At 71.5% G+C, this 56,457-nt stretch carries 54 protein-coding genes and 1 pseudogene (1 of these 55 only partly in view); 27 read left to right on the forward strand and 28 right to left on the reverse strand.

All coding sequences use genetic code 11. The annotated features are described in order from the left end of the window. From E1211_RS33210 to E1211_RS04120, 3 genes and pseudogenes are all read left to right on the forward strand, one after another. Window positions 1–119: pseudogene (locus E1211_RS33210) on the forward strand (3-ketoacyl-ACP reductase); the annotation flags it as partial. A gap of 64 nt (window positions 120–183) precedes the next feature. Beyond that, the gene (locus tag E1211_RS04115) at window positions 184–1,080 is read left to right on the forward strand and encodes an SDR family oxidoreductase (RefSeq protein WP_132345533.1); all 897 of its coding nucleotides are present in this window, start codon (window positions 184–186) and stop codon (window positions 1,078–1,080) included. After that, window positions 1,070–2,080 carry a LysR family transcriptional regulator gene (locus E1211_RS04120; protein WP_243709333.1) on the forward strand — a complete coding sequence of 337 codons (1,011 nt, stop codon included), beginning with the start codon at window positions 1,070–1,072 and terminating at the stop codon, window positions 2,078–2,080. Before E1211_RS04115 ends, E1211_RS04120 begins: the two co-directional genes overlap by 11 nt. A 35-nt stretch (window positions 2,081–2,115) precedes the next feature. Here E1211_RS04120 and E1211_RS04125 read toward each other — a convergent pair whose 3' ends face one another. Beyond that, entirely contained in the window at window positions 2,116–3,033 is a 918-nt protein-coding gene (locus E1211_RS04125; RefSeq protein WP_132345534.1) for an SDR family NAD(P)-dependent oxidoreductase, read from the reverse strand. Between the two features lie 273 nt (window positions 3,034–3,306). Here E1211_RS04125 and E1211_RS04130 point away from each other — a divergent pair, with 273 nt between their 5' ends. Together E1211_RS04130 and E1211_RS04135 are read left to right on the forward strand one after the other, a co-directional pair. Then, window positions 3,307–4,308, forward strand: coding sequence for an aldo/keto reductase (locus E1211_RS04130; protein ID WP_132345535.1), 1,002 nt, complete (start codon window positions 3,307–3,309; stop codon window positions 4,306–4,308). A 111-nt stretch (window positions 4,309–4,419) separates the two neighbouring features. Beyond that, complete coding sequence (locus E1211_RS04135) at window positions 4,420–5,277, forward strand: helix-turn-helix transcriptional regulator (protein WP_132345536.1); 858 nt, start codon at window positions 4,420–4,422, stop codon at window positions 5,275–5,277. A gap of 82 nt (window positions 5,278–5,359) precedes the next feature. Here the strand turns inward: E1211_RS04135 and E1211_RS04140 are convergent, their stop codons facing one another. Both E1211_RS04140 and E1211_RS04145 read right to left on the reverse strand, forming a co-directional pair. Further along, entirely contained in the window at window positions 5,360–5,818 is a 459-nt protein-coding gene (locus tag E1211_RS04140; protein WP_132345537.1) for a thioesterase family protein, read from the reverse strand. Between the two features lie 162 nt (window positions 5,819–5,980). Next, entirely contained in the window at window positions 5,981–6,562 is a 582-nt protein-coding gene (locus E1211_RS04145) for a TetR/AcrR family transcriptional regulator (protein ID WP_132345538.1), read from the reverse strand. A gap of 143 nt (window positions 6,563–6,705) precedes the next feature. Here E1211_RS04145 and E1211_RS04150 point away from each other — a divergent pair, with 143 nt between their 5' ends. From E1211_RS04150 to E1211_RS04160, 3 genes are all read left to right on the forward strand, one after another. Beyond that, the gene (locus tag E1211_RS04150; protein ID WP_132345539.1) at window positions 6,706–7,539 is read left to right on the forward strand and encodes an alpha/beta fold hydrolase; all 834 of its coding nucleotides are present in this window, start codon (window positions 6,706–6,708) and stop codon (window positions 7,537–7,539) included. Window positions 7,540–7,682: 143 nt separating this feature from the next. Then, window positions 7,683–8,750, forward strand: a complete 1,068-nt coding sequence (locus E1211_RS04155; protein ID WP_132345541.1) for a methyltransferase — start codon at window positions 7,683–7,685, stop codon at window positions 8,748–8,750. Window positions 8,751–8,799: 49 nt separating this feature from the next. Further along, the gene (locus E1211_RS04160; RefSeq protein WP_132345543.1) at window positions 8,800–10,044 is read left to right on the forward strand and encodes a MalY/PatB family protein; all 1,245 of its coding nucleotides are present in this window, start codon (window positions 8,800–8,802) and stop codon (window positions 10,042–10,044) included. Window positions 10,045–10,138: 94 nt separating this feature from the next. Here the strand turns inward: E1211_RS04160 and pdxY are convergent, their stop codons facing one another. After that, on the reverse strand, window positions 10,139–10,990 hold the full coding sequence (pdxY, locus tag E1211_RS04165; protein ID WP_132345545.1) for a pyridoxal kinase PdxY: 852 nt from the start codon (window positions 10,988–10,990) through the stop codon (window positions 10,139–10,141). A gap of 81 nt (window positions 10,991–11,071) precedes the next feature. Beyond that, window positions 11,072–11,941 (reverse strand): ATP-grasp domain-containing protein, encoded by an 870-nt coding sequence (locus E1211_RS04170; RefSeq protein ID WP_132345547.1) that lies wholly within the window; start codon window positions 11,939–11,941, stop codon window positions 11,072–11,074. 221 nt (window positions 11,942–12,162) lie between these two features. Here E1211_RS04170 and E1211_RS04175 point away from each other — a divergent pair, with 221 nt between their 5' ends. From E1211_RS04175 to E1211_RS04185, 3 genes are all read left to right on the forward strand, one after another. Continuing rightward, window positions 12,163–14,454, forward strand: coding sequence for a low temperature requirement protein A (locus tag E1211_RS04175; protein WP_165947162.1), 2,292 nt, complete (start codon window positions 12,163–12,165; stop codon window positions 14,452–14,454). 83 nt (window positions 14,455–14,537) lie between these two features. Further along, window positions 14,538–15,770: a cytochrome P450 gene (locus E1211_RS04180; protein ID WP_132345551.1), complete on the forward strand. Its 1,233-nt coding sequence runs from the start codon at window positions 14,538–14,540 to the stop codon at window positions 15,768–15,770. A gap of 400 nt (window positions 15,771–16,170) precedes the next feature. Next, a complete protein-coding gene (locus E1211_RS04185; protein WP_132345553.1) occupies window positions 16,171–19,083 on the forward strand; it encodes a beta-L-arabinofuranosidase domain-containing protein in 2,913 nt (970 codons plus the stop codon). Window positions 19,084–19,137: 54 nt separating this feature from the next. Here E1211_RS04185 and E1211_RS04190 read toward each other — a convergent pair whose 3' ends face one another. Beyond that, entirely contained in the window at window positions 19,138–20,091 is a 954-nt protein-coding gene (locus E1211_RS04190) for an acetamidase/formamidase family protein (protein WP_132345555.1), read from the reverse strand. A gap of 246 nt (window positions 20,092–20,337) precedes the next feature. Here E1211_RS04190 and E1211_RS04195 point away from each other — a divergent pair, with 246 nt between their 5' ends. After that, a complete protein-coding gene (locus E1211_RS04195; RefSeq protein ID WP_165947163.1) occupies window positions 20,338–22,188 on the forward strand; it encodes a CocE/NonD family hydrolase in 1,851 nt (616 codons plus the stop codon). Between the two features lie 103 nt (window positions 22,189–22,291). On the opposite strand, the gene E1211_RS04200 is transcribed toward E1211_RS04195, so the two are convergent. Genes E1211_RS04200 through E1211_RS04210 form a run of 3 tightly spaced genes read right to left on the reverse strand, consistent with a single transcriptional unit; the run spans window position 22,292 to window position 25,108 of the window. Continuing rightward, window positions 22,292–23,008 carry an NADPH-dependent F420 reductase gene (locus tag E1211_RS04200; protein ID WP_132345559.1) on the reverse strand — a complete coding sequence of 239 codons (717 nt, stop codon included), beginning with the start codon at window positions 23,006–23,008 and terminating at the stop codon, window positions 22,292–22,294. Window positions 23,009–23,034: 26 nt separating this feature from the next. Then, complete coding sequence (locus E1211_RS04205) at window positions 23,035–24,066, reverse strand: LLM class flavin-dependent oxidoreductase (RefSeq protein WP_132345561.1); 1,032 nt, start codon at window positions 24,064–24,066, stop codon at window positions 23,035–23,037. Then, complete coding sequence (locus tag E1211_RS04210) at window positions 24,059–25,108, reverse strand: LLM class flavin-dependent oxidoreductase (protein ID WP_132345563.1); 1,050 nt, start codon at window positions 25,106–25,108, stop codon at window positions 24,059–24,061. Before E1211_RS04210 ends, E1211_RS04205 begins: the two co-directional genes overlap by 8 nt. A 114-nt stretch (window positions 25,109–25,222) precedes the next feature. On the opposite strand from E1211_RS04210, the gene E1211_RS04215 reads away from it, so the two are divergent. Beyond that, window positions 25,223–25,714: a MarR family winged helix-turn-helix transcriptional regulator gene (locus tag E1211_RS04215; RefSeq protein ID WP_132345565.1), complete on the forward strand. Its 492-nt coding sequence runs from the start codon at window positions 25,223–25,225 to the stop codon at window positions 25,712–25,714. Here E1211_RS04215 and E1211_RS04220 read toward each other — a convergent pair whose 3' ends face one another. Then, entirely contained in the window at window positions 25,715–26,323 is a 609-nt protein-coding gene (locus E1211_RS04220; protein WP_132345567.1) for a GNAT family N-acetyltransferase, read from the reverse strand. It abuts the gene before it with no gap. A gap of 118 nt (window positions 26,324–26,441) precedes the next feature. Between E1211_RS04220 and E1211_RS04225 the strand changes: the two genes are divergently transcribed. Then, window positions 26,442–27,236, forward strand: coding sequence for a hypothetical protein (locus tag E1211_RS04225; RefSeq protein WP_243709334.1), 795 nt, complete (start codon window positions 26,442–26,444; stop codon window positions 27,234–27,236). A 50-nt stretch (window positions 27,237–27,286) separates the two neighbouring features. On the opposite strand, the gene E1211_RS04230 is transcribed toward E1211_RS04225, so the two are convergent. Further along, complete coding sequence (locus E1211_RS04230; RefSeq protein ID WP_132345570.1) at window positions 27,287–28,489, reverse strand: cytochrome P450; 1,203 nt, start codon at window positions 28,487–28,489, stop codon at window positions 27,287–27,289. A gap of 165 nt (window positions 28,490–28,654) precedes the next feature. Between E1211_RS04230 and E1211_RS04235 the strand changes: the two genes are divergently transcribed. Next, the gene (locus E1211_RS04235; RefSeq protein ID WP_243709335.1) at window positions 28,655–29,203 is read left to right on the forward strand and encodes a DUF488 family protein; all 549 of its coding nucleotides are present in this window, start codon (window positions 28,655–28,657) and stop codon (window positions 29,201–29,203) included. Between the two features lie 18 nt (window positions 29,204–29,221). Here E1211_RS04235 and E1211_RS04240 read toward each other — a convergent pair whose 3' ends face one another. Both E1211_RS04240 and E1211_RS04245 read right to left on the reverse strand, forming a co-directional pair. Continuing rightward, window positions 29,222–29,650 (reverse strand): hypothetical protein, encoded by a 429-nt coding sequence (locus tag E1211_RS04240; protein ID WP_132345572.1) that lies wholly within the window; start codon window positions 29,648–29,650, stop codon window positions 29,222–29,224. 9 nt (window positions 29,651–29,659) lie between these two features. Continuing rightward, window positions 29,660–30,106: a group III truncated hemoglobin gene (locus E1211_RS04245; RefSeq protein WP_207915227.1), complete on the reverse strand. Its 447-nt coding sequence runs from the start codon at window positions 30,104–30,106 to the stop codon at window positions 29,660–29,662. Between the two features lie 45 nt (window positions 30,107–30,151). On the opposite strand from E1211_RS04245, the gene E1211_RS04250 reads away from it, so the two are divergent. Further along, window positions 30,152–30,802, forward strand: a complete 651-nt coding sequence (locus E1211_RS04250; protein WP_165947164.1) for a metalloregulator ArsR/SmtB family transcription factor — start codon at window positions 30,152–30,154, stop codon at window positions 30,800–30,802. Window positions 30,803–30,895: 93 nt separating this feature from the next. Here E1211_RS04250 and E1211_RS04255 read toward each other — a convergent pair whose 3' ends face one another. Further along, window positions 30,896–32,107 carry a globin domain-containing protein gene (locus tag E1211_RS04255; protein ID WP_207915228.1) on the reverse strand — a complete coding sequence of 404 codons (1,212 nt, stop codon included), beginning with the start codon at window positions 32,105–32,107 and terminating at the stop codon, window positions 30,896–30,898. Window positions 32,108–32,158: 51 nt separating this feature from the next. After that, window positions 32,159–32,584, reverse strand: a complete 426-nt coding sequence (locus E1211_RS04260; RefSeq protein ID WP_132345578.1) for an Rrf2 family transcriptional regulator — start codon at window positions 32,582–32,584, stop codon at window positions 32,159–32,161. 159 nt (window positions 32,585–32,743) lie between these two features. On the opposite strand from E1211_RS04260, the gene E1211_RS04265 reads away from it, so the two are divergent. Next, entirely contained in the window at window positions 32,744–33,850 is a 1,107-nt protein-coding gene (locus E1211_RS04265) for a DNA glycosylase AlkZ-like family protein (RefSeq protein WP_207915229.1), read from the forward strand. Window positions 33,851–33,955: 105 nt separating this feature from the next. Here the strand turns inward: E1211_RS04265 and E1211_RS04270 are convergent, their stop codons facing one another. From E1211_RS04270 to E1211_RS04280, 3 genes are all read right to left on the reverse strand, one after another. Beyond that, window positions 33,956–36,610 carry a M14 family zinc carboxypeptidase gene (locus tag E1211_RS04270; RefSeq protein ID WP_132345580.1) on the reverse strand — a complete coding sequence of 885 codons (2,655 nt, stop codon included), beginning with the start codon at window positions 36,608–36,610 and terminating at the stop codon, window positions 33,956–33,958. A 263-nt stretch (window positions 36,611–36,873) separates the two neighbouring features. Beyond that, window positions 36,874–37,518, reverse strand: coding sequence for a response regulator transcription factor (locus E1211_RS04275; protein WP_132345582.1), 645 nt, complete (start codon window positions 37,516–37,518; stop codon window positions 36,874–36,876). Further along, entirely contained in the window at window positions 37,515–38,621 is a 1,107-nt protein-coding gene (locus tag E1211_RS04280) for a sensor histidine kinase (protein ID WP_132345584.1), read from the reverse strand. The genes E1211_RS04275 and E1211_RS04280 overlap by 4 nt, the downstream gene beginning before the upstream one ends. Before the next feature lie 111 nt (window positions 38,622–38,732). On the opposite strand from E1211_RS04280, the gene E1211_RS04285 reads away from it, so the two are divergent. The 4 genes from E1211_RS04285 to E1211_RS04300 all read left to right on the forward strand — a co-directional run bounded on the left by E1211_RS04285 (window position 38,733) and on the right by E1211_RS04300 (window position 42,463). Beyond that, window positions 38,733–39,464, forward strand: coding sequence for an ABC transporter ATP-binding protein (locus E1211_RS04285; protein ID WP_132345586.1), 732 nt, complete (start codon window positions 38,733–38,735; stop codon window positions 39,462–39,464). Then, entirely contained in the window at window positions 39,461–40,225 is a 765-nt protein-coding gene (locus E1211_RS04290; protein WP_132345588.1) for an ABC transporter permease, read from the forward strand. Before E1211_RS04285 ends, E1211_RS04290 begins: the two co-directional genes overlap by 4 nt. A gap of 295 nt (window positions 40,226–40,520) precedes the next feature. Next, window positions 40,521–42,020, forward strand: a complete 1,500-nt coding sequence (locus E1211_RS04295; protein ID WP_132345590.1) for a SulP family inorganic anion transporter — start codon at window positions 40,521–40,523, stop codon at window positions 42,018–42,020. Then, window positions 42,020–42,463 carry a MerR family transcriptional regulator gene (locus tag E1211_RS04300; RefSeq protein WP_132345592.1) on the forward strand — a complete coding sequence of 148 codons (444 nt, stop codon included), beginning with the start codon at window positions 42,020–42,022 and terminating at the stop codon, window positions 42,461–42,463. Before E1211_RS04295 ends, E1211_RS04300 begins: the two co-directional genes overlap by 1 nt. Window positions 42,464–42,502: 39 nt before the next feature. Here E1211_RS04300 and E1211_RS33785 read toward each other — a convergent pair whose 3' ends face one another. From E1211_RS33785 to E1211_RS04330, 6 genes are all read right to left on the reverse strand, one after another. Beyond that, window positions 42,503–43,573 (reverse strand): ABC transporter ATP-binding protein, encoded by a 1,071-nt coding sequence (locus tag E1211_RS33785; RefSeq protein WP_132345654.1) that lies wholly within the window; start codon window positions 43,571–43,573, stop codon window positions 42,503–42,505. 35 nt (window positions 43,574–43,608) lie between these two features. Next, window positions 43,609–44,454 carry an ABC transporter permease gene (locus tag E1211_RS04310; RefSeq protein ID WP_132345594.1) on the reverse strand — a complete coding sequence of 282 codons (846 nt, stop codon included), beginning with the start codon at window positions 44,452–44,454 and terminating at the stop codon, window positions 43,609–43,611. Window positions 44,455–44,457: 3 nt separating this feature from the next. Further along, complete coding sequence (gene modA, locus E1211_RS04315) at window positions 44,458–45,255, reverse strand: molybdate ABC transporter substrate-binding protein (protein ID WP_132345596.1); 798 nt, start codon at window positions 45,253–45,255, stop codon at window positions 44,458–44,460. After that, window positions 45,252–45,674, reverse strand: coding sequence for a molybdopterin-binding protein (locus E1211_RS04320; protein ID WP_132345598.1), 423 nt, complete (start codon window positions 45,672–45,674; stop codon window positions 45,252–45,254). The genes modA and E1211_RS04320 overlap by 4 nt, the downstream gene beginning before the upstream one ends. A gap of 128 nt (window positions 45,675–45,802) precedes the next feature. Then, window positions 45,803–46,774 (reverse strand): aldo/keto reductase, encoded by a 972-nt coding sequence (locus E1211_RS04325; RefSeq protein ID WP_132345600.1) that lies wholly within the window; start codon window positions 46,772–46,774, stop codon window positions 45,803–45,805. Window positions 46,775–46,873: 99 nt separating this feature from the next. Continuing rightward, window positions 46,874–47,074 carry a DUF5708 family protein gene (locus E1211_RS04330; RefSeq protein ID WP_132345656.1) on the reverse strand — a complete coding sequence of 67 codons (201 nt, stop codon included), beginning with the start codon at window positions 47,072–47,074 and terminating at the stop codon, window positions 46,874–46,876. Between the two features lie 201 nt (window positions 47,075–47,275). Here E1211_RS04330 and E1211_RS04335 point away from each other — a divergent pair, with 201 nt between their 5' ends. Continuing rightward, complete coding sequence (locus E1211_RS04335; protein ID WP_132345602.1) at window positions 47,276–48,289, forward strand: alcohol dehydrogenase catalytic domain-containing protein; 1,014 nt, start codon at window positions 47,276–47,278, stop codon at window positions 48,287–48,289. Between the two features lie 246 nt (window positions 48,290–48,535). Here E1211_RS04335 and E1211_RS04340 read toward each other — a convergent pair whose 3' ends face one another. Continuing rightward, a complete protein-coding gene (locus E1211_RS04340; RefSeq protein WP_132345604.1) occupies window positions 48,536–49,594 on the reverse strand; it encodes a trans-acting enoyl reductase family protein in 1,059 nt (352 codons plus the stop codon). Window positions 49,595–49,691: 97 nt separating this feature from the next. Between E1211_RS04340 and E1211_RS04345 the strand changes: the two genes are divergently transcribed. Beyond that, window positions 49,692–50,648, forward strand: a complete 957-nt coding sequence (locus tag E1211_RS04345) for a helix-turn-helix domain-containing protein (protein ID WP_132345606.1) — start codon at window positions 49,692–49,694, stop codon at window positions 50,646–50,648. 148 nt (window positions 50,649–50,796) lie between these two features. Here the strand turns inward: E1211_RS04345 and E1211_RS04350 are convergent, their stop codons facing one another. Together E1211_RS04350 and E1211_RS04355 are read right to left on the reverse strand one after the other, a co-directional pair. Continuing rightward, window positions 50,797–51,036 (reverse strand): 4-oxalocrotonate tautomerase family protein, encoded by a 240-nt coding sequence (locus E1211_RS04350; RefSeq protein WP_132345608.1) that lies wholly within the window; start codon window positions 51,034–51,036, stop codon window positions 50,797–50,799. Between the two features lie 29 nt (window positions 51,037–51,065). Next, the gene (locus tag E1211_RS04355; protein ID WP_132345610.1) at window positions 51,066–51,776 is read right to left on the reverse strand and encodes an SDR family NAD(P)-dependent oxidoreductase; all 711 of its coding nucleotides are present in this window, start codon (window positions 51,774–51,776) and stop codon (window positions 51,066–51,068) included. A 90-nt stretch (window positions 51,777–51,866) separates the two neighbouring features. Here E1211_RS04355 and E1211_RS04360 point away from each other — a divergent pair, with 90 nt between their 5' ends. Beyond that, a complete protein-coding gene (locus tag E1211_RS04360; protein WP_132345612.1) occupies window positions 51,867–52,487 on the forward strand; it encodes a TetR/AcrR family transcriptional regulator in 621 nt (206 codons plus the stop codon). A gap of 86 nt (window positions 52,488–52,573) precedes the next feature. Further along, window positions 52,574–53,110 carry a GNAT family N-acetyltransferase gene (locus E1211_RS04365; protein WP_132345614.1) on the forward strand — a complete coding sequence of 179 codons (537 nt, stop codon included), beginning with the start codon at window positions 52,574–52,576 and terminating at the stop codon, window positions 53,108–53,110. A gap of 56 nt (window positions 53,111–53,166) precedes the next feature. On the opposite strand, the gene E1211_RS04370 is transcribed toward E1211_RS04365, so the two are convergent. Further along, on the reverse strand, window positions 53,167–53,844 hold the full coding sequence (locus E1211_RS04370; protein ID WP_132345616.1) for a DUF1028 domain-containing protein: 678 nt from the start codon (window positions 53,842–53,844) through the stop codon (window positions 53,167–53,169). Between the two features lie 163 nt (window positions 53,845–54,007). Here E1211_RS04370 and E1211_RS04375 point away from each other — a divergent pair, with 163 nt between their 5' ends. Together E1211_RS04375 and E1211_RS04380 are read left to right on the forward strand one after the other, a co-directional pair. Beyond that, window positions 54,008–55,231: a serine protease gene (locus tag E1211_RS04375; RefSeq protein WP_132345618.1), complete on the forward strand. Its 1,224-nt coding sequence runs from the start codon at window positions 54,008–54,010 to the stop codon at window positions 55,229–55,231. A gap of 690 nt (window positions 55,232–55,921) precedes the next feature. Continuing rightward, window positions 55,922–56,457 carry the 5' portion of a hypothetical protein gene (locus E1211_RS04380; RefSeq protein ID WP_132345620.1) on the forward strand. 400 nt of this gene lie beyond the right edge of the window, so 536 of the gene's 936 nt are visible here — the first part of the coding sequence; the start codon lies at window positions 55,922–55,924; the stop codon falls past the right edge of the window.

The raw sequence follows: 56,457 nt of genomic DNA on the forward strand, positions 1-56,457 counted from the left end.
AGCCGCCGCTGGGCCGGATGGGCATGCCCGAGGACGTCGCGCCCATCGTGGCGTTCCTCGCCGGCCCGGGCCGCTGGATCAACGGCCAGGTGGTGTACGCCAACGGCGGCGCCATCTGACCGCCGGCCGATCCGGTCCCGCCCTCTCCCGAACACACTCCCCCAGCAGATCCGAGGTGTCGACATGAGCAAGATCATCCTCATCAGCGGCGCGTCCAGCGGGTTCGGCGCGCTCGCCGCCCGGGCCCTGGCCCGCGCCGGCCACACCGTCTACGCCGGCCTGCGTGACCAGGCCGGGAAGAACGCCCCGGCGGTCGTCGCCGCCGCGGAGTACGCCGCCGAGCACGGCGTCGACCTGCGCACGGTGGAGCTCGACGTGTCGAACCAGCCCTCGGTGGACGGCGCGGTCGCCACCGTCCTGGCCGAGCAGGGCCGGCTGGACGTCCTGATCCACAACGCCGGCCACATGGTCACCGGTCCGGCCGAGGCCTTCACCCCCGAGCAGATGGCCGCGGTCTACGACACGAACGTGCTCGGCACCCAGCGGCTCAACCGGGCCGCCCTCCCCCACCTGCGGGCCCGGCGCAGCGGCCTCGTGGTCTGGGTCGGCAGCTCCAGCACCCGCGGCGGCACCCCGCCCTACCTGGCGCCGTACTTCGCCGCCAAGGCCGGCATGGACGCGCTCGCGGTCAGCTACGCCGCCGAGCTCGCCCGGTTCGGCATCGAGACCTCGATCATCGTCCCCGGGGCCTTCACCAAGGGCACCAACCACTTCGTCAACAGCGGTCACCCGGCCGACCGGGCCGTCGTCGCCGCCTACGACGAGCTGTACCCCGCGCTGACGGAGCAGGTCGGCCAGCGGCTGGCCGAGCTCGAACCGCCGGACGCGGACGTCTCGCAGGTCGCCGAGGCCATCCGTACGGTGGTGGACACGCCGGCCGGCAAGCGTCCGTTCCGCGTCCACGTCGACCCGTCGGACGACGGGGCCGAGGTCGTCAACGGGGTGGCCGACCGGGTACGCGCCGAGCTGCTCACCCGGATCGGGCTGGCCGACCTGCTCCGGCCCCGCCTTGCCCACTGAGTTCGGGCCGCCGGCGCCGACCAGCGCCGCCGAGGCGTCGCGCCGCACCGGACGCGACGCCCGGCGGCGGCCGCGGGCGGCCCGCCCCGCGGAGCCCGGTGGCCTGCACCTGAGGCAGCTGGAGTACTTCCTCGCGGTCGCGGCCGAGCAGAGTTTCACCCGAGCCGCCGCGCGGCTGCACGTGGTCCAGTCGGCCGTGTCGGCCGCGATCGCCGGGCTGGAACGCGAACTGGGCGCGGTGCTCTTCGACCGCGACGCGCGGCGGGTGACGCTGACCGCCGCCGGGGAGGCGCTGCTCCCGAAGGCCCGGACGACGCTGGACGCCGCCCGTGCGGCCCGGGACGCGGTCCGGCAGTTCGGCGCGGAGCTGGGCGGCACGATCGCGATCGGTTGCCTGAGCGGGGTCGGCGGGATCGATTTCGCGGGCCTGCTCGGCCGGTTCCACGCCCGGCATCCGCTGGTCCGGCTCCGGCTCCGCACGGCCGAGTCGGACGGCTCCGCCGGGCTGGCCAGGTCGCTGGCGCACGGCACGCTCGACGTGGCCTTCCTCGGCGTCGGCCCGCGCCCGTTCCCCGGGCTGCGTACCCGACGCCTGCTGCGCCTGCCCCAGGTGCTGGCCGTGCCCGCCGGTCACCCGCTGGCGAGTCGGCGCAGCATCGCCCTGGCCGACGTGGCGGGCGAAGCGTTCATCGACTACCCCGTCGGCTACGCCACCCGCAGCGCGACCGACCAGGCGTTCGCCGCGGCGCGGTTGGAGCGGACCATCGCGATGGAGGTCAGCGACGTGGCCGTGGCGGCGGACTTCGTCGGTCACGGCCTCGGGGTGGCCTTCCTGCCCTCCCGGATGGTGCCGACCGGTACCGGGATCACGGCCCTGCCGGTGACCGATCAGCCGCTGGAGTGGTCGCTGCACGTGGCGACCGCCCAGGACCGGCGGACCAGCGCGGCCACCCGGGCGCTGCTGGAGATGGTCGACGAGCACCTGGAGCCGGGCGTCTGATGCTGCGCGTGACCAAGGTCGGCGGCGGGCAGGCATCAGAGGTCCAGAGCCCGTTCGTCCTGGGGGGTTCTGACGTGCAGCAGTTCGCCGAGGCCCAAGCGGGTGATGAATTCCTCCTGCGCACGACGCAGCATCTCGTTGACCCGCTCGACCCCCGCGTCGGTGAAGTCGACGACGCTACGGAAGGGGCGGGTGCCGGCGGGCAGGGCAAGGATTCGGGTGATCTCCTCGGCCACCGCTCGCGGATGGGCGTCCACACCCGGGGTGAAGAGATTCGAAGTCGCCTGCTCGTAACCGGCCACCAGTGGGTCCAGCGCCGAGTAGGCCGGTTTGCGCTTCTCGTCCCCGGCGTGGCTGGCGTTGGGGAAATGGTCGGTGCCCTGGGTGAAGGGGCCGGGAACCACGATGGTGGTTTCGATGCCGAGGTGGTTCACCTCGTACGCGGTGACCTGGGCGAGAGCGTCTGCGGCGACCTTCGATGCGACGTAGGGCCCCATGAAAGGAGGCATCACCACGGAGGTGGTGCTGCCGACGTAGAGCAGCGTCCCGGAGCGGCGACTCCGCATGTGCGGAAGCACGGCGCGATTGACACGCTGGATGCCGAGGACGTTTATGTCGAACAGTCGCTGAACGTCTCCGGGAGTGAATGCCTCGACGTAGCCGATGTACAGATGCCCCGCGTTGTGCACGACGGTGTCGAGCCGGCCCGTTTCGTCGAGGATGGCCGCGACGGCGGCTTCGGCGGACGACTCGGACTGCACGTCGAGTTCGACCACACGCAGATCGAGGCCGGCACGAAGACTGAGTTCGAGCAGGTCCTTCACGCGAGCGGAGTTGCGTCCCTCTATGTCGCGCAGGCTGGCGTAAACCGTGTGTCCGGCGGTGGCGAGGGCGCGAGCGGTCAGGTTTCCGATGCCGGTCGCGGCGCCGGTGATCAGAACAGTAGAGGACATCGGGGGTCCCTCTTCTCAATGCATTGATGGCCCGGTGGAATGAAAAACCGCCGGGAAATTTCGAGCAGACGACCGGCCCTGGTCATGGGTTGGACGTAGCCTTCGGCCAAGCACTAGGGACGCTACCCGGATTCCGGGCACGCTTCGTGGTCCTGCCAGGGCGAGGATAGGTGGGACGACGGTAGTAACGGCGACGTGTTGCACGCTGTCCTGTGGCAGCCGAATCCGGTACTGCGACACCACAATTCGAGAACAGAAAGACAGGAAATCGCAATGACTGTTCGGAAACACGTGATCGGCAGTCGCGGCCTGACCGCTTCCGTCGAAGGACTCGGCACCATGGGCATGACCGCGATGTACGGCACGCCCGACGACGCGGAGTCGGTGGCCACGGTGCACCGTGCCCTCGAACTCGGCGTGACGTTGTTCGACACCGCCGACCTTTACGGTCCCTTCACCGGCGAGGAACTGCTCGGTCGGGCCCTGCGGGACCGCCGGGACCAGGCGATCATCGCCACCAAGTTCGGCGGCATGACGATCGACGACGACGGCAAGATCGTCGGAGGCCCGAACGGGCGTCCGGACTACGTACGCAGGTCGCTCGAAGGGTCGCTGCGCCGGCTCGGCACCGACCACATCGACCTGTACTACCAGCACCGGGTCGACCCGAACGTGCCGATCGAGGAGACCTTCGGCGTCCTCGGCCAACTCGTCGCCGAGGGCAAGGTGCGCTACCTGGGCATCAGCGAGGCCTCGCCGGAGACCATCCGCGCCGCGCACGCCACCGCCCCGCTGTCCGCCGTGCAGACCGAGTACTCGCTGTTCACCCGCAACGTCGAGACCAACGGCGTACTCGACACGGCACGTGAGCTGGGTATCGGGTTCGTGGCCTATGCACCGCTGGGTCGGGGCTTCCTCACCGGCAGTGTCCGCACCCTCGACGACCTGCCGAAGAACGACTGGCGTCAGACCTGGCCGCGCTTCGCCGGGGAGAACCTGCAGCAGAACCTGCGCCTGGTGGACCGCATCAGCGCCATCGCCGAGCAGCGGGGTGTCACGGCCGGGCAGCTCGCGCTCGCCTGGGTCCTCAAGCAGGGTGACCACATCACGGCGCTCCCGGGCACCAAGCGCCGGGCCTACCTTGAACAGAACGTCGCCGCCGCTCAGATCGAGCTGAGCGACGACGTGGCCGAAGAGCTCAGCGCCGCCGCCCCCGTCGGCGCCGCGGTCGGGGAACGGTACATCCCCGCAACGATGGCCACGATCGAGCAGTAGCGACAACATCAGCAGGACGTCGCGGCGCCGCCGGCAGCACCTGGGCGGCTGGTGGCGGCGCCACGAGCCACGAGCCACGAGCCACGAGCCACGAGCCACGAAAGGAATCATGTGTCAGGGTCCGAACTCGGCGACTTCCTGCGAACCCGCCGGCTGGCGTTGCGGCCGGCCGACGTCGGATTCCCCGCCGGCAGCCGCCGGCGCACCCCGGGACTACGCCGAGTGGAAGTCGCGCTTCTCGCCAACATGTCCGTGGACTACTACTCACGGCTCGAACAATCCCGTCGCGCCAACCCCTCAGAGGCTCTTCTCGCGAACCTCGCCCGCGCGCTACGGCTCTCCGTCGACGAACGCGACTACCTGTACCGTCTCGCCGGATTCCAGCCGCCGGCGAGCAACGGGATCAGCGGCTACGTCGAACCGTCGATGATGTTCCTGCTCGATTCCCTGACCACCGTGCCTGCGCACGTCATGGACGACCTCACCACCGTCCTCGCCCAGAACACGCTCAGTCGTGCGCTCGTGGGCTCGTGGGCCGGTGGTGACGGACGAAGTGCGAACGTGGCCTGGCGCTGGTTCACCGACGACGGGTCGCGGGCGCTGAACGTGCCGGAAGAACACGAAGAGATCGGCCGCGGATACGTGGCCGATCTGCGTGCCGCCGCTGCCCGGCGTGGCCGGGACCGAACCGTCGGACAGCTGATCGCCGACCTCAGTGCCGCCAGCGGGGAGTTCGCCAGTTACTGGGACGAGATGCGGGTCGCCCCTCTTCAGAGCACCCGCAAGATCCTCAATCACTCTCACGCCGGACGTCTCGACGTGCAGTGCGACTTCGTACTGAGCAGCACCAGCGGTCAACGCCTGGTGATCTTCCGACCTCAGCCGGGCTCCGGCACCGCGGACAGCTTCGACTTCCTTCAGGTCCTCGGTCAGCAGTCCTTCGACCCTCAGGAGCCTGGTGCCCAGTGACGCGGCGGCCGACCATGCGGCTCAGCGCGCTCCGGCGGTTCGTGGCCGGCTGGCGGTCGCGGATCAGGTTCGCGCGACGTGATCAGGACTCGGCGGACGCGGGGGCGAGCAGCTTCTCCATCTCTGGGCGGACCAGGTCGGTCCACGGCGTCGGCCGCAGGGTCGCCGGGTCGAGGCGGACGACGACCCGCCGGCCCTCGGCGTTCACTGTCGCGCCGTCCGGGGAGAGGATCCGGAAGCCGTACTCGGCGCTGGTGCGGCCGACGCTGTCGAACCAGAAGTGCACCAGCCGGGAGCCGCTGCCCGTGATCGGCTGGTGGTAGGTGACGAGCAGCTCCCGAACGACGTGGAACGAGTCCGGGAACCGCTCGTACGAGTTCAGGTCGAACCCTCGCCCCGTCCAGTACGCGGAGAGCGCCCGCTCCAGCAACGTGGCGTACCGGCTGTGGTGCAGCATGCCGAAGGCGTCCAGTTCATCCCAGTTGACAAGGCTCGGCTCGACATGGCCGTACGCGACCTGGATGGGGGCGGTGGATGACATGGCTTCTCTCCGGCGAGGGTCTGGTCCCGGGCGCGCCGGCACCGGGGGTACGGCGCGAACGCTACCGGGCTGACCTGCCCGGACACCCGACTCGATCGAGGGTCGGATCTTTGTCACACGGGCAGACCCCGTCGTACGCGCAGGTCGGGCGCCGGCGGGCCGTCAGCTCGCCGTGGTCGCGGCGAGCGCGGAGTCGACGAGCGTCGCGGCCGCGGCGCGGGCGTGCACCGCGGCGTCGCTCGTACCGGCGATCGCCGCCGTGGTCTGCGCTCCCTCGGCGAGGATCGCGAGTTGGGAGGCGAGCGACGCGGGGCCGCCGGCCTCGGCGACGAGCTCGCCGAGGCGGGCCTGGAACTGGGCCTTGTGCTCGCGGACGAGGTCGGCGAGCTGCGGGGCGACGGCACCGAGCTCGCCGAAGGTGTTGATGAAGACGCAGCCGCGGAAGTCCTCCTCGTCGAACCAGCGGGCGAGCATGTCGTAGACGGCGAGCAGCCGGGCGCGCGGCGTCGGGCCGGTCGCCACGGCCGTCTCGACGAGCCCGTTCCAGAGCCGGCGACGACGCTGCAGGACCTCCTCGACGAGGCTCTCCTTCGAGGGGAAGAGCTGGTAGAGGCGCTTGAGGGAGATGCCCGCCTCGGCCCGGAGCGCGTCCATCCCCACCGACTGGACGCCCCGGCTGTAGTAGAGCCGGTCGGCGACGTCCAGCACCCGCTCCCGGATCTCCTCATCAACCTGTACCGGCATATTCCCTCCCGCTTCGCGGATCTCGGTGACGACCCTCACGGCCGAAGACCCGTCCAGGGACTACCGCCGGAGAACGCCCGTTCTCTAGGCTACTCCACAGAACGGGAGAACGAACGTTCTCCGATCTGACAGGGGAGACCGTCATGCCGTACATCAACGTCGGGACCGAGAACAGCACCAGCATCGACCTCTACTACGAGGACCACGGCCAGGGGCAGCCGGTCGTGCTCATCCACGGCTACCCCCTCGACGGGCACTCCTGGGAGAAGCAGAGCGCCGCCCTGCTCGCCGCCGGCTACCGGGTCATCACCTACGACCGGCGCGGCTTCGGCCAGTCGAGCCAGCCCACCGTCGGGTACGACTACGACACCTTCGCCGCCGACCTCAACACGGTGCTGGAGACGCTCGACCTGACCAACGTCGTGCTGGTCGGCTTCAGCATGGGCACCGGCGAGGTGGGCCGCTACCTGAGCCGGTACGGCTCCGCCCGCATCGCCAAGGCCGCCTTCCTCGCGTCGCTGGAGCCGTTCCTGCTCAAGACCGAGGACAACCCCACCGGCGTGCCGCAGGAGGTCTTCGACGGCATCCTCGCCGCCGTCACCGCCGACCGGTACGCCTACTTCAGCGACTTCTACCGCAGCTTCTACAACACCGACGAGAACCTGGGCAGCCGACTCTCCGAGGAGGCGCTGCGCAACAGCTGGAACGTCGCGGCCGGATCCTCCTGGTTCGCCTCCAGCGCGGCCGTGCCGACCTGGCTCACCGACTTCCGGGCCGACATCGACAAGATCGACGTGCCGACGCTGATCCTGCACGGCACCGCCGACAACATCCTGCCGATCGACGCGACCGGCCGGGAGTTCCACAAGCGGCTGCCGCAGGCCGACTACGTCGAGATCGAGGGCGCCCCGCACGGCCTGCTCTGGACCCACGCCGCCGAGGTGAACGAGGCGCTGCTGGCCTTCCTGGCCAAGTAGTCCGACCGGCCGAGGGGCGGGTCGCCGTACGGAGCGACCCCACCCCTCGGCCGGACGTCGGCCCGGAGCGGGGTGGCCCGTTCCGGGCCGGAGCCGTAGCATGAGCCGGCGAGCATAGATGCATAACGATCTTCGGGGGACTCGTGGCCGACCAGCAGCTCCAGCGCGTGTTCGTACCGCCGTCCGACGGGTCCGGCTCGGACGCCCCGAGCGGCGCGGACCCGGCGCCGCCGCTGAGCCCCGCGCGGATCACCGGCGTGGCGGCCGGTTTCATGACCGCCAAGGCACTCTTCGTCGCCGCCGAGGTCGGCCTCTTCGCCGCCATCCCCGCCGAGGGCGCGACCGCGCCGGCCATCGCCGAACGCTGTCGGATCCCGGTGCGCAGCGCCCGCGCGCTCGCCGACCTGCTGGTCCCCACCGGTCTGCTCGAACACGACGGTGAGCGTTACCGCAACGCCGCCGACACCGAGGCGTTCCTCGCCGAACGCGGTCCGCTCGACATGCGTCCCATGCTGACCTACTGGGACCTGGTCAGCTACTCGGCCTGGACCCAGGCGTCCACCGCGTTCCGCACCCGGCAGGGCGTCCGGCCCGACCTCGACGAGGCACAGACCCGGGCGTACGAGGCCTCGGTGGCCCTGGTGACCGCGGAGACGGCCGCCGACCTCGCCAAGGCGTACGACTTCGGCCCGCACCGGCGGGTGCTCGACGTCGGCGGCGGCATCGGCACCTTCGTCAAACCCATCCTGAGCGCGCATCCCCAGCTCACGGCGACCCTGCTCGACCTGCCCGACGTGGTGGAGGTCGCCCGCGCGACGGTCGCCAGTGACGCCTTCGCCGACCGGCTCGACCTGGTCGGTGCGGACGTGTTCGTCGACCCGCTGCCGGGCGGGCACGACGCGATCATCGTGGCCAACTTCCTGCACCTGTTCTCGCCGGAGCGCAACACCGAACTGCTCACCCGCCTGCGCGACGCGGTGGCGCCGGACGGCCGGCTGCTGCTTGTCGACTGGTGGCGCGACGCCTCGGCGCCGCACCCGGCGACCCGCCTCGGCGGGGGTGAGTTCCTCATGATCAGCGGTGGCGACACCTACGAGGCCGACGAGGCGGCACAGTGGCTCGACGCGACCGGGTGGCGGCTCGTCGCGCACGTGCCGCTGGCCGCGCCGGCCGGGTTGATCGTCGCCGAGCCGGTCGAGGCACACCCGTAGCCCCGATTTCCCGACCGGACACCGATGCCGACGGCCCTAGGGTGGACGCATGGCTAGCCCTGCCCCTGACGCCGAGGGATCCGCCCGGAATCCGCTGACCTCGCTCACGCTCGCCGAGCTCCGCCAGCGCACCAGCGTGAAGTGGCGGATGCACCCACCCGACGTACTGCCGCTCTGGGTCGCCGAGCAGGACGCACCCCTCGCACCCCCGGTGGCCGACGCGCTGCGCCGCGCGATCGACCTCGGCGACACAGGCTACCCGCACGGGACGGCGTACGCGGAGGCGCTCGGCGGGTTCGCCGCCCAGCGCTGGGGCTGGCCCGACTTCCCCGTCGGCCGCAGCGCGGTCGTACCCGACGTGATGATGGGCATCGTCGAGCTGCTCCGCCTCGTGACCGATCCCGGGGACGCCGTGGTGGTCTGCTCCCCCGTGTACCCGCCCTTCTACGCCTTCGTCGGCCACGCCGACCGAGCGGTCGTCGAGGCGCCGCTCGGTCCGGACCTGCGGATGGATCCCGCGGCTCTCGACGAGGCGTTCCGCCGGGCCCGCGCCCACGGCCCCCGGCCGGCGTTCCTGCTCTGTAATCCGCACAACCCGACCGGGGTGGTGCACCGCCGCGACGAACTCGAGGCGGTCGCCGAACTGGCCGACCGGCACGGCGTGCGCGTCGTCTCCGACGAGATCCACGCTCCGCTCGTGCTGCCCGGGGCGCACTTCACGCCGTACCTCACGGTGGCCGGCGCCGAGAACGCGTTCGCCCTGACCTCCGCCTCGAAGGCGTGGAACCTCGCCGGCCTCAAGGCCGCGCTCGCGATCGCCGGGCCGCGGGCCGCCGCCGACCTCGACCGGATGCCGGAAGAGGTCAGCCACGGCCCCAGCCACCTGGGGGTCATCGCGCACACCGCCGCGTTCCAGGCCGGTGGGCAGTGGCTCGACCTCCTCCTCCACGGCCTCGACGAGAACCGCGCGCTCCTGGCGACGCTGCTGGCGAAGCACCTGCCCACGGTCACCTACCACCGCCCCGAGGGCACCTACCTGGCCTGGCTGGACTGCACCCGGCTGGGTGTCGCCACGCCCCGGCCCACGGATGAGCCCGGCGTCGCCAGCGACCTCGCCGGCCCCGCGAAGATGTTCCTGGATCGCGCGCGGGTCGCGCTCAGCTCCGGGCACGTCTTCGGCACCGGCGGTGCGGGCTTCGTACGACTGAACTTCGCCACCTCCCCCGCGATCCTCACCGAGGCCGTCGCCCGGATGGGCCGAGCGGTCGAGGCGCATCCGGCGGTGGCGGGCTGATCCTCCGGGTGGCGTCAGCCGGAGGTGTCGCCGCAGACGGCCCAGGTGGCACGGCCGTCGGCGGGTGGACCGGCGGCAGCGGTGGGGCGCCGGGTCAGCGCAGCCGCCGGGCGGCGAACTTCGCGGGCGGCTCGGCGATCGCGTCCTGGGCCGCGATCAGCTGGAGCTCGCGGGTCCCCGCCGTGAGCGTCGCGTCGAGAACGGCGAAGACGGAGCCGATGGTGCGCTCCAGCGCGGTCGCCGGCGAGCGCGTCGTCCACAGGTGCGCGAGGTACAGGGCGGCGGTGATGTCGCCACCGCCGTTCGGGTTGATCGGCAGCAGCGGCGTGGTCACGACCCAGGCGCCCTCGTCCGAGACCGCCACCACCTCCAGTGACCCCTCCGGCACGTCACCGTGCAGCACGCTGGTGACCAGGACGTGCCGCGGGCCTGTCGCGCGTACCGCGTCGACGGCGTCCAGCAACTCCGTCAGCGAGCTCGTCGTGCGGCCGGCGAGGAAATCCAGCTCGAAGTGGTTCGGGGTGATGATGTCCGCGCGCGGGACGACGACGTCGCGCAGGTACTCGGGGATGCCGGGCCGGACGAACATGCCGCGGCCGACGTCGCCCATCACCGGATCGCAGCAGTACACCGCGTCCGGGTTGGCGGTCTTGACCTTCTCCACCGCGTCGAGGATCACGGCGCCCATCGCCGGGTCACCCTGGTAGCCCGACAGCACCGCGTCGGCACCGCCGAGCACGCCCCGGTCCTCGATGCCCGCGATCACCTCGGCCACGTCGCCCGGTGCCAGCAGCGGCCCCCGCCACGCGCCGTACCCGGTGTGGTTGGAGAAGTGCACCGTCAGCACCGGCCACACCTCGTGCCCGAGCCGTTGCAGGGGGAAGACAGCCGCCGAGTTGCCGACGTGGCCGTACGCGACCGAGGACTGGATGGACAGGATTCTCACCGCCTCATCATGGCGGGTGCCGCCGGCGCCGTTCGCACTGGCCACCGCACCTGTCGGCCGAGACACGCCCCGGCCGGACCGTCACCGTCCCCGCGCCCCGCTCCCGGTCCCCCGGGTCAACGCCGTGATGATCTCATCCGGCGGGAGGCCGGACGGCCGGTCGCTGACCTGGCCGTCGCCGAGTTCCACCACGCGCCACGCGCCGTCGTCGCGCAACGCGAGGTCCACGGTCACGAAGGGCAGCCCCATCCCGGTCACCAACGGCGCCAACCACTGCGGGTCGAACTCCTCCGGCGGGTGTGCGTTCGGGGTGTCGGGGTGGGGTCCGACCAGGACGCAGCTGCCCCGCACCCACCAGGTTCGCGCCTCCGCCGAGGTGAACGACTCGAACTCGCGCAGTACGAACCCGCCCACGAAGTCGTCGTCCCGCAGTTCCCGCAGTCGGGAGGCGACTCGCCACGCGCCGTCGGCGTCCGAGACGTCCGGGATGAAGGTCGCCTCGTCCCAGTGGTGCTTCATCGACTTGACGTGGTCCCGTACGACTGCGGGGCCCGTGCCGAGCTCCCGTCGCGCGCGGTCGAAGTCCGTCCGGTCCGTGCCGGTCGTCCACACCGAACGTGGCGTCACCGGCGCCAGCGCCGGATACCAGCCGGGCAACTCGTGGGCCCGCCGATACTGCGCGGCGCTCGTGAGCGGGGTGACGCCCCGGTCGGCGAGCACCCGCGCGAGCGCCGCGTACCTATCGCCGGGGAGCATCCAACCCCGGTAGACGGCGGTCTCGCCGGCCGGCAGGGGCGGCACGGCGCGCTCCGGTTCCGCACCTCGGAGCAGCGCGTCGTGGTCGACCACGGCGACGGTCAGGCCGGCGTCCCGGGCCGCCCGCGCCTCCGGGGCGAAGTGCTCATCGGGACGGCGCGGCCGCAGCGGATCGGCGGGGACGAGGAGCAGCACGCTCCAGATAGTGCCCGGTTCGACCGCGCCGCGCCCACCGGCTCGTCCCGCACGTGACGCACGTACCCGGGGTCGGGGCGGTGGGGCTGACCGAAACAACCGAGAATCCGCAAGGATCTTCGATTGCCGTCCGCCGCTTCTGGCTGCGCCCATTACCGCCTGGCCGGTTCTCCCGGCGTGGTACGAATAGCTGGTTGCACGATCGGCGAGGCGGGCGAGCTGTGGCGCGGACCAGATGGGAAAGCCTCATCCGGACTCCCCGCCAGCCCCGGGACATCACCTTCGTCGAACTCTTCTTCGACCTCGCCATCATCTTCGCGCTCATGCAGTTGTCGCGACGTCTGCTGAGCGATTTCGACTGGGAGAACTCGCTTCAGACCCTGCTCCTGCTGGCGGCGGTCTGGTGGATCTGGGTGGGGGCCGCCCGTACCACCGACTGGCTGGACCCGAACCAGCGTTTCACGCAGGGAATCGTCATCGGGATGATGTTCGCCGGCCTGGTGGCCGCCGCCTCCGTACCCGAGGCCTTCGGCGAACACAGCATCGTCTTCGCCGCCGCGAACGTCGCGGCGCACCTCGTACGACATCTGTCGATCGTGGCGGCGCTGCACGGCCACCCGGTCGGGGCGCGGTCGACGCGCGCCGCGATCTGGTTCGGCTCGACCGCCGTCCTGTGGATCACCGGGGCGTTCCTGCCGACCGCACCACAGCTGGTGCTCTGGTCGGTGGCCATGATCCTGGACTACGTGGGCGTCGGGGTCGGCTGGCGGGTGCCCCGTCTGGCGCCGCTGGGCGAGGAGCACCTGCGAGTACGCGGCGACCACATCGCGGAGCGGCACCGGCAGGTCTTCATCATCGCGGTCGGGGAAGTGCTCCTGACCAGCGGCGTCTCCCTCAGCCGGGCCGGGCTCGACGGTGTCCGGATCGGCGCCTTCGTCCTCGCGTTCGCGATCGCCGGGCTGATCGCGCGGGCCTTCTTCCTGCCCCGCGGCCTCTCCCTCCAGGACGCCCTCGACCGGCGCCCCTCGACGGTGGCCGTCCGCGCCTCGTACACCCACCTGGTCATGATCGTCGGCATCGTGGTCACGGCGATGGGTGCCGAGATCCTGATCTCCGAGCCCCTCGGCGAGGCTCGGGCACAGTGGTCGGCCGCCATCCTGGCCGGACCCTTCCTCTTCCTCGGCGGTCGCGCCCTGTACGCCCGGCTCGTGTTCCAGCGGCGCCCCTGGCGGGCCCCGACCGGGATGCTGATCATCGCGGCCATCTCGCCGGCCATGCTGCGACTGCCGCCGCTCGCCGTGGCCGGCACCGTCACCGCGGTGCTGCTCGGCGTCGTCTTCACCTACGGGCGGATCGGCGCCGACCCGCCCCGGGCGGAGACTCCGCTGGCCCAACTCCTGCAGAAGCGCGAGAACCCGCGGCGGCTCTCCGCCTACGAGCTCTTCTTCGACCTCGCCATGATCTTCGCCCTCACCCAGGTGTCGCAGCGCATGCTGGCCGACATCACTCTGGGCAACATCGCGGAGTCGATGGTCCTGCTGGCCGGGGTCTACTGGGTCTGGGTCGCGACCGCGTGGTCGACGGACTGGTTCAACCCGGACGATCCTCGACTGCAACGGCTCATCGTCGTCGTCATGCTCGCCGGACTCCTGATGGCGGCCGCGGTGCCGAGCGCCTTCGGCGAACACGGCCTGCTCTTCGCCGGTGCGTACGCCGGGACCCACCTCGTCCGGGGGCTCGTACTCGTCCCGGCGTTGCGGGGGTCCCCGCTGCAGGCCCGCTCGGCGCGGGTGCTCGTCTGGTTCGGCATCTCGGCCGTCCTGTGGCTGGTGGGCGCCTTCCTCCCGGCCTCGGATCGGCTCTTCCTCTGGGCGGCGGCGATCGTCGTCGACGGCGTGAGCGCGTGGTTCGGTTGGCCGGTGCCGGGGCTGAGCGCGCCCCAGTCGCACCTGAGGGTGATCGGCGAGCACATCGCCGAGCGGTACCGTCAGGTCTACATCATCGCCCTGGGCGCGGTGGTCCTGCTCAGCGGCCAGGCCTACAGCAGCGCGGGCTTCGACGACTTCCGGACGCTGGCCTTCGCCCTCGCCTTCACCAGCGCGGCGCTGATGCTCTGGAGCTACTTCCTGCCCCCCGATCGCGACCTCGGAGACGTGGTCAACTCGACCGCACCGAAGGTCGCGGTCGCCGCCGGGTACTGCCACGGGATCATGATCGCGGGGACGGTCGTGGTGGCGGCCAGCGCGGAGATCTACATCCGTAGTCCGCTCGGGCAGGTGAACGCCGCCTGGGTGCTCATCGTGGGCGGGGTCGCCCTGCACACGGTCGGGCGGACCTTCTTCGGCATCGTGATGTACGGGGCGAGACATCCGTGGCGCGGCCCCCTGGCACTGGTCGTACTCGCCGCCATCACGCCCGGGTTGCTGACGGCGCCGCCCCTCGTGGTGGCCGCCGCCGCCATCTCCGTGGCCTTCCTCCTCACCCTCGCGTACGGGCGCTCCAGGATCCGCTGAGCCACTGGCTGCGACCGGGGGGTTACTGATAGGTTTCGATCGGTTGGCTCGTCGCGCCGCGGGCGGGCCGGCGAGGAGGCGAGATGTCGGGTCAGCCACAGCCGTACGTTCTCGATCCGACCGGTCGGGACATCCACGCCGAGGCCGCCCTCGTCCGCGAGCACGGGCCGGCGACCCTCGTCGAACTGCCGGGCGGAGTGACGGCGTGGGCGATCGGTCGACCGGACACGTTGAAGGCGCTGCTCACCGACCCCCGCGTCTCCAAGGACCCCCGGCGGCACTGGCCCCGATGGATCGCCGGCGACGTCGGTCCCGAGTGGGTGTTGAGCACCTGGGTGTCGGTGCAGAACATGTTCACCGCGTACGGCGACGAGCACCGGCGGCTGCGATCGCTGGTCTCCCGGTCGTTCACCGCGCGCCGCGTGCACGACCTGCGGCCGTGGGTCGAGCGGATCTGCGCCGGCCTCCTCGACGACCTGGCCGGCGCGCCGCCCGGCGAGCCGGCGGACGTTCGTGCCCGCCTGGCCAGTCCGCTGCCGGTCGAGGTGATCTGCCAGCTCATGGGCATCCCGGACGAGCTCCGCCCCGGCCTGCGGCGGGTGGTGGACGTCATCTTCGACACCAGCGCCACGCCGGAGGAGGCGGGGGCCAACGCGGTCGAGATGTACCAGATCATGACCGAGCTCGTGGCCCGCAAGCGACACACTCCCGGCGACGACCTGACGAGCAGCCTGATCGCCCAGCGGGACGGCGACGGCTCCGGCCTGAGTGAGCAGGAGGTGGTCGACACGCTGCTCCTGATGATCTCGGCGGGACACGAGACCACCGTCAACCTCATCGACCACGCGCTGGTGGCCCTGCTCACCCACCGCGATCAGCTCACACTGGTCCGCAGTGGCCAGGTCGGTTGGGACGCGGTGATCGAGGAGGCGCTGCGCTGGCAGGCACCGGTGGCGAACGTGCCGCTGCGCTTCGCGGTGACCGACCTCGTGGTCGGTGACGTCACCATCCGCGCCGGGGAGGCGATCCTTCCCGCGTACGCGGCCGCCGGCCGGGCCCCGGAAACGCACGGAGCGAGCGCCGACCGGTTCGACGTGACCCGGCGGAGCAAGGAGCACCTCGCGTTCGGGCACGGGGTCCACTTCTGTCTCGGCGCCCCACTGGCCCGCCTGGAGGCCACCGTCGCGCTGCCCGCGTTCTTCACCCGCTTTCCGGACGCCACGCTCGCCGTGCACCCGGCCGAGCTGACTCCACTGACGTCCTTCATCTCCAACGGTCACGTCGAGGTGCCGGTCCTGCTGCACGGGCCGCGCTGAGTTCCCCCGGCCGCACCGGACGGGTACCGACGCGGTCCCGGCGCGACGGGTACCGACACCTTGACCTCGGCGGCCTCCGCGAGCGAGCCCCACGGGTGGGACGTGCGCAGGCCGGAGACGCTCGCTGAGTCGGCGGATGCTGCGGGAGGCCCCCGTCCGACGGTGGCCGCCGGCCCGGCAGCGCACGGTGATCCGGTCCGTCATCGACGGTGGACAATCTGCCCGACTCTTGATATCGATGATGTTAACGATAACAGTGCCTATCGCCAGGTGCCCCGCTTACCGCTGCTCGCACCCGAGAGGCCGGGCCCATGGGCACGTTCACAAGAGCGGACCACCGCGACCGGCACCGGAGCTCTCGTCGAGGGAGCCGGCCCGGCCGGACGAAGGAGAGTGAGACGTGACCAAGCAGTTCTCCCGACGACGCCTGCTCCAGGTGGGCGCGCTGGCAGCCGCCGCGCCCACCACGCTGGCCATCACCTCGACCTCCGCCTCGGCGGCGACCGCCCACGCCGGTGGCACCGGTGGTGCCGGTGGCGCCGGCAACCCCCCGGTCGAGCCGTTCGCCCTCGACCGGGTCGCCCTGCACGACGGCGTCTTCCGGCAGAAGCGCGACCGGATGCTCAACTACGCCCGGAACTACCCCGGCACCGGCGGCGTCCTGGACGGTCCCGACCGGATGCTGCACCTGTTCCGGGCCAACGCCGGGCTGCCGGCGCCCGGCACCTGGCCGGGCGGCTGGGACACCCCGAACCACCTGCTGCGCGGGCACTTCACCGGGCACTACCTGACGATGCTGTCCCAGTCCTACGCGGCGACGGGTGAGGAGATCTTCCTGGAGAAGCTCGACTACCTGGTCGAGGAGTTGGGAAAGTGCCAGCGCGCGCTGGACGCCCGGGCGGTGGGCCGGATCGCGGGCCGGTCCGGCAAGGCGGTACGGCTCAGCGACCCCCACCCGAACCAGTACGTGTCGCTGCCCGGGGGGTTGCTCGACGGCGTCGGCGACGTGACATTCGCGGTCTGGGTGCGGCTCGCCGCCGGCCAGACCAACGCCCGGATCTTCCACTTCGGTGCGGGCACGAACAGCTACCTGTCGCTGTCGCCCTGGGTCTCGGCGAACATGGGGCCCCGGTTCGCCATCACCATCGGCGGGAGCGGCAACGAGCAGCGCGTCGACGGTACGAGCAACTCGATCCCGGTGGGCGAGTGGGCGCACGTGGCGGTGGCCGTCTCCGCCGCCGACGCCGTCGGCCGGCTCTACGTCAACGGCGTCCAGGTCGGCGAGAACGCGATCACGTTGACCCCGGCCGACCTGGGCCCCACAGTCAACAACTGGATCGGGCGGTCGTCGAACCTCAACGACCCGTACCTCAACGCGAGCGTGGACGACTTCCGGATCCACCGCCGGGCGCTGACCGCCGCCGAGGTGCAGGCGCTCGCCACCGCGGACCCGGCGACGGCGCCGCCGATACCGACCGACCTGGTGGCCTGGTATCGCTTCGAGGAGGAGGGCGAGACCGCCGCCGACCACTCGGGCAACGGTCGCGACGCCACCATCGTCGGGACGAGCTACCCCGGCTACCTCGCCGCGTTTCCGGAGGGCCAGTTCAGCCGCCTCGAACCGCCGACGCTCCGGCCGAACAGCGGCGCGAACGCGGTCTGGGCGCCCTGGTACACCTGCCACAAGATCATGAGAGGGCTGCTCAACGCCTACCACCTCACCGGCAACGAGGAGGCGCTGGAGATCGTCTTCCGGATGGGCGACTGGGCGCACCAGCGACTCAGCCGGTACAACCAGGCCGAGCTGGACCAGATGTGGAACATCTACAGCGCGGGCGAGGCCGGCTCCATGAACGAGGTCATGGCCGAGCTGTCCGCGCTCGCCCCGGACGCCGACGCGAAGGCCCGATACCTCCGGACCGCCACGGCGTTCACCTTCACCACGCTCTTCGACGCCACGATCGAGAATCGCGACATCCTGGACGGACGGCACGCCAACCAGTACATGGCGCCGAACATCGGCTACCTGCGGATCTTCGAGCAGACCGGCGCCGACGAGTACCGCACCGCGGCCACGAACTTCTGGGCGATGGTCGTCCCGCACCGCACCTTCAGCAACGGCGGCGCGGGCCGCAGCGAGCACTTCGGCGTACGTGGGGTGATCACCTCCGGCTTCACCTCGAACTCCGACCCCCGGCACGCCGAGACGTGCTGCGCCTACAACATGCTCCGGCTGACCCGGAACCTGTTCTTCCACGAGCCGGACCCGGCGTACATGGACTACTACGAGAAGGCGCTGCACAACCAGATCCTCAGCTCACGCCGGGACGTCGACAGCGTCACCGCCACCGAGGTGACCTACCACCAGAACATGTGGCCGGGCCGGTCACGGCAGATCGGCAGCTTCGTCGAGTACAGCCGGTACGGCGGCAACGGCAGCTGCTGCAACGGCACGGGCCTGGAGAGCCACACCAAGTACCAGGAGTCGATCTTCTTCCGGTCCGCCGACGAGTCGACGCTCTACGTCAACCTCTTCATCGCCTCGACGTTGACCTGGCCGGGCCGCGGCTTCGTCATCACCCAGGAGACGAGGTATCCGACCGAGGGCGCGAGCCGGCTGCGGTTCGACCGGGGCAGCGGCCGTCTCAAGGTCAAGCTCCGGGTGCCGTCGTGGGCCGTCAAGGGGTACACGGTCCGGGTCAACGGCGTCCGCCAGCGACTCGACGCCGCCCCCGGCAGCTACGTCACAGTGGATCGCCGCTGGTCGCGCGGGGACACCATCGACATCGCGATGCCGTTGCGCTTCCGGGTGGAGAAGGCGCTCAACGACAAGTCGGTCCAGTCCATCCTCTACGGCCCGACCCTGATGGTGGTCCGCGACGGCACCCCCAGCTACCGGGAGTTCTCCTTCTACGCCGACCTCAAGCTGGACGGGGACCTGGCGGCCGCGATCGCGCCCACCACCGTCCCGATGCACTTCACGACGCACGGCTACACCCTGGCGCCCTACTACGAGGCCGACCCGGTACCGGGCCAGTTCAACGCCTTCCACCCCTACGTGAAGCGGGTGGAGCCGGAGGTGGTGTTCGGCTCGCAGGCCACCGGCGTACCCAACGACGCGCTCCGCGACGACGAGGGTGAGACGTTCCTCGACCGGGTCTGGGACGCGGCGCCGTTCCGCACCCACGGGCACTTCGTCCAGCGGGTGGCGCAGGTGTCGGGCGAGTGGCTCAGGGCCGGGCGGCACACCGAGCCGCAGCGCAAGGCCATCCTCGTCGCCGCCGCCCGATCCGCCGGGGACCTGCGGCCGTGACCGGCGACCCCGGCCCTGGTCGGCCGCGACGACGGCCCTGAGCCGATCGCACCGTCACCGCACGGCGCGCTGCGCGGGGAGCTGGCGCAGCGCGCCGTCGCGGAGCACCGCGTGCGCGCCGACGGTCTGGTTGACGATCTGCGTCACCCGCACGTCGACCGCGACGCTGGCCAGCGCCACCGCGTCGGCGCGGCTGATCTCGTACTGCCGCTGCAGGAGGGTCAGCATCGAGTCCAGCGCCATGAACGTGGCGTCGTCGAGGGTCGCGCCGACGCCGAGAGTCAGCCAGGAGTCCGCGGTGCGGGCCACCGGGGTGGTGATCGGAAAGTCGTCGCGGACGCCGAAGGTCAGCGTCACCTCCTCCATCGGGCACTCGATGGCCGTACCGCCGATCTCCCCGTCCCCCTGCGCGGCGTGCCCGTCACCGACCGAGAAGAGCCCGCCGTCGACCGGGATCGGCAGCAACAGGGTGGTGCCGGCGGTCAGCTCCTTGCAGTCCAGGTTGCCGCCGCAGCGGCGGGGCGGGACCGTCGAGTGCAGCCCCGGCTCGGCCGGCGGCATGCCGAGCACCCCCATGAAGGGGCGCAGCGTCACCGTGTGTCCGTGCTGGTTACGGCCGACCATCGCCACCGGGTCCAGCTCCCAGGCATGCACCACCGCGTGCTCCTCGACGCCGTACTGCTTGTTGAAGCCGCCCGGCCAACCACCGGCCACCGTGGTTCCCCAGGTGGCCGGGACCACCGCGTCGATGCGTACCTCGAGGGTCTGGCCGGCCCGGGCGCCACGGACCGCGACCGGGCCGATCAGCGCGTGCCCGTGGTCGGGCTGGTACTGCGGGGCCCGGGGGCGGTCCCGGTTCCGGCCGCCCGGGTACGGCCCCGCCGACCACCAGCAGTCCAGGGTGCGGTAGGTGACGGTGTCGCCGGCGTCGATGGTGAGCGCCGGCGGGAAGTCGGGAGAGAAGTGTCCGTGCAGCGTGTCGTCGCCTGGTGCGAGGATGTGTCGCATCTGCGCAGGCTAGTTGCTGTCCCCCGCACGGGGTAGATGCATCGCTCCCAGCATGGGGTCGACGGCCGGGACGGCACGACATATGTCGTAACGCAGCAGAGCCCATCCACTACGGATGGTCATTGACTCGACTGATCAATATCGATGAACATGCATCTGCCAGATGTCTCTGGAGCTGACGGAGGTAGGGGCATGGGAGTTGCACGGCGACTGATAGCCGTGGGAGCGATCGTCGGGATGGCGGTCGTGAGCGCACCCGCGGTGGCGAGCGCCCAGGTGGCGACACCCGGGATCGTGATCGAGAACGGGGTGACCCAACCGGTCTTCTCGTACGAGGAGGCGATCCAGGAGGTCGTCTACGTCGAGGCGCCGATGGACAGCGACGCCGACGGGCGCCGGGACCTGATCGAGGTCGACGTGGTCCGGCCGGCGGAGACCGAGGCGGGCCTGCGGGTGCCGACGATCATGGAGGCCAGCCCGTACTACGGCCGGGAGACGGGCGATCCGCTGCCGGATCAGACCCGCGGCTTCCCCGGCTGGTGGGACGAGTACTTCGTGCCGCGGGGGTACGCCGTCGTCCAGGTGGAGATGCAGGGCACGTCGCGGTCCTTCGGCTGCCCCACCACCGGTGGGCCCGAGGACACGATCAGCGCCAAGGCCGTCGTGGACTGGCTCAACGGCCGCGCCCCGGGCTTCCACCACGACGGAAGCGTGGCGGTCGCCGACTGGAGCACCGGCAACGTCGGCATGCAGGGCGTCTCGTACGTCGGCACCCTGCCCAACGCGGTCGCCACCCAGGGTGTGCCCGGCCTGCGGACCGTGGTGCCCATCGCCGCGATCTCCAGCTGGTACCGGTACGTGAACGACCAGGGTGTCGCCTGGTCGACCTGGAGCGAGAACGTCGACTTCCGGTACACCGAGTACCTCGCCGACTACGTCTCCGTCGGCCGGACGCTCCCCGGCTCCGCGTCGGCGCCGGCCTGCGAGTCGGTCATCACCGGGATCGGCGACGCCGAGGAGGCCAGCGCCTCCGACTTCACCCGGTTCTGGCAGGAGCGGAACTACCTGCCGGACGCGAAGAACATCAAGAAGGCGGGCACCTCCGTCTTCATGGTGCACGGTCTCACCGACTTCAACGTGAAGACCATGCACTTCGCCGACCTGTGGCGCGAGATCGAGAAGCGCAACATGCCCCGCAAGATCTGGCTCCACCGGGGCGCGCACGTGAACCCGACCAGTTTCCGCCCGGCGGAGTGGCAGGCGGTCATGCACCGCTGGATGGACTACTGGCTCCACGACATCGAGAACGGGATCATGGACGAGCCGATGGCGGACATCCAGCGCCCCGACGGCACCTGGGAGACCCACTCGACCTGGCCGGACGCCGCCACCAAGGAGGTCGACCTGCGCTTCGGCCCGGCCACGGCCGACGCGGCGGGCACGCTCTCGCCGCGCAAGCCGGGCGGCAACCCCACGCAGAGCTTCGTCGACCAGCGCGAGTCGCAGGCGGTCAAGATCGGGGACGCCGAGCAGGCCAAGCCGGGGAGGCTCGCCTACGTGACCCCTCCGCTCGCGTCCGACGTGCGGCTCTCCGGCACGCCAGAGCTGGCGGTAAGGATGTCGACGACGGCCGAGACCGCGCTGCTGTCGGCCATGCTCGTCGACTACGGCGCGGGACCCACCGTCACTGTGGAGGGCAAGGACCCGCTGGAGGTGGTCCAGGAGTCCTGCGAGCCTGAGGACCTGGCCAGCCGGACCGGGTGCGCCGAGCCGATGGAGACGGACGTCGCGATCACTCCGGAGCGCGTCCTGGCGTGGGGCCACATCGACGTGAAGAACTCGCCGGACCTCCGGCGGAGCCGCCCCCTGACGCCCGACAAGCAGTACAACGTGAGGTGGACGACCCTTCCCTCCGAGCACGTGATCCCGGCCGGGCACCGGATCGGACTCGTCATCACCGGCAACTACGACGCGAACCCGTCGTCGAACCGGCCGGCGCGGGACACGGCCGCCATCGGCAGCCAGATCACCGTGTACCTGAACGGCAGCACCCTGACGCTTCCGGTCGTGGGGGGCAGGAACGCCCTGGGCCTCTGACCGGCTGCTCCGGTCGTCGACCAGGTAACTCGGTCGGCGGGTCCCTCATCGGCTCCGGCCGAAATGAGGGACCCGCCGCGCGGGTGACGGGGCGGGTCGGAGGCTAGGCCGGCCCCTCCGGTGTCCCGGTTCGGGCCGCGGCGACGATCCGCCCGCGCTCCGACTCCGGAAAACGGTCGAGCATGGCCCGCACCTCGTCGGCGCTCACGTCGGCGCCGAAGAGCTCGCTGCCCGGTTCGAGCCGTACGCCCTCGGCGAGCGGGCCGGCGACGACCGGGTCGAAGCCGAGCCGGTCCACGAGGGCGGCGACGGCAGCGAGGCCGGCGGGGTCGTCACCGGCGATCGCGATGGCCTTGCGACCGGGCGCGCCGTGCGGCCGCGCCTCGTCCTCGAGATCGTGGTACCCCATGTGGTTGAACGCCTTGACGACGTGCGAGTCGGGCAGGAACGCCTGCACCGTCTCACTCGACGAGGTGCTCGGATCGGTGAGGTCGTCGCGGATGCCGTCCACCTCCCACCAGTAGTTCATGGCGTCGACGACGAGCTTGCCGCGCAACGCCTCGGCGGGGATGTTGCGGTACTTGCCCAACGGGAGAGCGAGGATCACGATGTCGGTGCCCGCCACGGCGTCGGCCGCAGTGGTGGCGACCGCGCCGGGCGTGAGCACCTCGACGGTGAGCGCGATCTTCGCCGGGTCGCCGGAGCCGGCGACGAGCACCCGGTAGCCGGCGGCGACGGCGAGCCGGGCGAGCACGGTGCCCACCTTGCCGGCCCCGAGGATGCCCAGGGTCTCCGGCCCGCTGCTCGGGCTGTCGTTCATGTCTTCCTCCGGGTACGGCAGGGGCGTCAGCCGGCCAGCATGTCACGGACCATCGGGATCACCCGCGTGCCGTAGAGCTCCACCGCGCGCAGGCGCGCGCTCACCGGCTGCGCGCCGGCGGTGTAGATGAGGTCGAACCGGCCGACCCCGAGGCTGCGGATCGCGCCGGCCATGCGGCGGGCGACGGTCTCCGGCGAGCCGATGTAGAGGGAGCCGTTCGCCACCTCGGCGTCGAACTCCGCACGGCGGATGGGCGGCCAGCCGCGCAGCTTGCCGATCCGGTCCCGCATGACCCGGTAGTGCGGCCAGAAGACCTCCTTGGCCTCCTCGTCGGTGTCGGCGACGAAGCCCGGCGAGTGCATCCCGACCGGGTACGCGGTCGTGCCGAACTGCTCGGCCGCCCGCCGGTACAGGTCGAGGTAGGGCGCGAAGCGTTCCGGAGAGCCGCCGATGATGGCGAGCATCAGCGGGAACCCGTAGTGGGCGGTACGCACGACCGACTGCGGCGAGCCGCCGACGCCCACCCACGTGTCGAGTCGTCCCGAGTCCGTCTTCGGGAAGACGTCGGCGTTCTCCAGCGGGGCACGCACCGTACCGCTCCAGCTGACCGGCTTCTCGTCCAGCAGCTTCGCGAACAGCTCGATCTTCTCCTCGAAGAGCACGTCGTAGTCGCGCAGGTCGTAGCCGAAGAGCGGGAAGGACTCGGTGAACGAGCCGCGCCCGAGGATGACCTCGGCCCGGCCGTTCGACAGCGCGTCCACCGTGGCGAAGCGCTGGAACACCCGGACCGGGTCGTCCGAGCTCAGTACGGTCACGCCGGAGGCGAGCCGGATACGTGAGGTGCGGGTGGCGATCCCCGCCAGCACGGTCTCCGGCGTCGATACCGAGTACTCCGGCCGGTGGTGCTCGCCGAGGGCGATCACGTCGACGCCGAGTTCGTCGGCGAGCACCGCCTCCTCGACCACCTGCCGGATCGCGGTGGCGTGGGAGACGGGCTTGCCGGCGTCGTCCTGCGGCACGTCGCCGAAGGTGTCGAGGCCGAACAGGAGATCAGACATGAGCGGGCTCCTTCGCCAGTAGCTCCCGCACCCGCGGGGCGACCTCACGGCCGAACAGTTCGATCGAGCGGGCACGGGCCTCGCGGGGCAGGTGCATGATGTCGTACTTGAGGTCGAAGCGGCTCAGCCGCAGGTCACGGGCCATCACAGCGATCTTCCGCGCGACGGTCTCGGGTGACCCGACGAAGAGCGCGCCGTGGTCGATCTCGGCCTCGTAGCGCGTGCGGTCCGGCCGGTAGAAGCCGCGCTCCTCGGCGAGCGCCGCCACGACCGGCTGCCAGTACCGCCACCAGGTCTCCACGGCCTCCTCGTCGGTCTCCGCGACCAGGCCGAGCGAGTGCTGCCCGATCGGCTGCCCGGGGTGGCCGAACTGTTCGAGCGCCCGCTGGTAGAGGTCGACGTGGCCGGCGAAGCGCTGCGGGCGCCCGCCGATGATCGCGAGCATGAGCGGCAGTCCGTAGCGGGCGGCGCGGATCACCGAATTCGGGCTCCCGCCGACGCCGATCCAGGTCGGGATGCCCCCCGGGGGCATCCGGGGGTGCAGCCGCTGGGCCACCAGCGGGGTACGCACCGTCCCCGACCAGGTGACGGCCTCCTCCCGCTGGAGTCGGACGAAGAGGTCGAGCTTCTCCTCGAAGAGCCGCTCGTAGTCCGCCAGGTCGTAACCGAACAGCGGGAACGATTCGGTCGCCGAGGCGCGTCCGAGGACGAGCTGGGCGCGACCGTTCGAGACGGCGTCGAGCGTCGAGAACTCGTGGTAGAGCCGTACCGGGTCGTTGGTGCTGAGCACCGTGACCGAGGTGCCGAGCCGGATCCGCTCGGTCGCCGTCGCGATCGCCGCGAGCAGCACGGGCGTCGCCGAGTCGTTGTGCCCCTCGCGGTAGTGCTCACCCACGCTGAACACGTCGAGCCCGACCGACTCCGCGAGCCGCGCCTCCTCGACGAGCAGCCGCAGAGTCTCCGCGTCGCTCAGGGGCCGGCCACCGTCGGTCGCCACCTCCCCGAACGAGTCGAGCCCCAGTTCGAAGCCTTCCGCTGTCACCGTGCCCTCCTCACGCCCGCGCCGAGCTGGGTACCCCGCTCCGCGGGTCTCCCTCGGCGATTGACACGTCAATCATGTTAGCCTGTTGATTGACATGTCAATCGGGAGATGCGAATGACGAAGGCCACACCCGAGCGGCGGAAGGGGCGGCAGCTGCCGACCGCCGAGGAGCTACGGATTTGGCGCGACTTCATCGAGACGACGGACGTGCTCCGGTCCCGAATCGCGTCCCGCCTGCAGAGCGAGTCCTCGCTCTCGCCGGGCGACTACGCCGTGCTGCTCGCCCTCAGTGAGGCGCAGGAGCGGCAGCTGCGCTCCTCCGAACTCGCGACGCACATCGGCTGGGAACGCAGCCGGCTCTCCCACCACCTCGGGCGGATGGAGCGGCGGGGTCTCATCCGCCGCCAGGAGTGCGCGACCGATCCGCGCGGCGCGGAGGTCCACCTCACCACGGCCGGGGCCGAGGCCTTCCAACGGTCGACCTATCCGCACCTCCGTGCCATCCGCGAGATCTTCGTCGACGCCCTCACGCCGGACCAGCTCCGCGCGGCGGGCGAGATCGCCGAGGCGCTCCGCGCCCATCTCGACGCGCCACTCACGGAGTGATCACCCGAGGGGCGCGCGCGGCGCCTCGTCGCCTCGGATCCGGGCGTGCAGGTGCATGTCGTGCCGGCCGTCGGCGTGCACGGCATCGCTGCGCTTCGTGCCCTCCAGCCGGAAACCGGCCTTGACGGCCACCCGGCAGGAGGCCTGGTTGCGGGTGGAGTGATCCAGCTCCAGGCGGTGGAAGCCGGCCTCGCCGAGGGCCCACTCGCTCACCGCGGCGAGCGCGCGCGGGGCGACGCCCGCGCCGCGGGCGGCCGGGAGCACCCAGTACGCGCACCCGGCGACACCGTCGTCGAGATCGAATCCGCGCACCGCGATCCGGCCCAGCACCTCCCCACCGCCCCGGGTCACCGCCCAGTGCGCGCCCCGCTCCTGCGCCCAGTCAAGGCGGTACGTGTCGAACCAGTCACGGACCTGCTCCTCGGTGACCGGTCGGCGGGTGTGCCACCGCTGGATCTCGGGATCACGGTAGGCGGCGAGGAAGACCGCCGTGTCGATCGCCTCCCAGGGCCGCAGCAGCAGTCCACCGGCGGCGGGGAGCACGGGTTGCGCGCCGCCGCAGAGCGTGCCGGCGGAGATGGTCGGCGGCGTCGTGAGAGCGGACGTCATGACCCATCCTTGGCCGCCGCCCGGCACACGTGTCAAGTTGTCGGAAACGACGTGGGGCGCGAGCGCACCGGCGCTCGTCCGGTCCACGCCTCGATCCGCGGATGGGTGATTGAAGCGCATGCGGGTGACGATGGCGACCGCCGCCGCGCGGAGCGGCCGGCTGAACGAGGACTTCACCGGCGCGATACCGGCCGCCGCGGTGCTGGTCGACGGGGCCGGCATCCCGGGCGCGGAGGCGACCTGCCGGCACGGCGTGGCCTGGTACGCCGACCGGCTGGGCGGCAACCTCCTCGGCCTCCTGTCCCTCGTGCGCGACCGCGGCCTCCCCGAGCTGCTCGCCGCGGCGATCGCGCAGGTCACGGACGCGCACCGGGACACCTGCGACGTCGCCGACCCCATCAGCCCGTCGGCCGCCGTCGCCGTCCTGCGCGTCTCGGGCGGCCTCGTCGAGCACCTGGTGCTCGGTGACGCGGTCCTCGTGCTCGACCGGACGGACGGCGCGCCACTCGTCGTCACCGACCCTCGCGAGGTGCTCATCAGCCGCTCGTACCAGAGCGCGATCGAGGCCACCGCCGAGGACGGCGACGAGCGCCACCGGCTCCTGCGGGAACTGCGCGCCAACCGGAACCGACCGGGCGGATTCTGGGTGGCCAAGGACGACCCGAAGGCGGCCGACGAGGCGGTCACGGGCAGCTGCCCGGCCGCCGAGCTGGCCGGCGCCGTCCTGCTCAGCAACGGCGCCAGCCGCATCGTGGACCGGTTCGGGCTCGCCGAGTGGCCGGAGGTGCTCACCGTCCTGGCATCCGCTGGACCCGCCGAGATCATCCGACGGGTCCGGCAGGCCGAGGCCCGCCACGGCGTGGCGGCGGACGACGCGACGATCGCGCACTGCGACCACCTCGGCGGGAGCTGACCGCTCTCGGCCGAATGTCGGTCGACGGCCCGTCGCGGCGCCCGTCCCGGTCAGCCGGTGCTGACCGGCAGCGTGGCGTAGCCGCGCAGCACCAGGCGGTCGCGGCGCTCGGCCGGACCGGCCAGGCTCAGCCGGGGCAGCATCGCCAGCAGCAGCGGGAACGCGACCTGGGCCTCCAACCGGGCGAGCGGCGCACCGAGGCAGTAGTGGGCGCCACCACCGAACGAGACCGGCTGGATGTTGGGCCGGTCCGGGTCGAAGCGGTGCGGGTCCGGGTAGCGGGCCGGATCCCGGTTGGCCGCGCCGAGCAGCATGGTGACGTCCGCCCCGGCGGGGAGCCGCAGCCCGTCGCCGAGCTCCAGTGGGACGGTCGTGAGCCGTCCGGTGAGCTGCACCGGGGAGTCGTACCGCAGGATCTCCTCGACGAATGCCGGCGCGAGGTGGGGGTCGCCGCGCAACCGGTCCGCCTGCTCGGGATGCTCCAGCAGGAGCTTGATGCCGGTGCCGAGCAGGTTCGTGGTGGTCTCGAAGCCGGCCACCAGGAGCAGCACCAGATTGGCGAGCAACTCCTCGCCGGTCAGCCCGACGCCGTCGGTGTCGTCGTGCGCCGCGACGAGCGCGGTGGTCAGGTCCTCCTGCGGGGCGCGGCGGCGCTCCTCGATCAGGTCGACGAAGTAGGCCTCCAGCTCCCGGCCGGCCACGTCGGCGAGCCGCATCTCCTCCTCGGTGCTGATCGGCTCCAGCACCACGGTCAGGTCCGCGGTCCGCTGCCGGAACCACGACCGGTCCGCCTCGGGCACGCCAAGCAGCGCGCAGATCACGCCGATCGGCAGCGGGAACGCGAACGCGCTCATGAAGTCCGTGCCGGACGGCATCGCCTTGATCAGATTCTCGGCCTGGCCGGCGATGACGTCGCGCATCTCGGCGACACGGCGGGCCGTGAAGGTGGCCGCGGCGGCCCGGCGAACCCGGCCGTGGTCCGGCGGGTTGGTCTGCAGCATGGAGAGCACGATCGAGGCGACTCCCCGGTTCTGCCGCCAGTCCGGCCAGAAGCCGTCGTAGTCGGCGGCGTCGGCGATGCGCAGGCTCGGCTCGCGCAGCAGGCGGTTGGTGAGCGCGTGCGTGGTGACGAACCAGCGGCCGTCGGGCGCCTGGACGACCGGCGAGTGCGCCCGGATCACGTCGTAGGCCGGGTACGGGTCGACGCGCCCCTCCGGCAGGAACAGTGACGCCAACGCGGTCTGGTAGTCCATCCTCGTGCCTCCCCTGTAGACGCGGGTGCCGTCTTGCATCATGCCCGGCGTCGCCTCGCCACGGTCGGCCCCGCCGAGGCAGGTCGCCCGCCTCGCCACGTCGGCCCGCCGAGGCGGGTCGCCGGTTGACCGGCGCAGCCCGCGGCGACGCGGGATGATCTGCTCGTGGAGGCGGCGGAGGAGGAGCGGATCCTGCTGACGGTCGGCCACGGGCCGATGCGCCGTGCCGCGCTCGGCGGCCTGCTGGCGGACGCCGGTGTCGAGTTGGTCGTCGACGTGCGCCGCTTCCCCGGCAGCCGCGCCAACCCGGACGTACGCCGGGACGCCCTGGCGGAGTGGCTGCCGGAGCTGGGGATCGGCTACCGCTGGGAGGAGCGCCTCGGCGGCCGGCGACATCGGCCGGCCGGCACAGCGGAGCACGACACGTGGTGGACCGTCCCGGCGTTCCGCGCCTATGCCGCCCACACCCGCACCGCACCGTTCACGGCAGCGTTGGATCTCGTCCTCGGCGAGGCCGCGTCGGGCCTGACGGCGGTCATGTGCAGCGAGAGCGTCTGGTGGCGTTGCCATCGCCGGCTGATCGCCGACGTCACGGCCCTCAGCCGCGCGGTGCCCGTACGCCACCTGATGCCGGACGGACGGCTGGCGCCGCACGCGGTGGCGGCCGGGGCGCGGCTTCGCCCCGACGGGGCGGTCGAGTGGACCGGCGGCTGAGCGGGGCCGCACCGGGTGTCAGGGCGTGGCGAGCAGGAGGATCCCGAGGGTGAGCAGGGTGCCCGCCTTCGCCACCTCCAGCAGCACGTAGCTCTGGTGGCTCCCGGAGCGCGGTGCGTCCTCACCCGCGAGCACCCGCCTGGTCCGGCTGTTCAGCCGGGGCCGCACTGCGCCGAGTTGCAGCAGCAGCACCGCCACCGCCAGACCGGCCACCGCCGCGACGGGGCCGGACGCCGCGCCGAGGGCGACGGCCGCGAGCAGGGCCAGCGCGAAGAAGGACTCGATCACGTTGAGCGCCCGGAAGACGAGTCGTCCGATGCCGAGCCCGACGGGCACGGTGACCCCGGGTGCGCGGAACTTCAGTGGCGCTTCGAGGAACGAGATGGCCAGCACCATCCCGAGCCAGACGAAGACCACGCCGGTGGCGACCGCTGACGGCAGGCTCATCGACCTCTCCTATCCCTGCGGACCGTCTTCGTACGCCCGGCGGGTCGGCCCGGCCACCGGGACGGGGCTCGGAACGGCCCGCCGGTCGCCGGCCAGCCGGCGCTGCATCGCACCGGCGATCCGGCCCGCCTGGAGCTTGGCGTGCTCGGCGTGCGGTCCGGCGTGCCGGTCGTCGATCGTGGCCATCCAGAGCGCGAGCCAGCGGGTGAAGTGCCGTTCGGTCAGCGGCTCGAGCCGGTGCAGGTCGAGATGGAGCCGGAGGGCGTTGCGCCGGTAGGTGCCGGTCTTGAAGAGCACGGTCTCCCAGAAGTCGCACATGATCGGGAGGTGCCGGTCGAGGTCGAGCTTGGCGACGTCGACGAAGACGTGCCCGAGGAGCTCGTCGGCGAAGGCGCGGGAGTAGAAGTCGGTGATGACCCCGGCGATGTCGCTGCGGTCCCTGATGTCGGTCACCATCTCCGGCACTCCTTTTTCACGATACTCATCGTATATATTTGGCCGGTGAGCAGCCACGTGAGCTACGGCGCACTCGCGGTCCCGACCCGCCGGCACCTGCTGGACACGCTTCGCGCGCAGCGCCGGCCGATGGACCTGCGCGAGCTGGCCGCGATCACCGGACTGCACGCCAACACCGTCCGGTTCCACCTGGAGGTGCTGACCCGGGCGGGGTTCGTCGCTCGCGAGCAGGCGTCGCGGACCGGGCCGGGACGACCGGCGGCTCTCTACCGGAACACCAGCCCCGGCACCTCCGGCGGCGGCTACCAGCTGCTGGTCGAGATCCTGGCCGAACGCCTCACCGAGGCCGACGCGGAGGGCCTGGCCGAGCAGGCCGGGCAGAAGTGGCTGGACACGTCCGCGCCGTCCACCCCACCGGCGGACGCCGATCCGCTCGGCACCGCGACGACCCGCTCGGTCGCCCTCTTCACCGAGCTCGGCTTCGCTCCCACCCCGGAGACGGCCACGTCCGGCACCCGGATCGAGCTCCACGCCTGCCCCTTCATCGACGAGGCACGCAGACATCCGGACGTCGTCTGCGGCGTACACCGCGGCCTGCTCCGGGGGGTCGCGGAGGCGGTCGCGCCCGGCGGCCTGACTACCAGCCTGACGCCGTTCGCCCGCCCCGGCGTCTGCCTCGCGGAGATCAGCCGGTAGCCCCACCGGTCCCGCCGGAGCGTTCCGGCGCCGCACGGGCGCTGATGCCCGCTCCTCACGGGCAGCAGCGCCCGCCGGCGCAGCCGGGTACGGCTAGGACCGGCTACCCGCCCATGCGTCGGAGCCGAAGACCTCGTACCGGATCTGGGTACCGGGTACGCCCCGGTCCCGAAGCCGGCCGCGGACCGCCCGCATGAACGGCAGTGGCCCGCACAGGTACACCTGTGCCTGCGGTGACAACGGAATCTCGTCGACGTCGATCCGTCCGGCACGCACCTCGGTCGACCCGTCGGCCTCGTGCGGCGTCTCCCGCTCGTACCAGACCAGGTGCCGGAAGGAGCGCAGCCGAGCTCCGCTGCCGATGATGTCGGGACGCAGGCAGTGGCGTGCGGGACTGCGTTCGGCGTGCGCGACGACGACGTCGCGGTTCGGCTCCGTGCGGGAGACGTGGTCGAGGATGGCGGCCATCGGCGTGATCCCGACACCGGCGCTGACCAGCACCAACGGCTCGGTCCCGGCGGTCAGGGTGAGATCGCCGTAGGGAGCGCTCACGGCCAGCCGGTCCCCGGTACGGACGTGGTCGATGAGATGACTCGACACGAGCCCGTCAGGCGCCCCACCGACGCCCCGAACCCGTCGCACGGTGATCCGCAGCCCACCCAGCCCGTGGGCCGCCTGGGACAGTGAGTACTGGCGGATCTGCCGTCCACCGTCCGGCAGGTCGACGGCGACGCTGATGTACTGCCCCGCCCGGTAGCTCGGCATCGGCGCCCCGTCGGCGCCGGTCAGCACGAACGAGACCGTGTCCTGGGCCTCCTCGCGCCGGTGACTCACCACGACCTCGCGCCACGGGTGGTCCGGATCGATGTCGGCGTTGGCGTACAGCCGGGCTTCCAGGCCGATCAGACGGCAGGCGAAGAGCCAGTAGACCTCGTCCCAGGCGGCGGCCACCGCGGGGGTGACCGCGTCGCCGAGCACGGCGCCGACCGCGTTCAGCAGGTAGCGACCGACGAGTGTGTACTGCTCCGGCCGGATACCGAGGGAGGCGTGCCGGTGGGCGATTCGGCGGACCACCGGGTCGAAGGACGGGCCCTCGCCCACCAGGTTCGAGGCGAAGGCGACCACGGCGCCGGCGAGCGCCCTGCGCTGCTCACCGCTGGCCTGCGCGCTGCGACTGAACAGGCGCAGCAGCTCCGGATTCTCGGTGAGCATGGTGTCGTAGAACAGGCCGGTGATCGTTTCGAGGTGTGCGCCAACGGCGGGAAGCGTGGCGCGCACGGTCGCTTCGTGCGTGGAGGACAGCACGGGGTCTCCCATCAGCTGTGGTGGATCGATGACTCGGGTGGGCTCGGGTCGCTATCGGGTGGTGAGCGACAGGAGCAGGTCCCGGGTCGGCGGGTGCAGCAGATCGCCGATGGTCACCTCGTCGAGGCTGGCGTAGAAGGCCTCCTGCGCGCGGCGGAGGGCGCCACGGAGCCGGCAACCGGCCCGCAGCGGGCAGGCGGGTGTGTCGCAGTTGACCACCTCCCCATCGGCCTCCAGGCGACGGATCAGGCCACCGATGCTCGCCGTTGTCGCGCCGTCCGCGAGCAGGACGCCGCCGCCACGCCCGCGGATCGTCTCGATCAGCCCCAGATGCTGGAGCCGCTGGACGATCTTCGCGAGGTGGTTGCGTGGTACCGCGAGGGACTGCGCCAGTTCGTCGACAGTGGTCTTACCGCCCCGAGTCCCCAGGAGCATCACGACTCGGAGACCGATGTCCGTCGACTGATTGAGCTGCACACCGGGAGCCTAACAAAACAGGTATTTCAGATTCCTGTTTTGTGGGTGGGCTCACCGCAGGCCGGATCCGACCACCCGGCCGCCCGGCCGGCGCAGGTAGGACAGGACGACGGGCCGCCTGGGAACCCCGCGGTCGTGCCTTCCGCCTAGTCTCGGCAGGTGGCCGTGCACACGCTGTCCCGCGCCGACGCGCGTCGCCTCGCCGTGCGCGCCCAGCTTCTGGACGCGCATCGCCCCGCCGGGATGTTCGACGTCGTCCGTCAGCTGACGCTCGTGCAGAACGATCAGACCGCGGCCGTCGCGCCCAGCGCCGACCTGGTTCTGTGGAGCCGCCTCGGCGACTCGTACTCCCCTGGGCGGCTGCGTGACGCCCTCGACGAGCAGTCCCTGCTGGAGCTGCACGGTTTCGTCCGGCCGCCGGAAGACCTCGCGCTCTACACGGCCGAGATGGCCGAGTGGCCCGGCCGTCCCCCGCTGAGGCCGTGGCAGGAGGAGCTGCGGGAGTGGGTGGCCGCCAACAACGGCTGCCGGCTGGACATCCTCGCCCGGCTCCGCGCCGACGGGCCGCTGACCTCGCGCGAGCTCCCAGACACCTGCGCGGTCCCGTGGCGCTCCTCCGGCTGGACCGACAATCGCAACGTCACCAAGCTGCTCGACTTCCTCGTCCAGCGGGGCGAGGTCGCCGCCGCCGGTCGGCGCGGCGGCGACCGCCTGTGGGACCTCGCCGAGCGGATTCACCCGGACGAGGTGGTGCCCTACGAGGAGGCGATGCGGATCCGGGACGAGCGTCGGCTGCGGGCGCTGGGTATCGCGCGCGCCCGTGCGCCGGTGAGCCCGGGTGAGCCGAACGACGTCCGGGAGGCCGGCGAGCCCGCCGTCGTCGAGGGGGTGAAGGGCCGCTGGCGGGTCGACCCCGAGCTGCTGGACCGGACGTTCACGGGCCGGACGGCGCTGCTCTCCCCGCTGGACCGGCTCGTCTTCGACCGCAGGCGGATCGCCGAGCTGTTCGAGTACGACTACCAGCTGGAGATGTACAAGCCGGCCGCCACGCGCCGCTGGGGCTACTGGGCGATGCCCGTCCTGCACGGGGACCGGCTGGTCGGGAAGCTCGACGCGGCGGCCGACCGCAGGGCCGGTGTGCTTCGGGTGCACGCGATCCACCAGGACGTCCCGTTCACCAGGGCGATGACGGCCGCGGTGCGGCACGAGATCGAGGGCCTCGCGCAGTGGCTGCGGCTGTCCCTGCTGGCGCCGAGCCCGGGGTGATCAGGTGGCCGGCGCGGCTCGCACGTCGACCGCCCCGGCCGCGGCACCCGGTGGGGCACCGCAGCCGGGGCGGCCGTGAGGGACGTGACAGCCGATCAGCCAGCGCTAGCGGAAGAGCTTGACCAGTTGATCCGCGTCGACGTCCGCGCCGGCGCCGTTGTACATGGCGTTGGTGACCACCGTCCAGCTGGCCCGAGGCCAGGTGCGGAAGGTGATGTGGCCGCCGGCGATGGTGGCCTCACCCTTGCCCACGTCGAACGTGGCGATGTTCGCGGCACCGCCGATGGCCGAGGTGCCGTGCGCGTAACCGCTGACGAGCAGCTCCTCCTCCTGCGGGTAGGTGGCGGCGATCTGCGCGTCCCCGGTCACCTTGAACGACGGGTCGTTGTTGAACCAGGTGGGCCAGGACTCGGGCATGCCCCAGACCGCCGGGACGTCGGCGTCGTAGTGCTGCTTGAGCAGCGCCCCCGGGGCGTTGAAGGCGGCCCGGTCGGTGGGCGTGACGTTCTGCACCGGCAGGCCGAGCGACGTGGCCGCGGTGGTGGACGCGCTGCCGAGCGCCACGAGGTTGCCGCCGGCCTTCACGAACTGCTGGAGCTTGTCGAGTCCGTCGGGCACCCCGCGAGCCCAGGCGAACTCGGGGGGATTCTTGGCCGGGTCGAGACCGCGGGTGATGCTGTTCGCCGAGATCCCCGGAGCGAGCACGATGGTGTCGTACTCGGCGCCCAGGTCGGCGTAGTCGTCGGCGGAGACGACCTGGTAGTTCACACCGATCTGGTCGAACATCCACATCATCCAGCCGCCGGGCATGTTGTTCGCCCCGCGGATGAGACCCACCCGGGTGCCGTCCTTCAGCTTGACCGCGTCGACCTCGGGCACCGCGTTGGTGGCGTACACCGGCAGGCCGGTCTCCTGGCTGGCCTTGGTGAGCACCCCCCGCGCCCGCGGGTCCTTGGCCGGCACGAGCAGCGCTCCGGCCGGCAGCTTCCGGCCCTCGACCGTGACGCCGGCCTTGGCCCGGTACGTCGGCACCTCGGCGCGCTGCAGGTCGGCGATGACCTGACCCAGCCCGTACGAGGTGGGGCTGAGGACGTAGGCGCCGCGCCGGCCGGGGTGGGCCGGCATCCGCTGCTGCACCGGCTCGACGTCCCGGACGCGGGTCGTGGTCGCCTCGAAGGGCTCGGTGACGGCGTCGACGTCGACACCCAGGAGCAGAGCGAGATTGTCGGTGGTCTCGCTGTACGGCATGATCAGCGGGCACTGCGCGCACTTACGCGCACTGTCCGGGTATTCGTCGATCCGAAGTAGCTGGTCGATCCAGCGCCCCATCGGCTGCTTGGTCTTGAGGACGTAGGAGCCCTCGGGGTACTTCTTCTCCCCCGCGGTGAACGACCGGGTGGCCTTGTCGATCTCCGCCTGACCGAAGTCGAAGAGCTTCAGCATGTCGTACAGGGCGTACGGGTCACGCTGGTTCGCCGGCACGACGTAGGCGTACGGGCCGCCGGTCCAGCTCTCGCTGTTGCGGTTCGACAGGTACAGGTTGTTGTACAGCCACGACCTGGGTTCGCCGGAGACCGTCTTCATACCCGAGTAGACCGCCGCGGCGCCGTACTCCACGATCTGCTTGAGCGTCCAGGTCTTGCTGTCGTACGGCAGCACCGACCGCAGGGTGTTGTCGGCGGGTTCGAGGATCTTGTCGGAGGTGTAGGTGTACGCGAGATCCCGGACCGACGCGATCTCGGTCAACCAGGTCGACGTGCCGAGGAACGGGCTGTAGCCGATGACGTCGGCGTTCCACAGAATGCCGTACGCGTCATTCCACTTCGAGCCCTTCTTGCCCTCCGCGACCAGGTCACGCTGGGTCTGCATGCCGAGCGAGTTGGAGGCGGACACCACGATCGGGTCCAACGTGTCGGACATCGGCTCGTCCCACGGCGGTGACCAGATCCGCGGGGACGTGGCGCCCGCCTGGTGCATGTAGTGCTGGGCGACGGGACGGTACTTCTGCTCCAGCCGGACCCGGGTCTGCGACTCCTTCTGGGTCATCATGAACCAGTCGCGGTTGTCGTCGTGCCCGGTGTAGTGGTGGTACAGGTCGGGGTAGATCCGGTCGTAGCCGGTGCCCGCCGTCTTGTTGAAGTGGTCGACCACGAGGTGCTGCCCGTCGGGATTCTGCGACGGGACGATCAGCAGGATCACGTTGTCGAGAACCTGTCGGGTGAAGTCGGAGTTCTCCGTCGCCATCCGGTGCACGACGTTCACCAGCGACTGGGTGGCGCCGACCTCGGTGGAGTGGATCGTCGCCTCGATGTAGTAGACCGGCAGGCTCTTGGCGGCGAGTTGTCGCGCGTACTCGTCGACGGCGATTCCGGCCCGCTGCGCCTCGGCCCGCATCACGCGGGGGTCGGAGAGCCGTTTGTTGATGTCGAGAACCTGGTCGATTCGCTTGAGGTTGTGCTTGTTGCTCATCAGCAGAATCGGGTAGTCGTTGCCGAGGGTCGTCTTGTCGACAACCTGGTATTCGGCTTCGTCGGAACGGTCCGCGACGAGCTTGAGGTAGCGTTTGACGCTGTTGAAGTCGGCGAGCTTCCCCTCATCCCCCATCTCGAAACCGAAGAATTCCTTCGGTGTCGGGACACCCTTGACCTTGACGCCGGCCTGGGCTGCCACCCGCTCGCCCACCTGGGCCTGCACGGGCACAGCCACGAGTCCCACCATGGCCGTGACGATCGCCACGGAGGCCACGTGCCGTAACCTCATTGCGCCTCCTCGCCTGGAAAACTGGTGGCGATAGATTCACGGCGATCTCACGAGATGGTCAACCATTACCAATGGGTAAGATCAGAATTGAAGACGATCTTCCCGTGAGGCGCTGCCCACGGGGCCATCCGTCCGCCGGGCGGCAGGAACCGACCCTTTTGATCCACGCCTATGCCGAATCCCGCTTCGGGAGTTCGATCCACCGGCGGTGACCAGAGGTGCCCGCCGATGGCCGGCACCGTATGTCGCACGTCGGGCCGGGCTCACCGCAGGACGCCCTCGTGCAGGGCCCGCAGCACCGCGTTGGTGCGGTCCCGGGCGCCGAGCTTGAGCAGGATCGTGGAGACGTGGTTCTTCACCGTCCCCTCGGCGAGGAACAGGGCGCCCGCGATCTCCCGGTTGGTGTATCCCGCGGCCACCAGCCGCAGCACCTCCAGCTCCCGTTCGGTCAGCTCCTGCGCCGGCGCCGCGGCCACGCCGACGGGCAACGGTGCGGAGCGGATGGCGCGCAGCAGCCGGTCGGTGATCGACGCGGCGATGAGCGTGCCACCGGACGCGAGCGTCTCCACCGCCCGGGTCAGCTGTTCCAGCGTGACGTCCTTGAGCAGGTAGCCGCGCGCCCCGGCGCGAATCGCGTCGAGGACCAGGGTGTCGTCGTCGAAGGTGGTCAGCACGAGCACCGGGACGTCCACCGCGCGTTCGCGCAGCCGCCGCAGCGTCCAGATGCCGTCGCGGTGCGGCATCCGCAGGTCGAGCAGGGCGACATCAGGCCGCCGCTCGACGATCACCGCCAGCGCCGCCGCACCGTCGTCCGCCTCCCCCACCACCTCGATGCCCGCCACGTCGAGGAGGCTGCGGATGCCCTGCCGGACCAGGGTCTGGTCGTCGACCACCACGACCCGGGTCATCGCAGCGGCACCCGTGCGGTGACCCGGAAACCCGGTCCGCCGTCGTACGCGACCTCCCCACCCAGCGCCGCGAAGCGCTCCGCGATCCCGCACAGCCCGTTTCCGGGAACGACCTGGGCCGCGCCCTGCCCGTCGTCGGTCGCGGCGAGCCGGATGGTCTCGCCGTCCCGCGCGACGGTGATCCGGAGCTCCCGTGCCTGGGCATGGCGCAGGGTGTTCGTCACGATCTCCTGAACCGCCCGGACGAGTGCCGCGCTCTGCTCCTCGTCCACCTCGACGTCGTCGCTCACCTCGACCGTGACGTCCAGGCCCGGAACGTTGCGGCCGACGTCGCGCAGCGCCTGGGCCAGGTCGGTGGCCGGCGCGACGCGCAGCGCGCCGACGGTGGCGCGTACGTCCGCCAGCACGTCACGGGCCACCTGGTTGGCCCGCTCGACGTGTTCCCGGCCGGCCTCCCCGGGGCGGTGCCGCGCGGCCTCCAGCTCCAGCGTGAGGACGGTGAGCTGGTGTCCGATCAGGTCGTGCAACTCACGGGAGATACGCAGCCGCTCCGCCGTACGCGCGGAGCCGGCCAGCAGCACGCTCGCGGCCTGCAGGTCGACGTGCGCCTCGGCGAGTCGACGGCGCAGCTGCTTCTCCCGCTGGATCGCCGTCAGGCTGAACACCGACGCGAGCTGGATCAGTGCGTAGAACGCCGCAGCCGTCACGAGCGGGAGCCCGTCGTCGTGCACCCGGCTCGTGGAGACGGCCACCACACCGCTGTTCAACGCGACCACCACGAGGTTGGCCGGTAGCCGAACGACCTCCGGCCCCAGTGCGGCGATCACGACCAGCAGGATCGGCAGCAGGTCGGCCCGGGGAGCGGTCACGACGACGCCCCAGCCGGCGAGGACCGCGATGCCGTAGGCGGTCCGCCGCGCGGCCGGACGGTCCGCCAGCGCGACGGAGACGGTGGCCGCGACGAGCGTTGTCAGGAACAGCCCGATCCACGCCACCACCGGGATGTCCGGCTCGACCAGGCCGAGCACGACGGGTGACGCGGTGCCCACGCAGACGGCGAGCATCACGAGGCCGGACCACTCGTCGAGCCCGAACCGCCGCATGGGTCCAATCTAACGAGCGGGTCCCTCGCGCCGCGGGTGCCGGAAGTCATGGTGGACGGTGCTGACCTGTGGCACAGGCGGCCGGACGGCCGGGCACCCACCATCGTGGTCATGAGACAGCCCGCCATCCACGTCGAGCACGTGCACAAACGGTACCGAGGCGTCGTCGCGGTCGAGGACGTGAGCTTCCAGGTGGAGGCCGGTGAGGTGTTCGGCATCCTCGGCGCCAACGGAGCCGGGAAGACCACCACTGTCGAGCTGATCGCCGGCCTGCGCCGACCGGATCGGGGGCGGATCCGGGTGCTCGGCCTCGACCCCCGCCGGGACCGCGCGGCCCTGCGTCAGGTGCTCGGGGTGCAGTTGCAGCAGTCCCACCTGCACCACGCCCTGACTGTCGCCGAACTGGTCGGCCTCTACCGCTCGTTCTACCCCGATCCGCGCCCCGCCGCCGCGCTGCTGGATCTGGTCGAGCTGAGCGGGCACGCCCGGACCCGTTTCGAGAAGCTCTCCGGGGGTCAGCAGCAGCGCCTCTCCATCGCCCTCGCCCTGGCCGGCCGACCACGCGTGGTGATCCTCGACGAACTCACCACCGGGCTCGACCCCCGGGCCCGACTGCGGGTGTGGGCGGGCGTCGAGGAGCTGCGCGACGAAACCGTACTGCTCGTGAGCCACTCGATGGAGGAGGTCGAGCGGCTCTGCGACCGGGTCGCGCTCTTCGACCGCGGTCGGATCGTCGCCGTGGACACCCCCGCGGAACTGGTCGTCCGGGCCGGCGCCGCGACCCTGGTGGAGGCGTTCGTCGCGCTCACCGGGAGGGAACTCACGCCGGAGGAGGACGCATGACCGAGCTGACGGTACGGCGACCGGGCCCCCGCGCCTGGCTGACCCTGACCGTGTGCGAGGCGAAGATGGTGGTCCGGGACACCGCCGGCCTGGTCGTGCCGATCGGCCTGCCGATTCTGATCATGGTCATGAACGCCTCTGCCGCCGCCGGCGAGCAGGTCGTCAACGGCCGCTCGGCGCTGGACGTCTACGTGCTGCCGCTGGTCCTCACGATCGTCCTCACCAGCATCGGCGTCGTCAACATGCCGAGCTTCCTGGCGTACTACCGCCGGTCGGGGATACTGCGTCGGCTCGCTGTCACTCCGGCCTCGCCCGCGATGGTGCTCGCGGCGCAGATGGTGGTGAGCCTCGCCCAGGCGGTGATCGGCATCGGCGCGGCCTACGCCGTCGCCGTGTTCGCGTACGGGGCACTCCCGCCCGTCGACCTGGGTGTCGCGCTCGGTGTCGCCGGGCTCGCGGTCGCGGCGATGTACGGAACGGGGATGATCGTGGCCTCGGTGGCGCCCACCCCGAACTCCGCCGTGGCGATCGGACTGATCGCGTTCTTCGCGTTCGGGGCGGTCGGTGGGATGTTCGGCGACACCTCCGCCCTGCCGGACCCGTTGCGGCAGGTCGGCTCCTGGCTACCGTTCGGCGCGACGGTCGACGCGCTCTCCGCCGCCTGGGCCGGAACGGCCGTCGACACGTCGAGCCTGGTCGGTCTGGCGCTCTCGGCGACCCTCGGAGCGGGCGTGGCGACGGTGTTCTTTCGCTGGGACTGAACGGACGGGCGGCGGCCAGGCCGACCGGGCGCGAGGGACGGCCCGCGCGTCGGTGGGCGACCACTCGCGCCGATGGTGAGGATCACCACCATCGGCGAACTCTACCCTTACGGAAGGGTAGGGTTTGCCGAGGTCGTCAGGGTGTGGCAAGGGCCGCCCCGACGGCCCTGCCGCGAGCCGGGGCGATGAGGCCCATCCGGATCGCGGCCGACACCGATCGCCTCTTCAGCCGTCTCCCGCCCACGGGGACGGCTGACGCGCGCCCTCCCATGGGCGACTGAGTGGAAATGGCTGAATGTCTCCTGCACTGTCGGCGGTCACCCGACCGCACCTGCCCCGCCCGTCCTGGCTCGCGCCCAAGGTGTTGCGCACCGAGGTCCTCGCCGGCCTGGTCGTCGCGCTCGCGCTGATCCCCGAGGCGATCTCCTTCTCGATCCTGGCCGGCGTCGATCCCCGCGTCGGCCTCTTCGCCTCGTTCACCATGGCGGTCACCATCGCGATCTGCGGCGGCCGCCCGGCGATGATCTCCGCGGCGACCGGCGCCGTCGCCCTCGTCGTGGCGCCGCTGGCCAAGGAGCACGGCCTGAACTACCTCATCGCGGCGGTGATCCTCGGGGGCGCGATCCAGGTCCTGCTCGCCGCGCTCGGGGTGGCGAAGCTGATGCGGTTCATTCCCCGCAGCGTCATGGTCGGCTTCGTCAACGCCCTCGCCATCCTGATCTTCACCGCGCAACTCCCGCAGCTGGTCGGGGTGCCGTGGCTGGTCTACCCCCTCGTCGCCCTGGCGCTGGCGATCATCGTGCTGCTCCCCCGACTCACCCGCGCGGTCCCCGCTCCGCTGGTCGCGATCGTCGTGCTGACCGTCGTCACGGTGGTCGCCGGGCTGGTCGTGCCGACAGTCGGGGACGAGGGCGCCCTCCCGGACAGCCTGCCGACGTTCGGCGTGCCGCAGGTGCCCTGGACCCTGGACACCCTCACCCTGATCGCCCCCTACGCCCTGGGGATCGCACTGGTCGGGCTGATGGAGTCGCTGATGACGGCCAAGCTCGTGGACGACATCACCGACACCCACTCCAACAAGACCCGGGAATCCTGGGGTCAGGGCGTCGCGAACATCGTCACCGGCTTCTTCGGCGGCATGGGCGGCTGCGCGATGATCGGGCAGACGATGATCAACGTTAAGGCGTCGGGTGCCCGAACCCGTCTCTCCACGTTCCTGGCGGGCGTGTTCCTCCTGCTCCTGGTCGTGGCGCTCGGCGACGTGGTAGCCGTCATCCCGATGGCCGCGCTGGTAGCCGTGATGATCATCGTTTCCGTGTCGACCTTCGACTGGCACTCGATCGCACCGAGGACGTTGAAGCGGATGCCGTACGGCGAGACGGCCGTCATGCTGGCCACCGTCGCGGTCACGCTGGCCACCCACAACCTTGCCGCCGGGGTCGTCGTCGGCGTGCTCACCGCCATGGTCGTCTTTGCTCGGCAGGTCGCCCGGCTGGTCGAGGTCACCAGCGTCCTTGACCCGGAGGGGACGACCCGGATCTACTCGGTCCATGGTGAGCTCTTCTTCGCCTCCAGCAACGACCTGGTCGGGCAGTTCGACTACGCCAACGACCCGGACAACGTGGTGATCGACATGACAGACGCGCACGTCTGGGATCCGTCCTCCGTCGCCGCGCTGGACGCGATCACCACGAAGTACGCCGCGCGGGGCAAGACCGTCGAGATCGTCGAGCTGAACAAGCCGAGCGCCCGGATCCACGGCACCCTGGCCGGCCGGCTCGGTGGCGCCCACTGATGGCCGCCCCCGGCCACCGTGCCGGTCCGGAGCGCAGCTCCGGACCGGCACCGGGTCAGCTGATGCAGATCGGGGAGGCCGCCGAGCGGGTCGGGCTCAGCATCCGCACCATCCGCCACTACGAGGAGGCCGGCCTGATCGTGCCCTCCGCGCGCAGCGACGGCGGTTTCCGGCTCTACACCGACGCCGACCTGGACCGCCTCGCCGTGGTCAAGCGGATGAAGCCGCTCGGCTTCACTCTCGAGGAGATGCGTGACCTGCTCCTCGTCCTCGACGCCCTCGACACCGCCACCGGCACCGACCGCCAGGAGTTGCTGGACCGGCTCGCTCTGTTCCACAGCACCGCGACGGCCCGGGTCAGCGCGCTACGCGACCAGCTCGCCATGGCCGAGGAGTTCGCGGGCACCCTCCGCGGCAGACTCGACCGGCACCGGAACGGCTGACCGCCCCGCCGCTGCCGGCTCGGGAACCCACCCGACCGGTTAGTCCGGTGCGGCCGGGTAGGTGCGGGTCTCGGTGGCCTTCACAGCCGCCCAGACCCGCTGGCCCGGCGCGAGGTGCAGCTGGGCGGCGGCGAGCGGAGTGATGTCGGCCGCGACCTCGATCGGACCGGAGAGCTGGACCCGGAGGTTGTCGCCGTTCGGCTGGATGCCGCTGATGGCGGCCGGCCAGGTGTTGCGGGGGCTGCCGTCGGGGCGCTCGGGATGCAGGGCGACGGCCGACGGCGGGAAAGCGACGAAGACGTCGCCGTCGTGCTGCTCGGCCGCCGTCAGCCGGAACCCGTCGCTGAGCAGGACGGTCTGCCCGGTGGCGCGACCGCGGTAGAGGTTGAGACCGACGAGGCGGGCGACGTAGTCGGTGCGGGGCTGTGCGGTGATGGTCGCGGCGTCGCCCTCCTGGACGACCTGACCGTGCTCGATGATGACGAGCCGGTCGGCGAGGACGAGAGCGTCGAGCGGGTCGTGCGTGACCAGCAGGGTGGCTCCGGGGTGCGCGGCGAGGTGCCGCTGGAGCTGGGCGCGGGTGTCGAGCCGGGTGCGGGCGTCGAGAGCGGCCAGCGGTTCGTCGAGCAGCAGCAGCGCCGGGGCGACCGCGAGGGCCCGGGCGAGGGCGACCCGTTGGGCCTGCCCGCCGGAGAGCTGGCGAGGCTTGCGGCGGGAGTGCTCGGCCAGCCCCATCCGGTCCAGCCAGTCGGCCGCCCGCTGCCGCGCCTGCCGCCGGTCCAGCCCGTGCCGGCGGGGGCCGAAGGCGACGTTGTCCAGCGCGCTGAGGTGCGGAAAGAGCAGGTAGTCCTGGAAGACCACACCGACCGGGCGTTGCTCGGTGGGAACCCGGATCCGGCTGCCGGGACGGTCGAGCTCGTGGCCGGCGAGGGTGAGGTGCCCGGCCGACAGGCCGAGCAGCCCGGCGAGTGCCCGCAGGGCGGTGCTCTTACCGGCGCCGTTGGGTCCGAGGAGGGCGACGACCTCACCGGAGCTGATCGTCAGCGGCAGGTCGAGCCGGAAGCTCCCCCGGTCCACGACGAGATGGGCGTCGAGCAGCGGCTCGAGCACCTGCGGCGCCGACGGATGGACGGTGAGGTCGGCGGTCACGGGGCGCTGATCCAACGGTCCCGAAGGGTGGCCAGGATCGCCACCGACACGGCGAGCAGGACGAGGCTGAGCACGATGGCGGCCTCCAGGTCGGTCTCCAGCGCGAGGTAGACGGCGAGCGGCATGGTCTGCGTACGCCCGGGGAAGTTGCCGGCGAAGGTGATGGTGGCGCCGAACTCGCCCAACGCCCGCGCCCAGCAGAGCACCCCACCGGCCGCGATACCGGGCGCGACGAGCGGGAGCGTGACGTGGGTGAAGGTGGTCCAGCGGTTGGCCCCCAGGGTGGCCGCGGCTTCCTCGTACCGGCTGTCGGCGCCGCGCAGCGCCCCCTCGACGGCGATGACCAGGAAGGGCATGGCGACGAACGCCTCGGCGAGCACCACACCGGTGGTGGTGAACGGCAGGGTGACGCCGAACGTGGAGTCGAGCCAGGAGCCGAGCAGGCCACGGCGACCGAAGACGAGCAGCAGCGCCACGCCGCCGACCACCGGTGGCAGGACGAGCGGCACGGTGACCAGGGCGCGCACGATCCGCCGGCCGGGGAACTCGATCCGGGCGAGCAGCCACGCCAGCGGCACGCCGAGGGCCAGGCAGAGCAGCGTCGCGAGGGTGGCGGTCAGCAGGGAGAGCCGGAGCGCGGTGAGTACGCCCGGTTCGGTGAGCCGCTGCGGCAGCGTCGCCCACGGGGCGCGCGCCAGCAGACCGGCCAGCGGCAGGATCAGAAAGAGCAGTCCGAGCACAGCCGGCAGCAACAGGGCCAGCGGGATGCGACCGGCGCGCCGGGGTCGCTGCCGTGGCGCGGCCGGTCGGGGGCGCGCCACGGTGGTGTCGAGCCGGGGCATCGGCTACGGGGCCCCGAACCCGGCCGCGGTGAGGACGGCGCGGCCGGGGTCGGAGAGCACGTAGTCGACGAACGCCTTCGCGGCCGGTTTGTGGGGTGCGTCCTTCAGCACGATGATCGGGTACTCGTTGATCGCCCCGGCCGACTCGGGGAACTCGACGCCGTCGACGTCCGCGGCGGCGCTTTTCGCATCGGTGCGGTAGACCAGCGCGGCGTCGACCTCGCCGAGTTTGACCTTGGCCAGTGCGGCCTTGACGTCCTGCTCGAGGGTCACCGGTGTGAGTCTCACACCCGCCGCGTCGAGCGCCTTCCTCGCCGCGGCGCCGCACGGGACCTGCGCGGCACAGAGCGCCACCTTCACCTCCGGCTCGGTCAGGTCCGCCAGGCCGCCGATCCCGGCGGGGTTTCCCCTGGGTACGGCGATCACGAGCTGGTTCTTCACGAAGATGGTCGGCGTACCGTCGCCGTTGCCCGCGTCGGTGACGGTCTTCATGTTGGCCGGGGCCGCGGAGGCGAAGACGTCGGCCGGTGCGCCCTGGTTGATCTGCGTGGCGAGCGCGGAGCTGCCGGCGAAGCTGTAGGTGACAGTCGTCCCCGGGTTGGCCGCTTCGAAGTCCTTGCCGAGCTGGGTGAACGACTCGGTCAGCGAGGCGGCGGCGAAGACCGTGACGTCGCCGGTGATGCCGGAGGTCGCGCTGCCCGGCCGCGAGCCGGCGGATTCCTCACCACCGCACGCGGCCAGACCCACCACCGCCAGCGCGGCGACGGCCGCCAGGACGGTGCGAGACCGTCGTGTCGTCACGAGCCGGCCCTCCCTCTGTTCCCCGCGATCGCCGCGGGCTTCTCCACGACGACGTTCGTCGACTTGATCACTGCGACCGCTACTGTGCCGACCTCCAGACCCAACTCGTCGACGGCCTCCCGGCTCATCAGCGACACCACCCGGAAGGGGCCGGCCTGGATGTCCACCTGCGCCATGACGGCGTCCTTGACCACGGACGTGACGATGCCGCGCAGCCGGTTGCGCGCCGACGACTCGTCGCGGCCCTCCGGGTCGGCGGACTGCGCCCGCACGAACGCGGCGAGGTCGACCCCGTCCACCACCCGGTGCCCCTGCTCGTCCCGGCCGGCGGTGAGCCGCCCGGCATCCACCCAGCGCCGGACCGTGTCCACGCTGACGCCGAGCAGCTCGGCCGCTTCACTCATCCGAAACACCGTCACACGGCCACAGTAACGGACGGCACCTGCGGCCGAGAAGACGCAGAACGTGCCGTAACTGCGGCTGGTCGTTCCGTTCTCCGGATCGCATCTGCGGGATGGCGACGGCCCTCCCCCGCGACCCGCAGGCGCTAGAAGCCGGCCACCGGACGTGGCCGGTAGGGCGCCTCCAACGCCTCGACCTCCTCGTCGGTCAGTTCGATGTCGAGCGCGGCGACGGCGTCGTCGAGGTGGACCGGCTTGGTCGCGCCGACGATCGGCGCGGTGACCCGGCCGGCCACCCAGGCCAGCGCGATCTGCGCGCGGGACACCCCCCGGTTCTCGGCGATCGTCGCGACGGTCTCCACGATCTGCCGGTCGGTCTCCTCGTGGCCGCCGTAGAGGGTGCGGCCGAACTCGTCCGACTCGGTGCGCGTGGTGCTCGCGCCCCAGTCGCGGGTCAGCCGGCCGCGGGCGAGGGGGCTCCATGGGATCGTCGCGATGCCCTGGTCCGCGCAGAGCGGCAGCATCTCCCGTTCCTCCTCGCGGTACAGCAGGTTGTAGTGGTTCTGCATCGAGACGAACCTCGTCCAGCCGTTCAGGTCGGCCAGGTAGAGCGCCTTGGCGAACTGCCATGCGTGCATCGAGGACGCCCCGAGGTACCGCACCTTGCCCGCCTTGACGAGGTCGTGCAGGGCCTCAAGGGTCTCCTCGATCGGCGTCGCGTGGTCGAAGCGGTGGATCTGGTAGAGATCGACGTAGTCGGTGCCGAGCCGGCGCAGGCTGTTGTCGATCTCGGTGTTGATCGCCTTGCGGGACAGGCCGGCGCCGTTCGGGCCGGGACGCATCCGACCGTGCACCTTGGTGGCGATGACCACGTCGTCGCGGTGGGCGAAGTCCTTCAGCGCGCGGCCGACGATCTCCTCGCTACTGCCGTCGGAGTAGACGTTCGCGGTGTCGAAGAAGGTGATCCCGGCGTCGAGCGCCTGCCGGATGAACGGACGGGCCTCCGCCTCGGGCAGGGACCACGCATGGTTGCCCCGAGCCGGATCGCCGTAGCTCATCGTCCCCAGGCAGACCCGCGAGACCTCCAGACCGGTCGAGCCCAGCCGTACGTACTGCACGATGCCTCCACTGTGGGCTGACGGGAGGTGCCCACAGTTGCGCACAGTACTCCGGCGGACGGCGGAGTCCCTGGTCCGCGGACTCGCGCCCGGCCCTAGCTAGCCCCGCGCCGCGTCGTCGCCGCGCAGGCTCCGGTAGAGCCCGTACCCGGCCTCCAGACCTCCGACGACCATGAGGACCACACCGAGCTTGGAGGGCGTGAAGACGAGAACGTGCTCGTCGGACCCGAAGAGCCGGAGCGCCAGCCCCAGCACGAAGGTGACCAGGCCGGTCACGAGCGTCTTGCGGGCAGCGGCCACAGCGATCCCTCCCACGGGTCCGTGTCATCAGCTGGGAAAACCGTATTCAGTCCCGCCCGGGGCGGCCTCCTGCCGGTTGCGGAGATCGCACTACATCCTTCGGCCGACAATGCCGTTCCCCCGCCGGAACCGTTGTCGCCTCCGTCCGCATCCTCCGGCACTACGATCATCACAGGGAGATAACGGAATTGAGGTTCACCCATGCTTACGGCCGTTGCCACCGGCGTCGACGAGCCGCTGTCGATCACCGAACGCGAGGTCCCGGAGCCCGGCCCGGGTGAGGTCCTGGTCAGGATCACCGCGTGCGGGGTCTGCTACACGGACCTGGACCTGCTCCAGGGGCACTGGCCCGTCGCCCGTTTCCCGGTCGTGCCGGGCCACGAGATCACCGGTGTGGTGGCCGCCGCCGGTCCCGGCGTCTCGTGGCCGCCGGTCGGCACCGCCGTCGGCGCCCAGTTCCTCGGCGACTCCTGCCGCCACTGCGACTACTGCGTACGCGGCGAGCAGATCCTCTGCCCCCGCAAGCGGATCACCGGCATCCTCATGGACGGCGGATACACCGAGTACGCCGTTCTCAAGGCCGACTTCGTCACGCCGCTGCCGGAGGGGCTCGACCCGGTCGCCGCGGCGCCGCTGATGTGCGCGGGGCTGACCGCCTTCAACAGCCTGCGGCAGGGCGGGATCAGCGCCACGTCGCGCGTCGCGGTCATCGGCACCGGCGGGGTCGGCACGCTGGCGGTGCGCTACGCCGTCGCCATGGGCGCCCGTGTGACAGTCATCGGTCGGTCGCACCGGGGCGAGGCGGCGGCGAGGGAGATGGGCGCCGAGCGGTTCATCGCCACCCAGGACACCGACCCGGGCGAGGCTCTCAAGACCTGGGACAACTGCGGGGCGAACCTCGTCGTCAACGCCTCCCCCTCGACCTCGGCCGCGGCGGCGACCATCACCGGCCTGGCGCCCGACGGCTGGCTCGTGCTGTGCGGGTACGACCCCGAACCGTTGATCCTGCCCACCCGGGTGATGGTCCTCAACCGGCTGCACGTCATGGTCAACCCGTCCGGCTCCCCGCACGACCTCCGCGACACGCTCGCGTTCTCGGTGGCGCACGGCATCCTGCCCGAGGTCGCCCCGATCGGGCTGCGGGACGTCAACGCCGCGCTCGACGGCATGGCCCAGGGTTCCTCCGGCCAGCGGTCGGTCATCGCCTTCGACTGACCGGTCGCCGAGCGCCGGCGCAGCGACTGCCGGCCGCGGTTTCCTCGGGCGGCAGCGGGAAGTCGCCCCGGCCGGCGACCGCCGTCCCCGTCTCGCCGGGGAGGTCCGGGATGGCTCGCAGGGGCGTGCTGCTGGTCGCCGCCTTCATCCCCTTCTCCTGGCCGCCCATCGAGGGTGAGGTCGCCGGCGTCCGCCGCGCCCACGAGAGGGCGCCTGAGCCGCCCGCCCGGGAGCGTGGCAGGGCGGTCAGGCGGGCTGCGGCGCGGGCGATTCGCGGGGAGGTTCGACCGAGACGTAGGCGGATACCGCGCGGAGGAAGTCCGGCGCGTCGAAGATCCTGCCGGCGGAGGCGACGCCGCTCGTCCTGGTCCGACCGTCGAGGACGCGGCGGACCGCCTCGACCGCCAGCGGCGCGCTGACGGCGTAGATGTCCTGGCCGCTGGCGACGACCCGACGCCGCGTCCGGCCGGAGCGCACGACGACGTCGACGGTGAACGTCTGGGCGGACCGGCCCCGCTCGTCGACCGCGGTCGGAGGGGTGTCCGCGGCGGCCAGGTCGTGCGCCGCGTCGGCGGTCAGGTAGGTGCGCACCTCGGGGATGGACAGGTGGCTGGGGACGGTGACGACCTCGGCCATCGTGAACCCGCCGAGAACGGTCCGCGGGCCCAGCGGCGCTGGGAAATCCCAGTTCACGGCCGGCAGGTCGCTCTCGTCGGAGTAGTACTCCAGCCGGCCGCCGGTGTAGCGGACACGTCGGCCGTCGCGCCGCTGCCGGGAGACGGTGCCGGAGGCGAGGGTCCCGGCCGTGGGGTGCCAACTGCTCAGCCCGTACGCGACGTGCGCCTCGTCGGCCGCCGTCCAGTCGCCCATCGCCGTGGTGACCAGCAGGTCGCCGAGCCCGCCGAAGAAGGCCATCGCCGGGACCACCGCGACGCCCGCGCCGAGGGCGCGCTCGGCGTACCGGGTGAACGTGTCGAGGTTCGCCTCGATCTCGGCCGCCACGTCGAGGTACGGAATCCCGGCGCGCAGGGCTGCCTCGATGACGGGGCCCGCGGTCGAGGCGAACGGGCCGGCGCAGTTGATGACCGCGTCCGCGCCCTTCAACGCCGCGTCGAGCGAGGCCGGATCGTCGACCGACGCCACCCGGTGGTCGAGGCCCGGATGCGATGCCGCCAGCGCCTGGAGCTTGCCGGCGTCACGGCCGAGCGGAAGCGGGACGAACCCACGATCGCGCAGCTCCGCCAGCACGAACCGCCCGGTGTGCCCGTACGCACCGAACACCGCCACGGTCTGTCCCGAAATCATCTGCGGCTCCTCCTCAGGAGATCGACTGAGAAGATCCTCTCCGCTGCGGTAGGACCGGACGAGTGTCTGGAACGCCATCCCCCATACAATTTCGGACATGAGTACCGTCGCGCTCGCCGCCACCGACGGAATGCTGCACTTCGAGCTCGCGATGGCCTGTGAGATCTTCGCCCACGACCCGTCCGGCCTGGCCGACCCCTGGTACGACCTGGTGGTCTGCGGCCCGGGCCCGGCCGGGATCGGCCGGTTCCGGATGGATCCCGACGACGGGCTGGAGCGGCTCGCCCGCGCCGACACCGTGATCATCCCCGCCGTCGAGGACGTCGACGCGGAGGTACCACCCGACCTGCTGGACGCCGTCCGCGCGGCGCACGCGGCGGGCGCCCGGCTGGTCTCGCTCTGCACCGGCGCGTTCGTGCTGGCCGCCGCCGGCGTGCTGGACGGGCTGCGGGCGACCACGCACTGGGCCCACACCGAGGTGCTGGCCGCCCGCTATCCACGGGTGGAGGTCGACCCGGACGTGCTCTACGTCGACAACGGCAGCGTGCTCGCCTCCGCCGGCAAGGCCGCCGCCATCGACCTGTGCCTGCACCTGATCCGCCGCGACCACGGCTCGACGGTCGCCAACGCCGTCGCCCGCCGCCTGGTCGTACCGCCGCACCGCGCCGGCGGTCAGGCCCAGTTCGTCACCACCCCGGTGCCCGCCCGCGACGACCATCCCCTCGCCGAGCTCTTCCCCTGGGCGATGGAGCGGCTGGACCGGCCGCTGACCGTGGAGGATCTGGCCCGCCGGGCGAACATGAGCTCCCGCAACCTGACCCGCCATTTCCGGTCGGTGACCGGCACCACCCCGTTGCAGTGGCTCTCCACGCAGCGGATCCGCCGGGCGCAGGAGCTGCTGGAGCAGACCGACGACGGCATCGACGCCATCGCGGAGGCGGCCGGCCTGGGCACCGCCACGACGCTACGAAGGCACTTCCACCGCACCGTCGGTGTACCGCCGGACGCCTACCGCCGCACCTTCCGCAGCGCCGGGCCCGCAGCCGGATCGTGACGACCACCCGGCCGACCGGTGGCGCGCGGCTCCGGCGCCGCGTCACCCGACAACCGCCCTGGTGGCCGGTGCCGATCCGCCCGGGTCGCCGTCGCGACGACTCCGACCGGCGGTCCCGGCCACCACCTCCCGCGGCCGCCCCGACGCGCTACTCGGAGGACCGGGCGCGCTGCTGCTCGCGGTACCGGTCGACCGGCAGGCCGCCGCGGCCCCAGTTCTCGGTCTCGACCTCGTCGATGACGACGAAGGTCGAGTCCATCGGCTTGTGCAGCACGTCGAGCAGGAGCTTGCTGACGCCCTGGATGAGCGCCGCCTTCTCCTCGGCGGTGGCCGCCGTCGCGCCGGGGCTGGTCCCCTCGCGGGTGATCTGGATCGTGACGATGGGCATCTCGGGTCCCTTCCGGAGGATCGACTCGGTCAGTTGCCGGCGTTCTGACCGCCGTCGACGTGCAGGATCTCGCCGGTGACGAACGGGGCGGACTCGAGATAGACGACGGCGTCGACGATGTCGCTCGTCTCGCCCATCCGGCCCACGGGGTGCAGCGCGGCGAACGTGTCGTGGTACTCGACCGGGTGCATCGGGGTCTTGATGATGCCCGGGGCGACGGCGTTGACCCGTACGCCTCGGGTCGCGTACTCGATGGCCAGCGACTTCGTGGCGGAGCTGAGGCCGCCCTTGGTCAGCGACGCGAGGACGGACGGCACGTTGGAGTTGGGCTGGTCCACGAAGCTGGTGGTGATGGTGACGATGTGCCCCCCGCCGTTGGCGAGCATGTGCGGCAGGACGCGCCGGGTGAGGTGGAAGAACCCCCCGAGATTGACCCCGGTGAGCAGCGCATAGTCCTCGTCGGTGTACTCGGTGAACGGCTTGGCGACGAAGACGCCGGCGTTGTTGACCAGGGTGTCGATGCGGCCGAAGCGCTCCAGCGCCGCGCTGACCACCCGGTCGGCGGTCTCAGCGTCGGCGATGTCTCCCTGCACGACGACGACGTCCGGGTCGGTGGTGGTGATCGAGCGTGAGGTGGCCACGACGGCGTAGCCGAGCTTGCGGTACGCCTCGACGAGGCCGGCCCCGATGCCCTGCGACCCGCCGGTGATCACGGCAACCTTCTGATTGGTGCCCATCATGATCCTCTCCATCTGTTGGTTTGCGCCCGGATGTCCACTAGACGACCGGTCGACTAAACGCTAGCCGACCGGTCGGGTATCGTCGAATGCATGGGACGGACGAGTGACGCGCGGAACAAGATCCTCGAAGCGGCCGCGACGCTTATCGAGCAGCGTGGCTACTCGGCGCTGGGTGTGGCCGAGATCTGCGCGACGGCGGGCGTGCCGAAGGGCAGCTTCTACTACTTCTTCGAGTCCAAGCAGGCCCTCGCCCTCACCGTCATCGACGAGCACTGGGCGGCCCAGCGGCAGCAGTGGGTCGAGCTGCTCAGCAGCGAACGCGACCCGCTGCACCGCCTGCGGGACCTGTTCGAGGCGACGGAGGAGGTGCAGCGGGTCGGGCAGCAGAAGGCCGGGCTGGTCACCGGCTGCCTCTTCGGCAACCTCGCCCTGGAGCTGAGCACCCAGGCCGAGGAGATCCGCAGCCGCCTGCAGGAGATCTTCGACGCCCAGATCGACCTGATCGAGCAGGTGGTCGTCGAGGCGAAGGAGCGCGGTCAGGCCGCCGCCTCGGTCGACGCCCGCGACGCCGCCCGATCCATCGTCGCCCAGATCGAGGGGCGCGCCCTGCTCGCGAAGCTGCTCAACGATCCGGCCCAGCTCGAAGCGCTCTGGCGCAACTGCCTGGACCTGCTCCAGGTGCCGGCGCCGGAGCGGTCCACCATCGGCTGAGCTCCCCCACCCCCCCCCACCGGTACGCACGGCGCGGGTGACGAAAATCGGTATGCGTGGCCGCACATCGTTCTCACAATGGCGGCGTGACCGGCACCGTTCCCCGCAGCCAGACCTGGACCGTCGCCCCGGTCGATGTGAGCTCACCCGAGGCGGCTTCGCTGCTCCGGGATTACTTCATCGACGTCAGCGACCGCTATTTCCAGCTCCACCTCGGCCGCCGGTCGACACCCGCCGAGATCGAGGAGGGGCTCGCCGACCATCCGAGCGACGATCTCACCCCGCCCACCGGCGTGTTCCTGGTGGCGAGACACGGCGACGACCCGGCCGGCTGCGCGGGCCTGCGCGTGCTCGACAGGCGGACTGTCGAATTGACCCGGATGTTCGTACGCCACGCGCGGCGCGGCACGGGCGGCGGCGCGCGCCTGCTGGCCGCGGCCGAGGAGGCCGCCCGCGACCTCGGCGCGGCGCGGATCGTGCTCGACACCCGGCTCGACCTGGTCGAGGCGCGCGCCCTCTACGTCAGGCACGGCTACGCCGAGGTGCCGGCGCACAACGACCGCCGGTACGCGGAGATCTGGTACGGCAAGGAGCTCGGCCCGGCACGGTCATCGCCTCGCTGACCGGGCCGGCCGTCGTGGAGGCGTCGGCGCGCGGCCCGGGGAGGGCGGACCGCCCGCTACCCGAGCGCCTGCCGGGCGGCCTCGCCCATGGGGTCGTCGCGGGTGGGCAGCCGGCGGATGGTCGGCAGCACCTCCTCCCGGAAGACGGCGTGCAACCGGCGCAGCTCCCGCACCGGATACGTGGCGTCGTCGACCCGCACGTCCCAGAGCGGGTACGGCTGATCGCCGATCACCGTGACGGTCGCCGACCGTCCGCCGTGCCGGTCGCCGCCGGTCCCCTCGCCGGCCTCGATCGCGAGCACGAGCCGTTCCGCCAGGTCCAGCTCCCGGCTCTCCTCGAACACCCGGACAATCTCCCCCAGCGTCTCCGGGCCGACCAGGCGGTTGCCCTGCGCCGCGTAGCCCGGCCCGGTCCGGTGCCCGGCCCAGCCCTTCGTCCGGGAGCCGGTGAAAGCGTGGGAACGGCCCTGCTGGTCGACCATGCCGACCTGCCGCACCTCCCGACCGGGGTCCCGGGCCAGCAGCTCCGTCAGGACGTCGTGCGGCGAGCGCCCCTCGCCGAGCAGCGGCAGGCCGTCGTAGGCCAGGAACGGGTTGGGGGTGGCCTGGGTCGCCACCGCGCCGGCGCCGGCGTGGACGTGCGCGACGAGCTTGCCGACCGCGGGTCTGGCCGTCAGCGCGCCCACCCCCAATTGGCCGGTACGCGGACACCGTGCGGCGATCGAGAAGGTCACGTCCGGCAGGTACCCGCAGCGACGCCCGGCATGCCGCCCGCTGCCGGGCTGCCCTGATGGTCGCCACCACCACCAAGACATTGATGGACTTGCATGTCTTGCGCGGGCTCGTGTATGAAGACTTACGACTCGTTAAGGCTCTGCTTCCGCGGAAGGAGCGACGATGAAACATGCCCTGCGACGCCTGCGAACGGTGGCCGCACTCGGCGCCTGCGCACTCGGGCTGAGCCTGCTGTCGGCACCCGCCCAGGCGTACTCGGTTCAACCTCTCGCGCCACTCTCCGACCGAGCACCCGAGTCGGAACAGTTCGCCGCCGAGGGCGTGACGACCGTCGGTGAGTTGCGTACCGTCGACGGCTCGTTGTCGTACGCCCGCAACGGCCGGACCCAGATCATCAGCCACCCCGGCGCCACCTACGTCAAGGTGCACTTCAGCTCCCTGCGGCTGACCCCCGGCGAGTACGTCACCGTGGCGAGCCCGGACGGCCGGGAGAGCTACCGGTACGACCGCGAGCTGAACCGGGCCACCGGCTCCGACTACACCACCGACGGGCAGCCCGGCTTCTGGGCGATGTCGGTGGAGGGCGACACCGCGGTGGTGACGCTGCACAGCAGCCGCCCCTCCGGCGGCAGCGCCGCGACCATCGACCGGTTCTGGCGCGGCTACGACCGCGCGGAGATCGCGCAGCACAACTTCTCCACCCAGTCGGTCTGCAGCACCGACGCCCGCCGCGACGCGGTCTGCTACCAGAGCAGCCACCCCACCGAGTACGCCCGCGGCAACGCGGTGGCGCGGCTGCTGATCAGTGGCGGCGGACTGTGCACCACGTGGCGGGTCGGCGACACCAACCGCATGCTGACCAACAAGCACTGCTTCTCGACGCAGGCCGCGGTCAGCGGCAGCGAGATGCAGTTCAACTACCAGTGCGCCACCTGCGGCGGCGCGAACCCCGGCGCCGGCACCAAGGTCAGCGGCGCCACGCTCTACCGGGTCAGCAGCGGTGGCTCCAACCAACTGGACTACGCCCTGTACTCGGTGAACAACTTCGCCTCCATCCAGGGGTTCGGCACGCTCTACCTGGCGACGAGCGCCACCACCACCGGCACCCAGATGTACATCCCGGGGCACGGCGACGGCAGCCCGAAGCGCTTGTCGATCTTCGAGGACTCGCAGAACGGCGCGAGGTGCACCGTACGGAACGCGAACTACAACACCTGGAACATCAGCTACAGCTGTGACACCTCCGGCGGCAACTCCGGCTCGCCGGTGCTGAACAGCAGCCACCGGGTGATCGCCCTGCACCACCTCGGCGGCTGCCCGTCCAACCAGGGCGCGAAGGCGCACCTCATCTACAACGAGATCGCCAGCCTGATCGACAACGGCTGACGACGGCGAACGGTGTCCGGGGGCGCGCCTCGCGCCCCCGGACTGCCGTCAGAACCAGTGCCGTGAACGGGGTGTCTGCCACCGCGCCCGAGCCTCACTTGCCGTAGTAGAAGTCGGCCGCCTCTCATCGAGTGGCCGTGGTGGGAAACCGACCCCGAGTCGGCCAACTCGTGGGACGGCACTGTGGGCTTTCCGCGTGACCCGGGCGCTCACGGCTGGCACAACACGCCCTGGCGGCGGGAACCCGATTCCGCCCAACTCCAACCCGGTGACCCTTGCTTGGTCGGCCTCCCACCGACGGAGGTCCTGATTACCTCCGTCGAGAGGTTCGATCCTCCCGCCGACTTCGGATTCCTACCCCGGCCGGACTACGTGCTCGGCGTCGTTCCTGTCGCCGCGATCGAGGAACAGGAAGCGGGCTACGTCCTCTACCCCACGGCCTGGAAATCCTCGACGCCGGCAAGCGCCTGCCACCGGCGCTCCTACGGGCAATCCTCGACCCGACCGCGGAGCAGGTCGAAGCCGACTGAACCGGCCTGAGCACCACACCCCGGCGCGGGCGGAATCGCGACGGCTCGCCGGCAGGGCCGGCGCTCGCCCGGGAATGCCACGGTAGGTCCCTCTCGTGAGGGAGCACCTTCCCCCGTCGGCGGGGGCCGTCCGCGCCGGTGCGCGGGAAGGATCGGGTGCATGACGACATCGGCATCGATCGCTCGCGGGACCGGTAGCGGCCTGACGTACGCAGTGCTCGGCTGGGCCGTGGCATACGGGGGCGTACGTCTGGCGTGGACGATCGGCGAGGCCCCGGAGTTCGGGCCGTTCGTCTCGGACCTGCTGGGCTTCACCGGCTGGCGGTCGGTGGCGTTGTGCGTGGCAGCAGGGGTTCTGGCGGTCGCGCTGGACCGGGCGGCGACCTGGCGGCCGGTGCTTGCCGGCGTCGCCTGGACGGTAACCGGGGCGCTGGTCGCGGCCGCCGGAATCCTGCTGCCGGAGCTGGTCGGGTTCCTGCTGTTCACGGTCGGCCCGTACTTCGACCCGGTGGCGCTCGCCAGCCGACTCGGTTGTGTCACCGGAGCGGCCCTGCTCGGGCTGGCCACCGCCGGTTACCAGCGGCGCACCCGAGGGGACTGCCCGGACTGCTGCCGTACGGGCAGACCGGGGCTACGGCGGTCAGCACCTGCCCGATGGGCGCGCTGGGCCGCGTACGCCGCGGTGGTCGGCCTCGT

The organism is Micromonospora sp. 15K316 (assembly GCF_004348525.1).
GTDB lineage: Bacteria > Actinomycetota > Actinomycetes > Mycobacteriales > Micromonosporaceae > Micromonospora.

Coding starts and splice junctions, on each gene's coding strand:
- E1211_RS04345 (WP_132345606.1), top strand. CDS start 49,692: ATGAGTACCGTCGCGCTCGCCGCCACCGACGGAATGCTGCACTTCGAG.
- E1211_RS04200 (WP_132345559.1), bottom strand. CDS start 23,008: ATGAACGACAGCCCGAGCAGCGGGCCGGAGACCCTGGGCATCCTCGGG.
- E1211_RS04270 (WP_132345580.1), bottom strand. CDS start 36,610: ATGAGGTTACGGCACGTGGCCTCCGTGGCGATCGTCACGGCCATGGTG.
- E1211_RS04190 (WP_132345555.1), bottom strand. CDS start 20,091: ATGCGACACATCCTCGCACCAGGCGACGACACGCTGCACGGACACTTC.
- E1211_RS04125 (WP_132345534.1), bottom strand. CDS start 3,033: ATGTCCTCTACTGTTCTGATCACCGGCGCCGCGACCGGCATCGGAAAC.
- E1211_RS04230 (WP_132345570.1), bottom strand. CDS start 28,489: ATGGACTACCAGACCGCGTTGGCGTCACTGTTCCTGCCGGAGGGGCGC.
- E1211_RS04145 (WP_132345538.1), bottom strand. CDS start 6,562: ATGCCGGTACAGGTTGATGAGGAGATCCGGGAGCGGGTGCTGGACGTC.
- E1211_RS04160 (WP_132345543.1), top strand. CDS start 8,800: ATGGCTAGCCCTGCCCCTGACGCCGAGGGATCCGCCCGGAATCCGCTG.
- E1211_RS04285 (WP_132345586.1), top strand. CDS start 38,733: ATGAGACAGCCCGCCATCCACGTCGAGCACGTGCACAAACGGTACCGA.
- E1211_RS04340 (WP_132345604.1), bottom strand. CDS start 49,594: ATGATTTCGGGACAGACCGTGGCGGTGTTCGGTGCGTACGGGCACACC.
- E1211_RS04215 (WP_132345565.1), top strand. CDS start 25,223: ATGACGAAGGCCACACCCGAGCGGCGGAAGGGGCGGCAGCTGCCGACC.
- E1211_RS04295 (WP_132345590.1), top strand. CDS start 40,521: ATGTCTCCTGCACTGTCGGCGGTCACCCGACCGCACCTGCCCCGCCCG.
- E1211_RS04180 (WP_132345551.1), top strand. CDS start 14,538: ATGTCGGGTCAGCCACAGCCGTACGTTCTCGATCCGACCGGTCGGGAC.
- E1211_RS04240 (WP_132345572.1), bottom strand. CDS start 29,650: ATGAGCCTGCCGTCAGCGGTCGCCACCGGCGTGGTCTTCGTCTGGCTC.
- E1211_RS04310 (WP_132345594.1), bottom strand. CDS start 44,454: ATGCCCCGGCTCGACACCACCGTGGCGCGCCCCCGACCGGCCGCGCCA.
- E1211_RS04300 (WP_132345592.1), top strand. CDS start 42,020: ATGGCCGCCCCCGGCCACCGTGCCGGTCCGGAGCGCAGCTCCGGACCG.
- E1211_RS04350 (WP_132345608.1), bottom strand. CDS start 51,036: ATGCCCATCGTCACGATCCAGATCACCCGCGAGGGGACCAGCCCCGGC.
- E1211_RS04275 (WP_132345582.1), bottom strand. CDS start 37,518: ATGACCCGGGTCGTGGTGGTCGACGACCAGACCCTGGTCCGGCAGGGC.
- E1211_RS04290 (WP_132345588.1), top strand. CDS start 39,461: ATGACCGAGCTGACGGTACGGCGACCGGGCCCCCGCGCCTGGCTGACC.
- E1211_RS04220 (WP_132345567.1), bottom strand. CDS start 26,323: ATGACGTCCGCTCTCACGACGCCGCCGACCATCTCCGCCGGCACGCTC.
- E1211_RS04375 (WP_132345618.1), top strand. CDS start 54,008: ATGAAACATGCCCTGCGACGCCTGCGAACGGTGGCCGCACTCGGCGCC.
- E1211_RS04335 (WP_132345602.1), top strand. CDS start 47,276: ATGCTTACGGCCGTTGCCACCGGCGTCGACGAGCCGCTGTCGATCACC.
- E1211_RS04225 (WP_243709334.1), top strand. CDS start 26,442: ATGCGGGTGACGATGGCGACCGCCGCCGCGCGGAGCGGCCGGCTGAAC.
- E1211_RS04245 (WP_207915227.1), bottom strand. CDS start 30,106: ATGGTGACCGACATCAGGGACCGCAGCGACATCGCCGGGGTCATCACC.
- E1211_RS04130 (WP_132345535.1), top strand. CDS start 3,307: ATGACTGTTCGGAAACACGTGATCGGCAGTCGCGGCCTGACCGCTTCC.
- E1211_RS04150 (WP_132345539.1), top strand. CDS start 6,706: ATGCCGTACATCAACGTCGGGACCGAGAACAGCACCAGCATCGACCTC.
- E1211_RS04115 (WP_132345533.1), top strand. CDS start 184: ATGAGCAAGATCATCCTCATCAGCGGCGCGTCCAGCGGGTTCGGCGCG.
- E1211_RS04360 (WP_132345612.1), top strand. CDS start 51,867: ATGGGACGGACGAGTGACGCGCGGAACAAGATCCTCGAAGCGGCCGCG.
- E1211_RS04205 (WP_132345561.1), bottom strand. CDS start 24,066: ATGTCTGATCTCCTGTTCGGCCTCGACACCTTCGGCGACGTGCCGCAG.
- E1211_RS04140 (WP_132345537.1), bottom strand. CDS start 5,818: ATGTCATCCACCGCCCCCATCCAGGTCGCGTACGGCCATGTCGAGCCG.
- E1211_RS04355 (WP_132345610.1), bottom strand. CDS start 51,776: ATGATGGGCACCAATCAGAAGGTTGCCGTGATCACCGGCGGGTCGCAG.
- E1211_RS04280 (WP_132345584.1), bottom strand. CDS start 38,621: ATGCGGCGGTTCGGGCTCGACGAGTGGTCCGGCCTCGTGATGCTCGCC.